This window comes from Mycobacterium sp. MUNTM1, from assembly GCF_054660795.1.
The window spans coordinates 1-40684 of record NZ_BAAGDE010000059.1 but is presented as its reverse complement, the minus strand read 5'-3'; the positions used below and the strand labels follow the sequence as shown (position 1 = coordinate 40684).

28 protein-coding genes and 1 pseudogene are annotated in these 40684 nt (G+C 68.7%); 10 read left to right on the top strand and 19 right to left on the bottom strand.

Features of this window, described 5'->3' with window-relative positions:
* Positions 1-429 (top strand): PPW family C-terminal domain-containing PPE protein (locus ACYQ8K_RS25290; protein ID WP_459973362.1); only part of this gene is annotated, 429 nt, incomplete at its 5' end.
* A 105-nt stretch (positions 430-534) separates the two neighbouring features.
* On the top strand, positions 535-2262 hold the full coding sequence (gene fadD21 / locus ACYQ8K_RS25285; RefSeq protein WP_459973360.1) for a fatty-acid--AMP ligase FAAL21/FadD21: 1728 nt from the start codon (positions 535-537) through the stop codon (positions 2260-2262).
* Positions 2263-2264: 2 nt separating this feature from the next.
* On the opposite strand, the gene ACYQ8K_RS25280 is transcribed toward fadD21, so the two are convergent.
* From ACYQ8K_RS25280 to cysC, 3 genes are all read right to left on the bottom strand, one after another.
* Entirely contained in the window at positions 2265-2594 is a 330-nt protein-coding gene (locus ACYQ8K_RS25280; protein ID WP_459973358.1) for a DUF6955 family protein, read from the bottom strand.
* Complete coding sequence (gene sat / locus ACYQ8K_RS25275) at positions 2591-3850, bottom strand: sulfate adenylyltransferase (protein ID WP_459973356.1); 1260 nt, start codon at positions 3848-3850, stop codon at positions 2591-2593. Before sat ends, ACYQ8K_RS25280 begins: the two co-directional genes overlap by 4 nt.
* Before the next feature lie 75 nt (positions 3851-3925).
* Positions 3926-4594 (bottom strand): adenylyl-sulfate kinase, encoded by a 669-nt coding sequence (cysC, locus tag ACYQ8K_RS25270; RefSeq protein WP_064881982.1) that lies wholly within the window; start codon positions 4592-4594, stop codon positions 3926-3928.
* 840 nt (positions 4595-5434) lie between these two features.
* Between cysC and ACYQ8K_RS25265 the strand changes: the two genes are divergently transcribed.
* A complete protein-coding gene (locus ACYQ8K_RS25265) occupies positions 5435-6628 on the top strand; it encodes a PPE family protein (RefSeq protein ID WP_459973354.1) in 1194 nt (397 codons plus the stop codon).
* Between the two features lie 72 nt (positions 6629-6700).
* The gene (locus ACYQ8K_RS25260; protein ID WP_459973352.1) at positions 6701-7828 is read left to right on the top strand and encodes a PPE family protein; all 1128 of its coding nucleotides are present in this window, start codon (positions 6701-6703) and stop codon (positions 7826-7828) included.
* Positions 7829-7835: 7 nt separating this feature from the next.
* On the opposite strand, the gene pks2 is transcribed toward ACYQ8K_RS25260, so the two are convergent.
* From pks2 to fdxA, 4 genes are all read right to left on the bottom strand, one after another.
* The gene (gene pks2, locus ACYQ8K_RS25255; RefSeq protein ID WP_459973350.1) at positions 7836-14195 is read right to left on the bottom strand and encodes a sulfolipid-1 biosynthesis phthioceranic/hydroxyphthioceranic acid synthase; all 6360 of its coding nucleotides are present in this window, start codon (positions 14193-14195) and stop codon (positions 7836-7838) included.
* Between the two features lie 369 nt (positions 14196-14564).
* Positions 14565-16928 carry an APC family permease gene (locus ACYQ8K_RS25250; RefSeq protein WP_459973348.1) on the bottom strand — a complete coding sequence of 788 codons (2364 nt, stop codon included), beginning with the start codon at positions 16926-16928 and terminating at the stop codon, positions 14565-14567.
* A gap of 88 nt (positions 16929-17016) precedes the next feature.
* Positions 17017-18102, bottom strand: a complete 1086-nt coding sequence (gene dapC / locus ACYQ8K_RS25245) for a succinyldiaminopimelate transaminase (RefSeq protein WP_459973346.1) — start codon at positions 18100-18102, stop codon at positions 17017-17019.
* Between the two features lie 41 nt (positions 18103-18143).
* A complete protein-coding gene (gene fdxA, locus ACYQ8K_RS25240) occupies positions 18144-18470 on the bottom strand; it encodes a ferredoxin (protein WP_459973344.1) in 327 nt (108 codons plus the stop codon).
* 374 nt (positions 18471-18844) lie between these two features.
* Here fdxA and ACYQ8K_RS25235 point away from each other — a divergent pair, with 374 nt between their 5' ends.
* On the top strand, positions 18845-19177 hold the full coding sequence (locus ACYQ8K_RS25235; protein WP_007773659.1) for a hemophore-related protein: 333 nt from the start codon (positions 18845-18847) through the stop codon (positions 19175-19177).
* Between the two features lie 24 nt (positions 19178-19201).
* Here ACYQ8K_RS25235 and ACYQ8K_RS25230 read toward each other — a convergent pair whose 3' ends face one another.
* The 4 genes from ACYQ8K_RS25230 to mshB form a co-directional block, all read right to left on the bottom strand.
* Positions 19202-19966 (bottom strand): maleylpyruvate isomerase N-terminal domain-containing protein, encoded by a 765-nt coding sequence (locus ACYQ8K_RS25230; protein WP_459973342.1) that lies wholly within the window; start codon positions 19964-19966, stop codon positions 19202-19204.
* A gap of 39 nt (positions 19967-20005) precedes the next feature.
* Positions 20006-22645 (bottom strand): bifunctional FO biosynthesis protein CofGH, encoded by a 2640-nt coding sequence (locus ACYQ8K_RS25225; RefSeq protein ID WP_459973340.1) that lies wholly within the window; start codon positions 22643-22645, stop codon positions 20006-20008.
* A gap of 96 nt (positions 22646-22741) precedes the next feature.
* Positions 22742-23203 carry a hypothetical protein gene (locus ACYQ8K_RS25220; RefSeq protein WP_459973339.1) on the bottom strand — a complete coding sequence of 154 codons (462 nt, stop codon included), beginning with the start codon at positions 23201-23203 and terminating at the stop codon, positions 22742-22744.
* A 92-nt stretch (positions 23204-23295) separates the two neighbouring features.
* The gene (gene mshB, locus ACYQ8K_RS25215; RefSeq protein ID WP_459973337.1) at positions 23296-24207 is read right to left on the bottom strand and encodes an N-acetyl-1-D-myo-inositol-2-amino-2-deoxy-alpha-D-glucopyranoside deacetylase; all 912 of its coding nucleotides are present in this window, start codon (positions 24205-24207) and stop codon (positions 23296-23298) included.
* Between the two features lie 95 nt (positions 24208-24302).
* Between mshB and ACYQ8K_RS25210 the strand changes: the two genes are divergently transcribed.
* Positions 24303-24905, top strand: a complete 603-nt coding sequence (locus ACYQ8K_RS25210) for a TetR/AcrR family transcriptional regulator (RefSeq protein WP_459973335.1) — start codon at positions 24303-24305, stop codon at positions 24903-24905.
* A 9-nt stretch (positions 24906-24914) separates the two neighbouring features.
* Here ACYQ8K_RS25210 and ACYQ8K_RS25205 read toward each other — a convergent pair whose 3' ends face one another.
* The 7 genes from ACYQ8K_RS25205 to ACYQ8K_RS25175 form a co-directional block, all read right to left on the bottom strand.
* Positions 24915-26819, bottom strand: coding sequence for an ABC transporter family substrate-binding protein (locus ACYQ8K_RS25205; RefSeq protein WP_459973364.1), 1905 nt, complete (start codon positions 26817-26819; stop codon positions 24915-24917).
* Between the two features lie 45 nt (positions 26820-26864).
* Positions 26865-28754, bottom strand: a complete 1890-nt coding sequence (gene typA, locus ACYQ8K_RS25200) for a translational GTPase TypA (protein WP_459973333.1) — start codon at positions 28752-28754, stop codon at positions 26865-26867.
* Positions 28755-28825: 71 nt separating this feature from the next.
* Positions 28826-29557: a respiratory nitrate reductase subunit gamma gene (gene narI, locus ACYQ8K_RS25195; protein WP_459973331.1), complete on the bottom strand. Its 732-nt coding sequence runs from the start codon at positions 29555-29557 to the stop codon at positions 28826-28828.
* Complete coding sequence (gene narJ / locus ACYQ8K_RS25190) at positions 29550-30218, bottom strand: nitrate reductase molybdenum cofactor assembly chaperone (RefSeq protein ID WP_459973330.1); 669 nt, start codon at positions 30216-30218, stop codon at positions 29550-29552. The genes narI and narJ overlap by 8 nt, the downstream gene beginning before the upstream one ends.
* A complete protein-coding gene (gene narH / locus ACYQ8K_RS25185) occupies positions 30215-31831 on the bottom strand; it encodes a nitrate reductase subunit beta (RefSeq protein WP_459973328.1) in 1617 nt (538 codons plus the stop codon). Before narH ends, narJ begins: the two co-directional genes overlap by 4 nt.
* 34 nt (positions 31832-31865) lie before the next feature.
* Complete coding sequence (locus tag ACYQ8K_RS25180; RefSeq protein ID WP_459973326.1) at positions 31866-35564, bottom strand: nitrate reductase subunit alpha; 3699 nt, start codon at positions 35562-35564, stop codon at positions 31866-31868.
* Between the two features lie 465 nt (positions 35565-36029).
* Positions 36030-36422: a (deoxy)nucleoside triphosphate pyrophosphohydrolase gene (locus ACYQ8K_RS25175; RefSeq protein WP_459973324.1), complete on the bottom strand. Its 393-nt coding sequence runs from the start codon at positions 36420-36422 to the stop codon at positions 36030-36032.
* Between the two features lie 214 nt (positions 36423-36636).
* Between ACYQ8K_RS25175 and ACYQ8K_RS25170 the strand changes: the two genes are divergently transcribed.
* Positions 36637-37410 carry a cell division protein DivIVA gene (locus tag ACYQ8K_RS25170; RefSeq protein WP_459973322.1) on the top strand — a complete coding sequence of 258 codons (774 nt, stop codon included), beginning with the start codon at positions 36637-36639 and terminating at the stop codon, positions 37408-37410.
* A gap of 73 nt (positions 37411-37483) precedes the next feature.
* Positions 37484-37768, top strand: a complete 285-nt coding sequence (locus ACYQ8K_RS25165; protein ID WP_459973320.1) for a 4a-hydroxytetrahydrobiopterin dehydratase — start codon at positions 37484-37486, stop codon at positions 37766-37768.
* On the opposite strand, the gene ACYQ8K_RS25160 is transcribed toward ACYQ8K_RS25165, so the two are convergent.
* Positions 37765-39051 (bottom strand): mannosyltransferase, encoded by a 1287-nt coding sequence (locus tag ACYQ8K_RS25160; RefSeq protein WP_459973319.1) that lies wholly within the window; start codon positions 39049-39051, stop codon positions 37765-37767. The two genes, ACYQ8K_RS25165 and ACYQ8K_RS25160, sit on opposite strands and share 4 nt — an antisense overlap.
* Before the next feature lie 151 nt (positions 39052-39202).
* On the opposite strand from ACYQ8K_RS25160, the gene ACYQ8K_RS25155 reads away from it, so the two are divergent.
* The gene (locus ACYQ8K_RS25155; RefSeq protein ID WP_459973317.1) at positions 39203-39961 is read left to right on the top strand and encodes a hypothetical protein; all 759 of its coding nucleotides are present in this window, start codon (positions 39203-39205) and stop codon (positions 39959-39961) included.
* Positions 39962-40011: 50 nt separating this feature from the next.
* Positions 40012-40684 (top strand): annotated as a pseudogene (locus ACYQ8K_RS25150) (hypothetical protein); the annotation flags it as partial.

Sequence of the window (40684 nt, the reverse complement as noted above, 5' to 3'; positions counted from 1 at the left end):
CCACCGCCGACACCGGCGGGACCGCCGGTGGCCGCGATGCAAGGCCTCGGCTACATGGTAGGAGGCCAGGCCGCGGACGCTCGGCGGGCCGCGAGCACCGTCGCCCGCGCAAGGAGGGCGGCAGTGGCGGGCGCCGCCGAGGCCGAGGCGGTAGCGCTGCCGGAGGAGGAGGATACGAAGAGGCGTCGGCAACGGGTCAAGGCCACACAACCAGGCCGTGGGTACGAATACATGGATCTGGAGTCCGGGCCGTCGACAGCCTCCGACCGGGCCGCGCCGGCGATGGGATTCGCCGGCACCATAGCTACGAAGGCCACAACCGGGCCGTCGGGGTTGAGCGCGCTGGCCGTCAACGGGCTCGACGACAGGCCGCGCATGCCTTTGCTGCCCAAAACCTGGGACTCCGATTCGCCGGCATCGAAACCATAAGGAGTACCAGCTTTTTGGCTTGCAGCGGTTTCGCCGGTCCCGGCCCGCAGAACCGCGTCACGCGATCGGCAGGCGCGAAAACCCAGAAGCGGTAACCTAACCCGCATGCAGAGTTCCTCGGTCGTCTCCCTGTTGCGGGAACGCGCCGCTCTGCAACCCGACGACGTGGCTTTCCGGTATACCGATTACGAGCAGAACTGGGCCGGCATCGCCGAGACCCTGACGTGGGCACAGCTCTACCAGCGGACCCTCAACGTGGCGCATGAGGTCAAGCGGCATGGCGCCACCGGGGACCGCGCCGTCATCCTCGCCCCCCAGGGCCTGCCCTACATCGTGGCGTTCCTGGGCGCGATCCAGGCCGGGCTGATCGCGGTCCCGCTCTCGGTCCCCCAGCCGGGCTCGCATGACGAGCGCGTCGCCGCGGTCCTGGCCGACACCACACCCTCCGTCGTCCTCACCACGTCCGCGGCCGCCGCAACGGTCGGCGACTACCTGTACCCCGCCGCCCCCGCCGTCGTCGCCGTCGACGCGCTGGATCTGGACCGGCCGAACTCGTCGAGCATCCGGATCAGCGGCGCCCCGAGCATCGCCTACCTGCAGTACACGTCGGGCTCCACGCGCCTTCCGGCCGGAGTCATGGTTTCGCACCGCAACCTGCACGTGAACTTCCAGCAACTGATGGCCGCGTACTTTCCCGACTTCAACGGCGTGGCCCCGCGCGACACCGTCTGCGTGTCGTGGCTGCCCTTCTACCACGACATGGGTCTGATGCAGGGCGTCATCGCACCGATCCTGGGCGGCTACCGGGGTGATGTGACCAGCCCGGTCGCGTTCCTGCAGCGCCCGGCCCGCTGGATCCACGCGATGTCCCAGACCGATCCGGTGTTCTCCGCCGCGCCGAACTTCGCCTTCGAGCTCGCGGTCCGCAAGGCCACCGAGGACGACCTGGCCGGAGTCGACCTGGGCAACATCATCAGCATCGTCAGCGGCGCTGAACGGATCCATCCCGCCACACTCGACCGGTTCTGTAAACGGTTCGCGCCGTATGGCTTTCGCGAGGACATGATGCAGCCCTCCTACGGGTTGGCCGAAGCCACCGTCTACGTGGCCAGCCGCGCCGCGGGTGGCGCCCCGCGCGTCGTCCACTTCGAACCCGAGCGGCTGTCGGACGGGAGCGCGCAGCGGTGCTCGGCAGAGACCGGCTCGCCGCTGCTGAGCTACGGGACGCCGACGTCGCCGACGGTGCGGATCGTCGACCCGGACACCAGCTCACAGTGCCCGGCCGGGACGGTCGGTGAAATCTGGGTCAGCGGCGACAACGTCGCCGACGGCTACTGGCGGAAGCCGCAGGACACGCGACGCACCTTCGGCGGCGTCCTGGCCGACGCGCCGCCCGGCACCCCCGAGGGCCCGTGGCTGCGCACCGGCGACCTCGGCTTCATCTGCGAGGACGAGATGTTCATCGTGGGCCGGATGAAAGACCTGCTGATCGTCTACGGGCGCAACCACTATCCCGAGGACATCGAGTCGACGGTGCAACGGATCACCGGCGGACGGGTCGCGGCGATCTCGGTCCCCGTCGACGATACCGAAAAGCTGGTCACCATCATCGAATTCAAGCAGCGCGGCGATTCCGAGGAGGACGCGAAGCGCAACCTCGACACCGCCAGGAACGACGTCACCGCGGCGATATCGAACTCGCACGGGCTCACCGTGGCCGATCTGGTGCTGGTGGCGCCGGGATCGATTCCCACCACCACCAGCGGCAAGATCCGGCGGGCCGCATGCGTCGAGCAGTACCGGCGTGGGCAGTTCACCCGGCTGGACGCCTAGCCCTATTGACTGTTCGCCGTCTGGGCTTCCTGAAGGAAGTGACCCACCACGTCGGGGCCGGTGGAGTGCATCTTGATGGACAGTTCGAGGAGCCTGTCCTTGGCCTGTTTGGGCAGCAGCTCGATCGAGCGAGTGGTGGCCGAGTCGTACTTAGCCCCCGGAAAGCGTTGCAGCAGAACGTCTTTCTGCTCTTCGGTGGTGTAGATCTCGAGCAGCTTCATGCCTGCGAACGCCTCGATCGCCAGGTCCGCCATTCCGGCATTCGCCAGCGCTTCCAGCCGCTCCTCGTTGATCCAGACGTTGACCTTGATCTTCTTCTCGCCGTTGCTCATGAGTCCTCCAACTGGTTCAGCGTAAAGACCGGCAACCTGTCTTTCAGATATTCCTCGGTGACGAACGGCGACCCCTGGCCGTACTTGGCGGCGCTGTCCATCACGACTTCGAAGACCTCGTGCCGCATCACCTTTTGGGTCGGCTTGACCTCGTCGGTCAGGATGCTTCGAATCAGGCTGCCGCTGAAGCTTTGTGACTGGTCGTCGTGACCGCACAGGGCCGAGTTGGTGACCTCCTGGCACACCGGGCAGTACCAGTTCTCGCGCAGGAACACCGGTTTGATGCCCAGCTCGCTGCGGTGTTGCTTGAGGATGTTCTGGGAATCGTAGGGGTGGTAGAAGTCGCCCACGCCGGCGTGGTCTCGCCCGAACATGTGATGCGTACAGCCGAGGTTCGTCCGCAGGATCGCGTGGAAGATGGCCTCGCGCGGGCCGGCGTAGCGCATGTCCCACAGCGTGAACGACACCAGGTGGACGTCTTCGCGAAAATACCCGCTGGTCCGTAACTCATTCTGCGCCAACAAGATTGCCTCGTCGATGTAGTCACCGACCCGCTTCTGGCCGATGATGGCATTGACCAGCACGCCGGTGTTCAGGTTGTCGACGGGTTGGTCCTCGTTCGCGGCCAGCCACGCCTGCTTCATCAGGGCTTCGTGGCCGGTGTGCGGAACGTTGCGGGTTTGATGGGCGACGGCGCGCGTCCAGTTCTTCTTCGCCAGCGCGTCCTTGTGCTGCCGCGGCGTGAGCCAGAACCGCTTGAAGGGTTCGTTGAACACCGGCTCGTTGATGAGCGTGATGTCGCCGCCGATGAACCGATCCGCATAGGCCAGCGTCTTCTTGACGCCCGGGTGCCGGGGATCGGTGGTGCCGTAGGTCTTTTCGGCCATCCGCTCCAGGTCGTATTCGTAGATCTCGGAGACCTCGAAGATCGCCATCGGGGCATCGAGATATTCGAGGACGACGCGTTCGCCCTCCTTCACCCCGTACCTTTCGACGTCCTCCGCGGAGAGATCGAAGACGATCGGGATGCTCCACAGCGTGCCGTCCGGCAGCTGGAAGTCGTCCAGCGTGCCATCAACTTCGCGCCGGCCCATGAACCCGGTCAGCGGTGTGAAGAACCCGTAGGACAGGCTGATCACCTCGTGCGCGGTGGCTTTCGGGATGGGGATGCGCGGCAACCCCTCGATCTGGGCGGCCGCATTTGCCGTGGACACCCGCTCCACGATCGGCTTCCCGTTATGGCCCTGGTAGCTCATGAAAGTGACCTCGTTTCGGTAATCAGCGGTTGCCCGTGGACGGCTCCCGACGCCGTCACTGCCCGGACGCGTCCGCTAGGCGTCTGGCCGCACCGGGGCCGAGATGACGCCCGCGCGTTCGAGATGGGCGATCACTTCCTCGGCCAGCGTGTCCGCGTCCTTGTTGCCGCCTTCGAGCCGCAGCTCCGGCTGCGCCGGGGCCTCGTACGGATCGTCGATTCCGGTGAACCCTTTGATCTCGCCGGCGCGGGCTTTCTTGTAGAGCCCCTTGGGGTCGCGCTGCTCGCAGATCTCGATCGGGGTGTCGATGAAGATCTCCTGGAAATCGCCGTCGTTCAGGGTGGCCCGGATGGCGTCGCGATCACGCACGTACGGGCTGATGAACGCCGTCAGCGCGATGGTGCCGGACTCACAGAACAGCTTCGCGACCGCCCCGATACGGCGGATGTTCTCCTCGCGATCCTGGGCGGAAAATCCCAGGCCGAACCGCTTCGCGAACTCGGGGCCGTGGCGCTCCTCGAGAAGGTCCGGTCCGGCATTGAGTCCGTAGCGCACGTTGTCCCCGTCCAGCAGGTAGCTGCGGATCCCCCGCTCGTAGAGCTTCTGCTCGACGACGTTGGCGACCGTGCTCTTGCCGCTGCCGCTCAGGCCGGTGAACCAGATGACGCAGCCCTTGTGACCATTGAGTCTTTCGCGTTCGGCGCGGCTTATCTGGTGTTCGTGCCAGGTGATGTTGTTCGACATTGCCAGCTCCTGTTCACCACGTTTCAGCCGACACCGACGAAACCCTAACGGCCACTTGCCATCCTCCGCATCACCGGTCGCCGCACTGCCGGCCGGCAAGACGTTGCGCCCGCTCCGCAGGCCTTGTTTGCCTGCCGGCGCAAGCGCCCGGCCTCGGCGCGGCGGCCTCGCCGCATCGATCCCGGCCACACACCTTCACCGTATTGTTTATCAATCAATCCGGATCAGGACCAGTCCACAAGTAAAGATGGTCAACTTACGTGGGTTTGTTGCGCTTCGCGCGACCCCGGCGCCCGGGCCCGGTTTTGGGTCCGCCAGCAAACGACATCACGCCCGGCGGGACCGGACCGACCGGCGCGTTGACGCCGGAAAACCCCGGCGCACCCGGGCGGCGGGGCGATGCACGTGGCGACGAGCCGATACCTCCGGCGCGCCCCGCCGTGTCGACGCCGCGCCCCGGGGAGCCGGTTCGAGTGTGGCGCTTGCGCCCGGCGCCACGCGTTCGGGCCTTTGCCGATAGCAAAGGGCGTTCGCCGTCCGGTATCACAAAGCTCGGCCGCGAACGCCGTTCACCAGGGCACACCACTTCGGCGCGCCAGCCGCGTTAGCTGTTAATCTTCTGTACATCCACTGTTCGGGGTTGTCCGGCGGGCATCGGTGGGTTTGACTCAGACCGAAGTAATTTTGCCGTCGCGCCCGCTCGGGCGCCCGGACGGCGAGACACGATGACGGTGGGATTCGTCATGACTGCGCGTAGCTACCGTGGCCGGCGGCCGCGTCGACCAGGTCCAACCGCGGCCGGCAAACGCGCGGCGGGCGGTGCAACGCAGGGGAAGGCGAATGCTTGATTACGGGGCGCTGCCCCCAGAAATCAACTCGACCAGAATGTATGCCGGTCCGGGCTCGGGGCCGCTGATCGCCGCCGCGGCCGCCTGGGATGTCTTGGCCAATGGGCTCGAGACGGCCTCGCGCGGCTACGCGTCGGTGCTCGCCCGGCTGGAAGGCGAAAGTTGGTCTGGCGGTGCGTCGGTGGCGATGGCCGCCGCGGCCGCTCCGTATGTGGCATGGATGGCCAACGCGGCGGCTCAGGCCGAGCAAGCCGCCGGGCAGGCCCGCGCCGCCGCGGCGGCCTACGAGACGGCGTTCGACGCCACCGTGCCACCCGCCGTGGTGACCGCCAACCGCACCCTGTTGGCGCAGCTGGTCGCCGGCAACCTCCTGGGGCAGAACACCGCGATGATCGGGGCGACCGAGGGCGCCTACTCCGAGATGTGGGCCCAGGATGCCGGCGCGATGTACGGCTACGCCGCAGCATCGTCGGGCGCGACCACGCTCAGGCAATTCGGCCAACCACCCCAGACCACCGCCGACGAGCAATCGGCCCAGACCGCCGCGGTCGCCCACGCCGCCGGGAGCTCGGCGGCCGGACAGTCGCACGTCGCCCTGTCCCGGGCCATGTCGTCGGTGCCGCAGCAGCTGCAAACCCTTTCCAGCACAGGCTCTTCGGGCTCGTCCTCATCATCGTCGGGGTCATCCTCCGCACTGGGCGCGGTGAGCGACTTCAACACGCTGACCGCCCCGGTGAACCTCGGCGACGCCATGAGCCGGACCGTCACTTCGGCGGGAACGTTCGGCACCGGGCTCTTCCGCTCCAACCTGCAGGCCGCGGGCGAAGCCGCCAAGGCCGCCGCGGCCCCCGCCGCGGCGGCCAGCGCCTCAACCGGCGCGGCGGGCGTGACCGGTCCGACCCTGGCCAGCACGGGCGGCGCGGCCACGGTAGGCCGGTTGACCGTCCCGCAAAGCTGGGCGGCGACGAATCCGGCGGTCACCAGTGTCGCCGAGGCGCATTGGCTGCCGGACGCCGAACTCGACGGCGGTCCGTCGTGGCACGAGGTCCCGGCCACCAACATGCTTAACGGGGCGCCGGCGGCCGCCGGGTCGACGTCGGGACTCTTGTCGCGCCCCTCGGTCAACAACGTGTTGCGCGTGACGCCGCGTCAATTCAAGATGCCGCGCCCGTCCGCCGGCGGATAGCCGGCCTGGTTCCACCCGTCAGTGCAGGCACGCCTGCAGCGCCCGCGCGTGCTCGTTCAGAAAGGATCGCCGATGCTTGATTTCGGGGCGATGCCGCCCGAAATCAATTCGGCCAGAATGTATTCCGGCCCGGGCTCGGGTCCGATGACGGCAGCCGCGTCGGCGTGGGACGAGCTGGCTACGCAACTGGAGTCGTTTGCCGCCGGTTACCGGGCCGCGCTTGCGGAACTGCGCGATCACGCGTGGTCGGGTGCTGCCTCGACGGCGATGACGCTGGCCGTCGAACCTTATGTGTCGTGGGCGATGGCAACGGCGGCCCAAGCCGCCCGGGCCGGCGCCCAAGCACGGGCCGCCGCGGCGGCGTATGAGGCGGCGTTCGCGACGACAGTGCCGCCACACGTGGTGGCCGCCAACCGGCTTGCGCTGTCCACCCTGATTGCGACCAACTTCTTCGGGCAGAACGCTGCGGCGATCGCTGCCACCGAGGCCGCCTACTGCGAGATGTGGGCCCAGGATGCCACCGCGATGTACGGCTATGCCGCATCGTCTTCGGCCGCAACCACCCTTACGCCATTCACCCAGCCGCCCCGGACCACAACCTCGCACGGCCAATCGGACCAGGCCGCCGCGGTGAGCCGAGCCGCAAGCACGTCCGCGGGGCAGGCGAGGGCCGGGGACGCCGCGGGGCTGCCCACGAACACGTCAGCGACGAACACGTCCGGGACGTCCGCGGGTTCGTCGTCACTCATCGGTTCGGTCGGCGACTTCAATACGGTCGTCTCCACACCGGGACAGACGTTCTTGGCGGGGGCCCGCACGCTGTTGGGGTGGGGACAATTGGGATACGGGCTCGATCTGTCCGATGTCCAGGCGGCCAAGGCCGCAGGCGGGGCTGTGCCCATCGTGCCGGACATCCCGGCCCTCCGAGGCCCGGCGCTCGCCGGTGCGGGCCGGGCGTCCCTGGTGGGGAAACTGTCCGTCCCGCAGACCTGGACGCTCGAGAATCCGGGCGACGTCGCCGCCGAGGGCCATCCCGCGTTGTCGGCCAACACAATTCGAGCGGTGCCGGCTTCCGCGCCGAACCCACCTGGCGGCCTGGGGGCGCTGCCGGCGATGCGCACCGCTGATCGGGCCGGTGTCCCGGTATTGCGCAACGGGCGTCGCGCCTTCAGCATGCCGCGCCCCGCGTCCGGTGGATAGCAGCGGATTATGCGCGGGTCACCGATGTTGACGGCGCGGTTTCCAGGTCGGCCAGCTCGTCGCACAGGTGGTCGGCCAAACCGCGAACGGTGGTGATCTTGGTGGGGCTGACGCGTATACCGGTTTCGGTTTCGATGCGGGTCCGCAGCTCGAGGTTGCCCAGCGAATCGAGGCCGTAGTCCGACAGCGGCCGATCCGGATCGATTGTGCGCCGGAGCAATAGGCTGATCTGACCGGACACCAGCCGGCGGATCGCCGACGGCCATTCCTCGCGCGGCAGCGTCTGCAGCTCGGCGAGGAACTTGCCGGCGTCCGGTTTGCCTTGTCCCATCGAGCCGAACGCCTCGGCGAAGCGGCTGCGTTGCGCGAAGGACGTCAGCCACGGCGTCCCCATGATCGGCGCGTAGCCCGAGTACGGGCGGTCGTAGCGCAGCAGCGTTTCGAAGGCACGAAAACCCTCGGCCGGTGTGATCGCGACGCCGGCGTCCGCGGCCAGGGCCGTGGCGCGGCCGACCTCGGACCACGCGCCCCACGCGATCGAGGTGGCCGGAAAACCTTGGGCGCGACGCCAATACGCGAACGCGTCCAGCCAGCTGTTGGCCGCGGCGTAGGCGCCCTGCCCCGGCGACCCGACCAGCGCGGCGGCCGACGAGAAGGAGCAGAACCAGTCCAGCGGCTGGCCGGTGTCCTGCAGGACGTGATGAAGGTTCCACGCGCCGTAAACCTTTGGCGCCCAGCACCGGTCGATGAGCTCGTCGGTGATATTCGCCAGCGTGGCGTCCTCCACGACCGCGGCGGCGTGCAGCACGCCCCGCAGCGGCAGCCCGGTGGCGGTGGCGCACGCCACCAGCCGCTCGGCCGTCTGCGGCTCGGCGATGTCACCGCACTCCACCGCGATGTCGGCCCCGGCGGCCCGAAGCTTTTCGATGGCGTCGCGCGCCTGCTCGTTGGGTTGCGAGCGGGAGTTCAGCACGATACGCCCGCAAGCCGCCGCACCGTCGCGAGAGGCCATCTGGCCGGCCAAAAACAGGCCCAGGCCGCCGATTCCGCCGGTGATGATATAGGCGCCGTCGGTGCGGAACGGCCGCGCCTGTTCCGGCGGCACCGCGGCCACACTGCTTCCCGCCCGCGGCACCTGCAGCACCACCTTGCCGGTGTGTCCCGCGGCGGCGACCAGACGCACCGCGGCGGCGGCGTCGTGAATCGGATAGTGCGTGGTGCGCGGCAGGGGCAGTTCACCGGCGGCGGTGCGCTGGTACACGGTGGTCAGCAGGCGCCGAACCGTCTGCGGGTGGCTGAAAGTCAGCAGCGCGAGGTCGACGGCGAACAGCGAGAGGTTGCGTCGGAACGGGAACAGACCCAGATGGGTATCGCCGTAGATGTCGCGCTTGCCCAACTCGATGAAGCGTCCACCCAAGGCCAGCACTTCGATTCCGGCGCGTTGCGCGGCGCCGGGCAGCGAGTTGAGCACCACGTCGACGCCGTATCCGTCGGTGTCACGGCGGATCCGGTCGGCGAATTCGGTGCTGCGCGAGTCGTAGACGTGCTCGATCCCCATCTCGTGCAGCAGTTGCCGGCGCCGCGGGCTGCCCGCGGTCGCGAAGATCTCACAACCCACCGCCCGGGCGATCGCGATGGCGGCCTGGCCGACGCCACCGGTACCGGAGTGGATGAGCACCTTGTCGGTCGGTGCGATACGCGCGAGATCATGCAGGCCGTACCACGCGGTCGCGGCCGCGGTCGGCACCGCGGCCGCCACTTCCAGCGGCACCTCGGGCGGCAGCGTGACCGCGTGCTGGGCGTCGGCGATGACGAAGGTGCCCCAGCATCCATTGCGGGACATCCCCCCGACGTGGTCGCCGACCTTGTGCTCGGTGACGCCCGGGCCGACGGCGGTCACCACGCCGGCGAAGTCGCCACCCAACCGCTGCTGGTAACCCTCGAATGTGGGATAACGGCCAAAGGCGACAAGGACATCCGCGAAGTTGATGGTCGACGAGGTCACCGCCACCTCGATCTCGCCGGGCCCCGGCGGTACCCGGTCGAACGCGGCGAACTCCAGCGATTCGAGGTCACCGGGAGTGCGGATCTGCAGGAGCATGCCGTCACGCTCGTGATCGACGACAGTGGTGCGCCGCTCGGACGGCCGCAGCGGGCCGGGCCGCAGGCGCGCGGCGTACCATTGGCCGCCACGCCAGGCGGTCTCGTCCTCGTCCGATCCGCTTTTCAGTTGCAGCGCAACCTGTTCGGGGTCGGTCGCGTCGTCCAGGTCAATCTGGGTGGCGCTCAGATGCGGATGCTCGGAGTCGATCACCCGCATCAGTCCGCGCAGCCCAGCCTGCGCCAGGTTCGCCACATCCCCGCCGGTCACGCTCGCGGCGTTGCGGGTCACCACGTACAGCCGCGGCGACTCCCCCGGCAGCTCCGAGAGCTCGCGGGCGACAGCCGCAAGGTGCGACACGTGATCGCGGCCGAGCCGACGCGCGTGCGGCGCGGCGGCGCCGGCGGGCGCCGCGGTCACCACCACGACGCCGGTCAGCCCCTTCAGCGGGCCGTGCCCGTTGGAGGCGCTCGTGCCGCCGCCGGACAGCAGCGTCCGCAGCTGTGCGGTGTCCACGTCCCCGAGGGGAACCGATGCCGTCGTGCATTGCGCGCCATCGGAATTCAGCGCGTCGGCAAGCCGCGCCGGCAAGGGGTCGTGCTCGTCGGACGCGTCGAGCAGCACCCACGAGCCGGGCTCGCCGTGCGCGGCCTCGTTCAGCTCCCGGGGCTCCCAGTCGATGGTCAGCAACCGCTCGTTGAGCAGCCGGTGGGCGCGTTCGTGTTCGGACGTGCCGCCGGACAGCCGGAGCCCCTCGACCGTCAACAGCACCGTTCCGGATCGGTCCAGCACATCGAGGTCGGCCTCGCATTCGCCGGTTTGCGAGAACGTGACCCGGGTAAGGCAGTATTGCGCGTCACGCGTCGAGTGATAGTTGCGCAGCCTGCGCACGCCGACCGGCAACAGCAGGCCGCCGGCCTTCTGCACCTCGGGTGAGGCGACGACCGACTGGAAGCACGCGTCGAGCAGCGCCGGGTGCGTACCGTAGGCCGACTGCTGCGAGCGAATAGCGCCGGGCAGCGCCACCTCGGCAAGCACCGAGCCGATCTCCCCGTCGGCGACCCGCACCGCGGCCAGACCCGAAAACGCCGGCCCGTAGTGGATTCCCACGGTCTCGAACGCCTTTCGCAATTCCGCGCCGTCCATGCGGACGGGGTGGTCGGCGATCAGCGTGGCCAGATCGTGCGCGGGCGGCCGCTGCGGCTCGGCCGAGCCGTCTTCTCCCACAACGACATGCAGGACCGCCCCGGCCCGGCGGATGCGTTCGCCGTCCTCGTGGGTGTCCACGGTGAAATCGAGAACGCCGGGCGCGGCGACCGTTGCAACCGACGAAGCCAGGGTCTGGTCGCCCAGCAACAGCGTCTGCTCGAACGCGACGTCGCGGACCTCGGCGCGTTCACCGAGGGCCGCCGCCGCGGCCGCGAGCGCCATCTCGCAATAGGCGGCGCCGGGAAACGCTGCCACACCGTGGATTTTGTGTTCCGCGAGCCACGGGTGGGCAGAGGTGCCGATCTCGCCCTGCCAGACGTGGCGCTCGGGTTCCTCCTGTAGGTGCACGTGCGCACCGAGCAGGGGGTGCACGGCCTGGACCGAGGCGCCGTGCGCCGTCTTGTCCGCCTCGCGGCTGAGCATCAACCGGCGGTGGGTCCACGTCGGTAGCGGGGCGTCCACCAATCGGCCGGTCGGGTACTGGACGGCGAAGTCGACCCGGGCACCGGCGCTGTGCACGTCGGCGACAAAGCCGCGCAGCCCGAACGGTAGCTCTTGCCCGCGGCGCATGGCCGCCAGCGCCGCGATGGGCATGTCCAGGCTGTCGGCGTTCTGCTCGACGGCGTGCGTCAGCAGCGGATGCGGCGACAGCTCACCGAAGACGCGGAACCCGTCCTTGAGGGCCGCCTGCACCGCGGCCGCGAATCGCACGGTGTAGCGCAGGTTTTCGGCCCAGTAGTCGCCGGTGAACGACGGCCGTTCGCGCGGATTCCACAGCGTCGACGAATAGTACGGAACCTCGGCGGCCGTCGGCTGCAGCTCGGCGAGGGCGTCCACCAGCTCGTCGAGGATCGGTTCCACCTGCGGTGAATGCGAGGCGACGTCCACCGCCACTTCGCGCGCCAGCACGTCCTGCTCCTGCCACGCTGCGACCAGATCGCGGATGGCGTGGGTGTCACCGCCGACGACGGTCGATGTCGGCGACGCGACCACCGAGAGCACCACGTCGGAGATGCCGCGAATCGAAAGTTCGGACAGCACTTGCTGTCCCGGCAACTCCACCGATGCCATTGCGCCGCTGCCCGCGATCCGCGCCATCAGCTTCGAGCGGCGGCAGATGACGCGCACACCGTCGCCCACCGACAATCCGCCGGCGACGACGGCCGCCGCCGATTCACCGAGCGAATGCCCGATGACGGCGCCGGGGCGCACCCCGTAGGACTTCATCGTCTCGGCGAGCGCGACCTGCATCGCGAAGATCGTCGGCTGCACCTTGTCGATGCCGGTCACCGTCTCCGGCGCCGACAAGGCTTCGGTCACCGGAAAGCCCGATTCCGCGGCGATCAACGGCTCGATGGCCGCGACGGTCGCGGCGAACACCGGCTCCTTGGCCAGTAGTTCGGCGCCCATCTGCGGCCATTGCGAACCCTGGCCGGAGAACACCCACACCGGTCCGCGGTCGCCTTGTTCCACCGCGGGCTGGTACGGGATGTCGCTGTCGGCGACCGCGCGCAGCGCGGCGCGCAACTCGCCGAAACTGTTCGCCGAGACCACGGTGCGCACCGGCCGGTGCGCGCGCCGGCGCGACAGCGTGTAGCCCAGATCCCGTAGACCCGAGCTGCTTTCACCGTCACGGGCGCCGCGCTCGTCCAGCCAGTCGGCCAGCCGGGTGGCCGTGACACGCAGCTGCTCGGCGGAGGTGGCCGACAGCGGGAACAGCAGCGGCGGCCCCGCCGGTTCGTCGGTCGTCTGCGCCGGTGCCTGTTCGGGGGCCTGTTCCACGATGGCGTGCACGTTGGTGCCCGACATCCCGTATGACGACACCGCGGCACGTCGTGGGTGGTGGCCGTTGCCGGGCCACGGCGTATTGCCCCGCGGCACAAAGAGTTCCGTCTTGATCCGGGCCATCTCGTCGGGGAGTCGCGTGAAGTGTAGGTTCTGCGGCACCACGGCGTGCTGCAGCGCGAGGATCGCCTTCATCAGCCCCAGCGGCCCGGACGTCGACTGCATGTGGCCGAAGTTGGTCTTCACCGATCCCAAAGCGCAGGGGCCGACGGTGCCGTATACGGCGGCCAGGCTGGCGAATTCGATCGGATCGCCGACCGGGGTGCCGGTGCCGTGCGCTTCGACCAGCCCGATCGTGGCCGCGTCGACCGCCGCGATGTCGAGGGCCTTTCGGTAGACGGCGACCTGAGCGGTTTCCGAGGGCGCCGCGATGTTCACGGTGCGGCCGTCCTGATTGGCCGCGGTCCCGCGCAGCACCGCCAGGATGCGGTCGCCGTCGCGCTGCGCGTCGTCGAGCCGCTTGAGCAGCAGCATGACGCAGCCCTCACCGGACACGAAGCCGTCGGCGCGGACGTCGAACGCGTGGCAGCGCCCGGTCGGGGACAGCATGCCCTGCAGCGAGCCCGACACCGACTTGCGCGGTTCCAGGGTCACCACGACGCCGCCGGCCAGGGTGAGGTCGGATTCGCCGCTGCCGAGACTGCCGCACGCCTGGTGGACGGCCATCAGCCCCGACGAGCACGCGGTGTCCACGGTGACGGCCGGGCCATGCAGGCCGAGGGTGTAGGCCACGCGCCCGGACGCGAAGCTGTTGCTGGTGCCGGTGAATCCGTACGGCCCTTCGGCCGCGCCGCAGTCGGCGGACAGCAGTTCGTAGTCGCCGTGCGTCAGGCCGACGAATACCCCGGTCTGCGAGTGGATCAGGGAGGCGGGGTCCAGGCCGGCGTGCTCGATGGCGTCCCAGGACGTCTCCAGCAACAGGCGATGTTGCGGGTCGATCGCGGTGGCCTCGCGCTCGGTCATCCCGAAGAAGTCGCAGTCGAAGCCGCCGACGTCGTCGAGGAACGCGCCCCAGCGGGTCACCGATCGGCCGGGTACGCCGGGCTCGGGGTCGTAGTACAGATCCGCGTCCCACCGGTCGGCGGGAATTTCGCCGACGAGGTCGTCACCGCGCAGCAGCGCGTCCCAGAGGCGTTGCGGGGAGTCGATCCCGCCGGGGAGTCGGCAGGCCATCCCGATGACGGCAACGGGTGTGGCGTGTGCGGCACGCACAGTGCAAGTCCCCTATCCTCGCCCACTGACCTCGGGCATTCGACAACCGCGCGTGCGCGCGAGAGCCCCTGAGCCTCGGGGCACACGCGTAATTATGCACGTGTCAGTTTACTTTCGAACGCCGTTCAGATTAGCGGGAGCAAGGAATTTTGTTCCGGCGTGCCGAAAACTTGCCGGCAGGTCCCCAGCGCCACGAAACCCGCGCCGTGACTACGCAATTCCGCAAATTCCGCGTCGCCCCCAACCCGGTGGCGATCGGTATCCGGTTTCGTCGCGATGCGGCGCCATCGACGGACGGGCCGACCGGGTGCGGCGCCGAAATCGTTGTGTCGCCAGGCGAATTCGTTCGAGGCGCCCGGGAGCGAGGGGCTACGTATCGCCGCCCCGGTTGGAGTCCTCGGACTCGGCGTCCTTCGCGGGATCCTCGACGACCTGATATGCCGGATCGAGCATGGAGATGGCCCGGGTGCCGGTCTGGCGGGCCTTCCCGGTGATCCGCAGTACCTGACCGGGCTGGATGTCGGCGCCGCCGTTGCCCGGGCGGAAGGTGATGGTCATTTCGCCGGTGCTGTCTCCGATGACGACCTGCCGGTGGGTCCGGCCGCGGCTCGTGACGTCTTCGACCTCGCTGACGCGCCCCTCGACGCTGGCGCGCTGCCCGGAGATCAGCCCCGCCACCATGATCACCGACCGGGGCCGGTCCGGGTGTTCGTACGCTTCGACCTTCCGGTCCTCGTCTTGGGACACCCACGCCTCGATCTTGTCGATGCCCTCCCCGATCCTTTGCTCGAAGGTGTCGGGGTAGGCCTCCCGGATCCGCGATTCGACGTCGTAGGGCACGATCGTCGCGGCGGCGTCCGGGATGAGGCTGACCGCCCGCGAGATCTTGTCGGCGGTGCGGTCGTGCAGCACCCGGCCCAACAGCCGCGCGAAGGTCCGGCGCGGCAGCAGCACCGTCACATTGGTGCGCGCGTGCTCCTCGAGCGCTTTGGCGACCAGCAGCTGCGCGGCCCGGCTGATCCGACGGTCCGGGCAATCCACGATCCGCAGCGGGGTGTCGAGTTCGAAATGGTCCCAACGCTTGCGCAGCAGCGCCGCGTGGGCCGGGTCGACCATGAAGTGCACCGCGATCAACTCGTCGGCCCGCAACCCCCTGCCGTAGCGCAACGCCTCGATCACCGCCAGGTCGACGGAGTCGACGAACACGAACACCCGGTGCCGCGAGTACTTCACCAGCTCCGGGCGGTCGGTGCGGAACATCTCGAGAATGGCCGCCTCGGCGCGGTATTCGCGGTTGAGGCGGGTGAGCATGAACACCAGCAGGGGGAACACCACAACCACCAGCCAGGCACCCTCGGTGAACTTCGCCACCGCGAAGATGCCCACCACGATCGTCGACAGGACCGCCGCGGACAGGTTGATCGCCAGCCGGCGTCGCCAGCCCGGTTCCCGGTGCGTCAGATGGTGTTTGGTCATCCCGTAGCCGGCCATCGAGAAGCCGGTGAACACGCCGATCGCATAGAAGGGCACCAGCGCGTTCACCGACCCGCCGGTGGCCACCAGCAACGCGACCGAGAGCGCCGTCAGGGTGATGATCCCGTTCGAAAACACCAGGCGGTGGCCACGTTTGGTGAGCTGGCGGGGCAGGAAGCGGTCCTCGGCGACGAAACTGGCCAGGGCCGGAAAGCCGTTGAAGCTGGTGTTCGCGCCGGTGAACAAGATCGCGGCCGTCGCCGCCTGGACCAGGACGTAGAAAACGTCGCCGACGGTGCCGCCGCCGAAGACGGCGCGGCCGATCTGCGACAGCACCGAGGGGTACTCCGTCAGGTACGGCGTCGCGTGGGTGACGTGGGCCAGGTAGGCGACGCCGGCCAGCAACAGGCCGAGGACGGTGGCCATCGCGGTCAGCACTCGACGCGCGTTGCGGCCCTGGGGCTTTCGGAAATAGTCGACCGTGTTGGAGATGGCCTCGACGCCGGTCAGCGACGAACCGCCGTTGGCGAACGCACGCAGCAGCACCAAGATCGTGGCACCCAGCACCAGCCCGTTGCCCTGGTGCACCGGCACCGTGCCGGCCATGTGGGCGGGATCGTAGATCGGCAGGTTTCCGATCGCCGCTCGGACGATGCCCACCACGATGGTCAGCCCGACCATGACGATGAAGGAGTAGGTCGCCACCGCGAACGGCAATCCCGCTTCCTTCAGGCCCCGCAGGTTGGCGTAGCAGATGATCAGCACCACGGCGACGGTGAGCTCGAGGCTGTACGGGCCCAGCACGGGAATCGCCGAGACCACCGCGACGGTCCCGGCCGCCGACTGCACCGCGACCGTGACCACATAGTCGATCAACAGGGCCGCGGCGGCGATCTGCGCAACCCTCGGCCCGAAATTGTCGCGCGCGACGATGTACGAGCCGCCGGCCCGGGTGTAGGCCATGACCACCTGCCGGTACGAGGCGGCCACCAACACCAGGATGAGCAGGATGACACCGGTGATGGGCAGCAGGAGCAGGAACGCGGCCAGCCCGGCGTGGGGCAACAGTTCGATCAGGATCTGCTCGGGACCGTACGCGACGGAGGAGACAGCGTCGGGTGAAAGTGCGCCTAGGGCAACGGAGTTCGATAGTTTCTCGGATGCGATGTCCTCGGTGATCAGCGGCTTTCCGAGGAACACCCGCTTGGCGATGTCCCCTAGCGAGAGCGGGATGCGCAGCTTGCCGGTCGCACTGGTCACGAGCACCGTCCTTACCCAGAGAACGTGGAATGCCTCCGATGCATTGTGCACGCACACCCGTCACGGGCGCCCGGGCGGTGGGGCCGGGCTAGGCGAGCCGCTGTACGGCGGCGGCGATCCGCTCGTCGCTGGCGGTCAGCGCTACCCGCACGTGCTGCGCACCGCGCGGCCCGTAGAAATCACCCGGCGCCACCAGGATGCCGCGCTGCGCCAGCCAGGCGACGCTGTCGTGGCACGGCTCGCCGCGGGTGGCCCACAGATAGAGGCCGGCTTCGGAGTAGTCGATGGTGAAGCCCGCCGAACGCAGCGCGGGCAGCAGGGCCGCGCGGCGCCGCTGGTAGCGCTCCCGCTGCGCCAGCTCATGGGCGTCGTCGTCCAGGGCCGCCACCATGGCCGCCTGCACCGGCGTCGGCACCATCATCCCGGCGTGCTTGCGCACCGCGAGCAGCTCGGCGACCAGGTCGGGGTCTCCGGCGACGAAACCGGCCCGGTACCCGGCCAGCGACGAGCTCTTCGACAGGGAGTGGATCGCGAGCAGGCCGGCGTGGTCGCCGTCGCACACCGAGGGATGCAGGATCGACAGCGGCTGGTCGTCCCAGCCCAGCCCCAGATAGCACTCGTCAGAGGCCACCACGCAGCCCCTGTCGCGCGCCCAGCCGACCACTTTGCGCAGGTGATCGACGCCCAGGACGCGTCCGGTCGGGTTGCTCGGCGAGTTCAGGTAGTACAGCGACGGCGATTGCGGACCCAGCTGGGTCAGCGAATCCGCGCGCAGCACCCGCGCGCCGGCCAGCCGGGCCCCGACGTCGTAGGTCGGATAAGCCAGCTCGGGCACCACGATCAGGTCCGCGGCGCCCAGGCCCAGCAGCGTGGGCAGCCAGGCGATGAGCTCCTTGCTGCCGATGACCGGGAGCACGGCCGCCGCGGTCAGTCCGGTGATGCCGAACCGGCGGTCCAGCGCCGCGACCGCCGATTCGCGCAGCCGGGCGGTGCCCACGGTGGCCGGGTAGCCCGAGGCCGAAGCGGCCGCGGCCAGCGCCTCCTGGATCACCGGGGCGACCGGGTCCACCGGGGTGCCGACGGAGAGGTCGACGATCCCGTCCCGATGGGCGCCTGCCTGCGCTTTCGCGTCGGCCAGAGTGTCCCAGGGGAACTCCGGCAGGGACGCAGACACCGCAGGCCGGCGCTTTTTGAGCTGGTGCGGCACCGGGTCGCTCAGTCGCCTTCGCCCTGCGGCGGCAGATCCTTGACCACCTGCGGGTCGTTGTCGGTCATGCCGACCTTGGCCGCGCCGCCGGGCGATCCCAGCTCGGCGAAGAAGTCGGCGTTGATCTGCGTGTACTGGCTCCACTGGTCCGGCACGTCGTCTTCGTAGTAGATCGCTTCGACGGGGCAGACCGGCTCGCACGCCCCGCAGTCGACGCATTCGTCGGGGTGGATGTAGAGCATCCGAGCGCCTTCATAGATGCAGTCGACCGGGCATTCCTCGATACAGGCTTTGTCCTTGATGTCGACACAGGGTTCGGCGATCGTGTACGTCACAGACGTCTCCTCCATGCACTAGCTGAAATGTGGGCTGCTGTTCAGCTCGCACCGGCGCGTCCGACCGCTTCCGATGAAGCTTCGGTTACTGATACTAGACGTTGCAGATACAGGTCAACCATTCGGCGCGCCTGTCCGCACATAGATTTAAGACCGACAGTCTCGGGGGCCGCGACCGGGTCCCGTTTCGCCGAGGGCGAACACCGCCGATGGGCCGCTGACCTGCGAAGAGTAACGCCCCCACGGTGGCGGTCGATAGCTCTTGCGTTGCAGGCACTCTCGCGGGGCCTGGTAATCTCAACCGAAAGACGGCAACCGCTGGGCAGATGTTCTCGCCGAAAAAGCGGTGCATTAACTGGGGAAGGTGTCCACACATGAGGCTGTCGTTGAGCAAATTGGGCGTTGCGGTAGGCAGCGCGGCGGTGGCGTTGACGGCCGCGGCCGGGGTCGCCTCGGCTGACCCGTCGGACGCGATCATCAACACCACCTGCAACTACGGGCAGGTCATCGCGGCGCTGAACGCGACCGACCCGGCTGCCGCCCAGCAGCTGAACTCGTCCCCGGTCGCGCAGTCCTACATCCGCAACTTCCTGGCGGCGCCGCCGCCGAAGCGCCAGCAGATGGCCCAGCAGATCCAGGCCATGCCGTCGGCGCAGAAGTACTACGACGACATCAACCAGGTCGCGGTCACCTGTAACAACTACTGACCCGATCGCTTCGCACGAAGCGGTTCAGTAACCGCCGAGCAGGCGGCGTACCCGGCCCAGGGTTTCCGGCCCGACGCGGCTGCGAATGCGTGATGGATCGGCGGGCCTGCGGCCCCACAGCAGCAGCACGCGCGCGGCCGCGTCGGTTTCCAGGGTGGCCGGGCCGTCCGGTTCGGCCAACGCGATGGTGATCTGATCCGGATCGGCGGCCAGCACGACGTCGTCGGTGCCGTCGGCTCGCAGCCGCGCCTCGACGCGCTCGCCCGGCTCCAGCTGCTTGGCCCCCTTCACCAGCAGCGGCCTGCCGACCGCGAGGACACTGTGCGTGGTCATCCACGGCTCGGCCAGCCGGGCCCGGGCGGCCGGCTCGTCGCCGGTGATGTCCCAGCCGTGCAGGACGAGCTCCTCGCGCATGTGTTCGGCGAACCAGGGGACCTTCATGGTGCGGCCCGTCCAGGCGACATCGGTGTCGGCGGGCACCGCTTCGGCCGCCACCGCGACCTCGTTGAGGGTGACCATCCGGTCGGTCAGCGCGTCCCACAGATCCGCATCGTTCAAGGCGCGCAACGGGCCCTCGCGTTCCTCGAAGCCGCGGGTCGCGACGGGCTCACCCGCCAGATGGCCGCCCAGCACCCGGGCGAGCTCTTCGGCGTTGCCCGCCTGATGGACGACGATGTCGCGCACCGTCCACGCTTCACACCAAGTGCCGGCGTCGGGTCCGTGCCTGCGCACCGCATCCGCAAACGGCGCCCACTCGGGAAATCGGTCGTCGTCAATTCGTCGCTTCACGGCTTCGGGTATACCCGCCGCCTGTGACAAAAAAGCGAACTACGCGGCCAGGGTCGTGTAGTCGGTGGTGCGTTGCCGCCCCGGGCGGCCGATGCCCTCGGCGATCGCGATCAGCTCGGCCACTGTCTTGGCCGAGCCGAATTCCGAGCCGGCCATCCGCGAGATGGTCTCCTCCATCAACGTGCCGCCCAGGTCGTTGGCGCCGCCGTTCAGCATCACCTGCGTGCGCTCGACACCGAGCTTGACCCAGCTGGTCTGAATCTGAGATATGCGGCCGTGCAACATGATTCGCGCCAGCGCGTGCACCGCCCGGTTGTCGCGATGGGTGGGCCCGGGGCGCGACGCCCCCGCCAGATACAGCGGCGAGCTCTGGTGCACGAACGGCAACGGCACGAATTCGGTGAAACCGCCGGTGCGGTCCTGGATGTCGCGCAACACGTTGAGATGGCCGACCCAGTGCCGCGGGCTGTCGACGTGGCCGTACATCATGGTCGACGACGACCGCAGACCCACCTCGTGTGCGGTGCTGACGATTTCGATCCACAACGACGTCGGCAACTTGCCCTTGGTCAGCACCCAGCGCACTTCGTCGTCCAGAATCTCGGCGGCGGTGCCGGGGATAGTGTCCAGGCCCGCCTCGCGCAGGCTGATCAGCCATTCACGAATGCTCAACCCGCTCTTGGTCACACCGTTGGCGATCTCCATCGGCGAAAACGCGTGCACGTGCATCGACGGCACCCGCGCTTTGACCGCCCGGACCAGGTCGGCGTAGCCGGTGACCGGCAGCTCGGGATCGATGCCGCCCTGCATGCACACCTCGGTGGCGCCTTCGACGTGCGCCTCCCAGGCGCGGTCGGCGACCTCTTCGGTGGACAGCGAGTACGCGTCGGCGTCACCCTTGCGCTGCGCGAACGCGCAGAACCGGCACCCGGTGTAGCAGATGTTGGTGAAGTTGATGTTGCGGTTCACCACGAAGGTCACATCGTCGCCGACGGTCTCGCGGCGCAGCGTATCAGCAAGGGCAGCAACGGCTTCCAGCGCAGGGCCGTCGGCGGTCGCCAGCGACAGGTATTCGCTGTCGGAGCAGCCGGCGGGGTCGCGTTCGGCGGAGCGCAGCGCGGCGAGCACGTCGGTGTCTAGGCGTTCTGGCGCTTTGGCGCCTTGGGCGGCCAGCTCGTGCACGTGGGCACGGATCGATTCCCAGTCGCCGAAGGCGCTGTCGATATCGCTGCGGGTTTCGGTGTTGCGGCCCTCGCTGTCGATCGCCGCGTTGAGGTCGACCCGGCCCGAGGAGCCGACGTCGTCGGGCTCCTGCCAGGGCATCCCCACCGGGTTGACGTCGCGAGCCAGACCGGTCGCCGGATCGGCCAGCGCCGTCACGTGCCCCTGCACGCGCGGGTCGATCCAGGCCGAGCCCGCCTGCACGTATTTGGGCTGCGCGGTCAGCCGCTGAACCAGCTCGTAGCCGGCCTCGGCGGTGACGGCGGCCAGGTCGTCCAGGGCCGGCCACGGCCGCTCCGGATTCACGTGGTCGGGCGTCAGCGGGGAAACGCCGCCCCAGTCGTCGACTCCGGCGCCGATCAGCGCCAGGCACTCCGCGCGCGACACCAGGTTGGGCGGCGCCTGAATGCGCATCGCGGGGCCGAGCACCAGCCGCGCCACCGCCACGGTGGCCAGGTAGTCCTCGATGCCGGCGTCGGGGACGGCGGCCATCGCGGTGTGCTCCTTGGCCCGGAAGTTCTGCACGATCACTTCCTGCACGTGACCGAACTCCTTGTGCGACTTGCGAATCGCGTGCAAGGTGTCGGCCCGCTCGGCGAGCGTCTCGCCGATGCCGACCAGCAGGCCGGTGGTGAACGGAATCGACAACCGGCCCGCGTCGGTCAGGGCACGCAGCCGGACGGCCGGGTCCTTGTCCGGGCTGCCATAGTGCGCAAGCCCTTTCGTCTCGAACAGCCGCCGCGACGTCGTCTCGAGCATCATGCCCATCGACGGCGCCACCGGCTTGAGCCGCGCCATCTCCGACCAGCTCATCACGCCGGGATTCAGGTGCGGCAGCAGGCCGGTTTCCTCCAGCACCCGGATCGCCATCGCGCGCACGTAGGACAGCGTGGAGTCGTAGCCGCGCGCCTCCAGCCACTCGCGCGCCTCCGGCCAGCGATCCTCGGGCCGATCACCGAGCGTGAAAAGCGCTTCCTTGCAACCCAGTTCGGCGCCGCGGCGGGCGATGTCGAGAATCTCGTCGGGCTCCAGGTACATGCCGGCGCCCTCGGCGCGCAGCTTGCCGGGGACGGTGACGAAGGTGCAGTAATGGCAGGTGTCCCGGCACAGGTGGGTGACCGGGATAAAAACCTTGCGCGAGTAGGTGATCGGCAGCCCACCGCCCGGGCCGCGGCGTCCCGCCGACTCCAGACCCGCGTCGCGCACCCGCGCCGCGCTGGCACACAGATCCGCGAGATCGGCACCCCGCGCGGTCATCGCGACCGCCGCCTCGTCGATGTTCAGCGCCACACCATCTCGAGCCCGTCGCAATACCCGTCGCAGCGCGGAGGCACTGACCTCGGTGGCGGCCTTGGCCGGAACCACAGGGGTAGGCAGAGCGGTAGGCTCCTCGCCCGGAGTCAACAGCACCTTTGTGTAACTTCCCGACGATCGAATTTCATCCGTGCGTCCCAACATGTGAAAGCGTGGCACCCGTTGGCGGGTCCCGTCCGGGCAACAGTCAACAGTAGCGGCACACCCGCGCGGGTAAGCGGGCGACATCCCGGCCGGACGTCAGGCGCCCTGGCCGCGCCGCCACAGCACCCACACGGGCGGTACGACCCCCAGGACCAGCAGCAATAAGGCCGCGTAGGCCATCAGGCCGCGGCCGCCCAGGATGACGTCGTCGGCCGGGCCGCCCATGCTGATCACCGCCACCGTCAGCAGCCAGGTCCACAGCGGCAAGGCCGCGAGCCGCGGCGAGCGGGTCCAGCGACCGGCGGCCCACACCAGCGCCGCGTTGACCAGTCCGGAAATCAGGCCACTGATGGGAAACGGGACCGTCCCGATGTAGAGAGGCAGCAGCAGAGCTCCGGCAAGTGCGGAGAGCACCCCGTCGACCGCCAAGAGGGCCAACACGACGAAACGGATCGCGGGGTCGGTTGCGCCGCCGTCGTCAACGGACGCGACGCGTGGCTTGGTTTCGGTCAGGTCGGGACGCTGTCGATGTTGGACATGATGGAGCCGATAACCCACTGCAGGCTGTCCAGCCGGTCCTGCCAGTGTTGCTGATTAGGGTCCAGGTCGGGGTCCATGCGAATTCCTTCCGTGGCTGCCTGATTGGCAGCCTACCGCGTCGCGGCCGCGGGAAAACCAAGCCCTGCGAGCAGGTCCGTTTCCCAGCCGCGCCCGTCGCGCTCCCCCGCCGCGCCGGCCGCCAGGACGTAGTGCTCGTCGCCCAGTATCGGTATCGCCGCGTTGTTGGACAGCGCGCAGGCCCGACCGGTCGGCCCGACCACCACCTGGGTGGCGTGCGCGGCGAGCGCCGCCCGCTTGGCGTCCCGGGCCGCCGGGGCGGTCTCGACGACGGCGTCGATGTCGGCGTCGGCGTAGCCGAAAGTGAACTCTTCCTTGGGCGGGATCGACCACTCGGGCCGCAGATCCTCGGGCCTCAAGGCGTCCATGGCCGCCTCGAAGGTGCTCGCCGCGAAGACCGACCAGTACAACTTCGGTACGGGCCACGGCTCGCCGGGGAAGTCGGCGCCGGCTCCCGGTCCGGCCGCCGCGACGGCGGCCATCGTCACCCGGTGCGTGTGCACGTGATCGGGATGGCCGTAGCCGCCGCCCGGGTCGTAGGTCACGACGACGTGCGGGCGCTGCTCGCGAATGACGGCCACCAGCGCGCCGACGGCCTCGCGCTCGTCGGCGTCGATGAAGCGTTGCCGGTGCCGGCGGGGGGTGCCGCCCATGCCCGAATCGCGCCACCGGCCGGCGCCCCCGAGGTAGTGGGGCCCGCCGACGCCCAGCGCCCGCAGCGCGGCGGTCAGTTCGCCGATCCGGTAGCCGCCGAGTTGGTCCGCGCGATCGACGGCGAGTTCGGCCCAGCGGTCGCCGATCACCTCGCCCTCCTCGCCCAGCGTGCAGGTGACCACGCGGACGTCGGCCCCGCGGGCGGCGTAGTGGGCGATGGTGGCGCCGGTGCTGAGGCTTTCGTCGTCGGGATGCGCGTGGACGAACAAAAGCCGCGGCGTCTCAGGCATGGACGCACCCTACCGGCAGCTGCGCCGATTTCGGCAGCCCGGCGGCTACCCACCGGTAAGCGGCAGATAGGAACGCGCACGGCTACTATCAAGGGGTGCCTCAGCTAACGGACGCAGACCACACCGGCAGCCGGAGCCGTCGGCGAGGTGAAGTCCTCGAACGCGCCCTCTACGAGGCGACCCTGGCCGAGCTGACCGAGGTCGGTTACGGCGGCCTGACCATGGAGGGAATCGCCGCGCGGGCCCACACCGGCAAAGCCGCGCTCTACCGTCGCTGGGACACCAAGTGCGAGCTGGTGCACGCCGCTTTGGTTTTCGCGCTGCCGCCGCTGCCCGAGCTGCGTTCCGGCCGTTCCGCCCGAGAGAACCTGCTCGCGATGTTCACCGCCCAGCGCGACCTGCTGGCCGGAAAGACCGGCTTTCCCGGCCTGGACGTCATCCATCAGCTGTTACACGAGCCCGAGATGCGGGCCATCTTCGCCGACGCGGTGGTGCGGCCGCGGCTGACGATCGTGGAATCGATCCTGCAGGCCGCCATCGAGGACGGCGACCTCGACCCGAAGGTCGTCACGCCGCTCACCGCCCGCATCGGGTCGGCCCTGATCAACCAGCACTTCGTGCTGAACGGCTCGCCGCCGAACCGGCGCGAGCTGGCGCTGATCGTCGACACGGTAATCCCGCCGCGGGCCGCCGACTGAGGGCGCGGGCTACGGCCCGGTCTTGATCCACTGGCCGGCGTCGCCGACGATGCCGACCGGAACCGCACCGGACAAGCTGACGTTCTGCACGCTCGGGCCGGCCGCGACGATCGTGGTGTCCTGCAGGATCGGCAGCACGGTGGACATGTTCCACAACCGCGGTTCCACTGCGGTGATCACGTCGTTGATGTTCTTGGTGCCGTTGAGGGCCGCGTCGATGTTCGACTGGATGCTGCGATCGCAGATCCCGGTCAGGTTCGACGGAGCCTGCACCAGGGCGTTGGGGTCGGCGGGACGGCTGGGTGGCGGCGTCGTCGTCGGGGTCGTCGATGTGGCGGCCGGGCCGGTGGACGGCCTCGGACCGGCGGGCGTGGCGGGCGCGGGCACCGGCCCGTTGGAGATCGGTACCTGGGTCGATTCCAGTGCGCGACAGCCGTATCGGGAGGCGAGCCGGGTCGCCAGGTTTCCGCCCGCCTGATGCCAGCCGACGATCGCGTCCACCCGGTTGTCGTTCAGCGCGTCGTGGTACAGGGTGACCGGGTCCAGCGCCAGCACGGTCGCGGCGATGCCGACGTTGCGCAACCGGTCGGCGGCCGTATTGGCCACCGCGACCGCGGTCGGGTCGTTCGCCGCCACCCCGATGACCAGTGAAAGCTGTTGGCCGTCCTTGCTGATCCGGCCGCGGATGACCTCGGGCGGCCCGGTGTTCGGCGGGGCTGATGGCGGCGGCGCCGCCGAAGCCGAAGTGTTGGGTTCGACCTTGTATCCGGCGCCCTCCAGCAACGCCAGCGCGGCCGGCGTCGTCATCGCCGGGGGCGCGGTCGGCTCGTATCCCGGGTCGCTCGGCGCGCGGATCTGGGCCTGGTCGAGGGTCACGGTGTTGTCGCTGCCGGCGCCCACGGCGGCGAGCAGGTCGACGTCGAGCAGCCCCAGGATCGCCTTACGCACTTGCGTGTCGGCGAGTTTGGCCTCGGTGGCCCGCAGCGTGAGCTGCATGACCCGCGGCGTCACGATCCGGGCGGTCCGCACGTCGGGGATGGCGGACAGCTGCGCGAAGGCCGCCGAGCCGCCATGCACCTGCGCCACCTGAGTGTCGCCGTTGCGCACGGAATCGGCCAGCGCGGCCGGTGCACCGGCGCGCCGGAAGAGGATGAGCCCGGGTTTGGCCGGCGGCCCCCAGTAGCGGTCGTTGCGCGCCACCAGGATCTCGTCGCGCTGCGGGTCGATGCTTTCCACGCGGAACTGCCCGCCGGTGACCGGAAGCGCCCGGGCCAGGCCGGCCGCGAAGCCCCCGGGCACGTCCTTGACGATGTGCGCCGGAAGGATGTTGCTGAACAGCTCTTTCCACGACGGATAGGGTTCGGCGAAGGTGACCACCGCCTGCTTGCCCCCCTCCAGGGACTGCACGCCGGTGATGAGGTCATACCCGGCCGGGTCGACGACCCCGGGCTGGCTGACCATCTGGTGCCACAGGTACCAGAAGTCGTCGGCGGCGATCGGCGCGTTGTCGGTCCACTGCGCCTCCGGCCGGATCTTGTAGGTCACCGTGAATGGATTCTGGCTGGTCACGTCGGCCGACACCAGCAGCGTCGGGTCCATCTCCCAGCGCGAGCCGGTCGGCGTGTTGGGGTCGGGGACCGGCCGGAAGGCGCTGGGCAACACCAGGGCGCTGATCGCCGCGTTCACCGGCGACAGGTCGGACAGCAGGTGCGGGTTGAAACCCGCGCCGATCGAGTCGATGCCCATGATGATCTCGCTGACCCGAGGCGGCGGCGGCACCGAATTGTGCGGCGTATCGGTGCTCTGCGGGGCCGGCGGCGGGTTGACCGTGCAGGCCGACAGGACGAGTCCGACCAACGAGACCAGGCCGCCGAGCACCATGAACAAGCGGCGGACGCGTCTCGGCACGCCGATCAGGGTATCGAGCAGCTGCCCAGCAGGCCGTCCGACCACCCGGTGTTAACCCCGCGCCTTGGCGCGCGACCGGCTGCGGGCCCGGGAGGTGGCGTCCAGCTCGACCTTGCGCACCCGCACGATCTCCGGGGTCACCTCGACGCATTCGTCTTGCGCGCAGAACTCCATGGCCTGCTCGAGATCGAGCTCGAGCGGGCGGGCCAACGTCTCGATGACATCGGCGGTCGACGAGCGCATGTTGGTCAGCTTCTTCTCACGCGTGACGTTGATGTCGAGATCCTCTGCGCGCGGGTTGATTCCGACGACCATGCCCTCGTAGGTGTCCTGGCCGGGCTCGACGAAGAACTGGCCCCGGTCGGCGAGCTGAATCATCGCGAACGGTGTGATGGTGCCGGCCCGGTCGGACACCAGCGAGCCGGTGTGGCGGGCCCGGATCTCCCCCGCCCACGGCCGGTAGCCGTCGAATACGGCGTTGGCGATGCCGGTGCCGCGGGTCAGGGTGAGGAAGTCGGTGCGGAAGCCGATCAGGCCGCGGCTGGGCACGATGAAGTCCATCCGGACCCAGCCCGCCGCGTGGTTGGTCATCTCTTCCATCCGGCCCTTGCGGGCGGCCATCAGCTGGGTGATCGCGCCGACGAACTCGTCGGGGCAGTCGATGGTCATCGCCTCGAACGGCTCGTGCAACTTGCCGTCGATCGTCTGGGTGACCACCTGCGGCTTGCCGACCGTGAGCTCGAAGCCCTCGCGGCGCATCTGCTCGACCAGCACCGCCAGCGCGAGCTCGCCGCGGCCCTGCACCTCCCAGGCGTCCGGCCGGTCGATGTCGACGACCTTGATGGAGACGTTGCCGACGAGTTCGGCGTCCAGCCGCGACTTCACCATGCGGGCGGTCAGCTTGTGGCCCTTCACCTTGCCCGCCAGCGGCGAGGTGTTCGTCCCGATGGTCACGGAGATGGCGGGCTCGTCGACGGTGATGCGCGGCAGCGCGTGCGCGTGGTCCGGATCGGCCAGTGTGTCGCCGATCATGATCTCCGGAATGCCCGCGACGGCGACGATGTCCCCGGCGATCGCCTCGTCGGTGGGCGTGCGTTCCACGCCTTCGGTCACCAGAAGTTCGGTGATCTTCGCCCCCGTGATGACGGGATGCCCGTCCACCTCGCGCATCCAGGCCACCTGCTGGCCCTTGCGGATCCGGCCCTTGTAGATGCGGATCAGCGCGAGCCGGCCCAGGAAGGCCGACGCGTCGAGGTTGGTGACCAGCGCCTGCAGCGGCGCCTCGGGGTCGCCCTGCGGCGGCGGGATGTGCTCGAGCAGGACGTCGAACAGCGGGTCGAGGTTGTCGCCCTGCGGGTTCTCGCCGTTGGCCGGTTCGGTCGTGCTGGCGATGCCGGCCCGGCCCGAGGCGTACAGCGTCGGCAGGTCGAGCGCGGCCTCGGCGGCCTTCTGCGCTTCCTCGTCGAGGTCCGATGCGACATCGAGCAGCAGGTCGTGGCTCTCCGAGACGACCTCGGAGATCCGGGCGTCCGGCCGGTCGGTCTTGTTGACGACCAGAATCACCGGAAGATGGGCGGCCAGGGCCTTGCGCAGCACGAAACGGGTCTGCGGCAGCGGGCCCTCGGAGGCGTCGACCAGCAGCAGCACCCCGTCGACCATGGACAGTCCGCGCTCCACCTCACCACCGAAGTCGGCGTGGCCCGGGGTGTCGATGACATTGATGACGGTCGTCGTTCCGTCCGCATTCTTGCGATGCACGGCCGTGTTCTTGGCCAGGATCGTGATGCCCTTTTCCTTCTCCAGGTCCCCGGAGTCCATCAGGCGCTCGACCGCGTCGTCACCGCGGTGGTGCAGCGCGCCGGACTGCCGCAGCATCGCGTCAACCAGGGTGGTCTTTCCGTGGTCGACGTGGGCGACGATGGCGACGTTGCGAAATAGCACGTCGGTGATTGTGGCAGCGGGGGCCCCGGATAGCGAACCGGCTGGTAGCCGGTTCGCCCCTTGCCGCCCCGCTACCAGCCCCGCCGGCGTGGTGCGGTGCCGACGAGTTCGCCCTTGGCCGCGGCCTCGCGGCTGCGGTAGACGATGTAGGGCCGGAACAGGTAGACGACCGGGGCGCTGAACACGTGCACCAGCCGGGTGAACGGCCACAGCGTGAACAGCACCATGCCGATCAGGGCGTGCAGCTGGTAATCCAGCGGCGCGTTGATCATCACCTCACCGTGCGGCTGGAATATCCAGATCCGGCGGAACCACATGCCGACGGTGTAGCGGTAATGGAACTCGCCGCCGTGCGGGCCGGTGCCGATCAGATCGCAGTACAGGCCCACCACGATCGCCAGCAGCAGCACCACATACATCACCTTGTCGCTGCGGCTGGTGGCCATGGTCACCGCCGGGCGGGTGAACCGCCGGTAAATCAGCAACCCGATGCCGATCAGCGTGGCGATGCCGGCGGTCGACCCGGCGATGACCGCCTGCAGGTGATAGAAGTGATCGCTCATCTTCATCATCTGGGTGACCTTCGGCGGAACGAACAGGCCCATCACGTGTCCGGCGAACACCGCCAGGATGCCGAAATGAAAGATGGGGCTGGCGATGCTCAGCAGCCGCGACTCGTAGATCTGCGACGAGCGTGAGGTCCAGCCGAATTTGTCGTAGCGGTAGCGCCACCAGGTGCCCACGATCAGCACCGACAACGTGACGTAGGGCGCGATGTCCCAGAACAGGACGTTGCTAAACACTTGGCGTTCCTTTGCGGGGTGGCACGGTCAGGGTAAACGGTTGCAGCCCAACGGCTTCCGCCGGTGGTCCGGCTTTCGCCAGCCGCTCGGCGCGGCGAACCTCCTGATCGGTTGCGGCGGGCAGGGTCTCGCAGACCGCCGCGACCGTCGGCTCGTATGGCGACTCGGCGTCGGCCAGGGCGCCGCGCAGCACGTCGATCGGAACCCGGTGCTGGTCCAGCAGTCGCCGCCCGGCCTCGGGATCGACGGTGGCGGCGAATTCGAGCACCACCGTCAGATGGTCGGGCGCCTCGCCTCCGGGCGGCGTCACACCCGCCTCCCGGTAGGCGGTGGCGAACGCCAGCATCTCGCGGCCGCGGTTGCGGGTGTCCCCCGCGGTCCAGTAGGTCAGGTACATCGTGCAGCGCCGGCGCATGTCGAAGGTGGCGACGTAGTCCATCGCGGCGGCCATCGGCTCGCGGGCGCGCAGCGCCGCGACCGTCTGCCCGAGCAGCGCCGCCGGCGGACCGCTGATGTGGGCGAGCAGCTCGTCGACGGCATCCAGGCGCCCGGCCAACCCGTCGTCGGGGTAGACCAGCAGCAGCGACGCCGCCTGCCACACCAGGCGGTCCTGCATCGCCCGGTTAGCGGAGCGCTCGCGAAGCGCCGCAAGCAGTTTCACCGCTGCCGCCCCTCGGGAAACATCCCGGCGGGCGCCTGGCCGCCGCCCCAGTTGAGCAGGTTCACCCGACCGGACGGCCGCAGGTTACCGGGATCGTCGCCGCGCTGCTTGAGGGTGTGGAAGGTCTCGACGGACACCGGCGTCAGATCCGACTCGTACATGCCGGGCCCGCCGTCACCCGTCAGCGAGCAACCCATCTCCTCGAGGTCGCGCGCCTGCGGCGCGAAGGCGGTCGGAATGACGTAGCGCTCTTCGTATTTCGCGATGGCGAGCAGCCGGTACATCTCGTAGATCTCTTCTTCGGTCAGGCCGACCGAATGCGGGATGTGTGGCTGGGTCTCGCGGCCGAGGTTGATGTCACGCATGTAGGAACGCATCGCGGCCAGCCGCCGCAGCACGCCCTCGACCACCGCGGTGTCGCCGGCGGTGAATAATTCGGCCAGATACTGCATCGGGATGCGCAGCGCGTCCAGCGCGCCGAACAGGTTGCCGAGGTCCTCCCCGTCGTGCCCGTCGCGGCTGACCGCGTCGACCACCGGCGAGAGCGGCGGGATGTACCAAACCATCGGCATGGTGCGGTATTCCGGGTGCAACGGCAGCGCCACCTTGTAGGTGTGGATCAGCGCATAGATCGGGGAACGTTGTGCGGCCTCGATCCATTCGTCCGGAATGCCCTCCGCCCGGGCGGCTGCGATGACCTCCGGATCGCCTGCGTCCAGCAGGATCTCGCACTGCGCCGGATAGAGATCGGTCTCCTTCTCTACCGACGCCGCCTGAAGCACCCGGTCGACGTCGTAGAGCACCACGCCCAGGTAGCGAAGCCGCCCCACGCAGGTCTCCGAACAGATGGTGGGCAGGCCGACCTCCATCCGGGGGTAGCACAGCGTGCACTTTTCGGCCTTGCCCGTCTTGTGGTTGAAATAGACCTTCTTGTAAGGACATCCGGACACGCACATCCGCCAGCCGCGGCAGCGGTCCTGGTCGACCAGCACGATGCCGTCCTCGCTGCGCTTGTACATCGCGCCCGACGGGCACGACGCCACGCAGGACGGGTTGAGGCAGTGCTCGCAGATGCGGGGCAGGTAGAACATGAAGGTTTCTTCGAGCGAGAGTTTGACCTCTTCGCTGACCTTCTTCAGGATCGGGTCCTCGGACAGGATCTCCGGCGACCCGGCCAGGTTGTCGTCCCAGTTCGGCCCCCACGAAATCTTCATCGGCTCACCGGTTATCAGGCTCTTGGGTGCGGCCGTCGGGAAGGTGTCACCCGCGGGTGCCGTGGTCAGGTTTTCGTAGTCGTAGGTCCAGGGCTCGTAGTAGTCGCCGATGAGGGGCAACTTCGGGTTGGCGAAGATCCGCAGCAGCTTGTGCAGGCGGCCGCCGTCGCGCAGCCGCAGCCGGCCCTTCTTGTCGCGGATCCAGCCTCCGCGCCACCGCTCCTGGTCCTCATAGGTGCGTGGATAGCCTTGTCCGGGACGGGTTTCGACGTTGTTGAACCACACGTATTCGGTACCGGACCGGTTGGTCCAGGCCTGCTTGCAGGTCACCGAACAGGTGTGACAACCGATACACTTGTCGAGGTTCATCACCATCGCCAACTGCGCCATGACCTTCATCGCGGTCCCCCCTTTCGCGCCGTTTCGGTGCGCATCAGTACCGCACCTCCTGGCTGCGACGACGCACCACGGTCACCTCGTCACGCTGGTTACCGGTCGGCCCAAGGTAGTTGAACGCGAACGCGTGTTGGCCGTAGCCGCCGGCCAGGTGGCTCGGCTTGATGCGCACCCGGGTCAGCGCGTTGTGGTTACCGCCGCGCTTGTTGTTGGTTTCGGAGCGCGGCGTGTCCACGGTGCGCTCTTGGACGTGATAGACGAATACCACGCCGTCGGGCATCCGGTGGCTGACGATCGCCCGGCACACGTAAATGCCGTTGACATTCACCGCCTCGACCCAATCATTGTCGCGCACTTGAATTTTCGCCGCGTCTCCCGGGCTCATCCACATCGTCGGGCCACCGCGGGACAACGAGAGCATGTACAGGTTGTCCTGGTAGGTGGAGTGGAACGACCACTTCGAGTGCGGCGTCAGGTAGCGGACGGTGAGCCCGATGCCGTCCTCGCATGCGCCGAGTGTGGGCTGGCCGAACAGGCGTGCCATGTCCAGCGGCGGCCGAAAGACCGGCAGGTGCTCGCCGAGCTCCTCGATCCAGTCGTGCGCGAGATAGAAATGCATTCGCCCGGTGAGGGTGTGGAACGGTTTGAGGTTTTCGATGTTGATGGTGAATGGCGCGTAGCGACGGCCACCCGTCTCGCTGCCCGACCACTCCGGGCTGGTGACCACGGGAACGGGCCGCGCCTGGGTGTCGGCGTAGCTGATCCGCTTGTCCTCGCTGCCCTCGGCCAGATGCACCAGCCGCTGACCGGTGCGCTTCTCCAGTTCGTGGAAGCCCTCGACCGCCAGCCGCCCGTTGGTCGTTCCGGACAGCAGCAGCAGCACGTCTGCCATCCGCGACGCCGTGGTGATGGCCGGACGGCCCGCCGCCACACCGGATTTCAGCACCCCGAACTTGGCGGCGAGCTCCTCGACCTCGCGGAAGGGGTGCACCGTGATGCCCTTGGTGGTCAGTCCGAATTTGTCGACCAGCGGGCCCAGGGTGAGCCACTTGTCGTAGATGGCGGTGTAGTCGCGCTCCACCACGGTGAGCTTGCCCATCGTCCGCCCCGGCACCGGCGTCGCGCCGGAGTGCAACCAATCCTGCTCGGTGCCATCGGGATAGGCCATCGCGTCCGGGGTGTCGTGCTGCAGCGCGGTGAGCACCACGTCGGTGCGGGTGCCCAGGTGGTCCTTGGCCATGGCGCTGAAGGCGCGGGCGATCGCGCCGAAAGCGTCGAAGTCCGAACGGGTTTCCCACGGCGGATCGGTCGCGGCGCTGAACGCATGCACGTAGGGGTGCATGTCGGTGCTGGCGATGTCAGCCTTCTCGTACCAGGTCGCCGCGGGCAGCACGACGTCGGACACCAGCGTCGTCGAGGTCATCCGGAAGTCGATCGACATCATCAGGTCGAGCTTGCCCTCGGGGATGTCCCCCTCGCAGACCACGTCGGCGGGCCGGACCCCGTCCTCCGGCGGCAGCGCCGAAGCGTTGGAGTCGGTACCCAGCAGATGGCGCAGGAAGTACTCGCCGCCCTTGCCCGACGATCCGATCAGGTTGGCGCGCCAAACGGTAAGCACGCGCGGCCAATTCACGGGATTGTCGGGATCGGTCACGGCGAGCCTCAGCTTGCGTTGGCCGAGCTGTTCGGCGACGTAGTCGGCGACGTCGCGATCGGCGGCGCGTGCCTCGTCCGCGACGTCCAGACTGGACCGGTCGAATTGGGGGTAATACGGGCTCCACCCCATGGCCACCGAGGACGCCAGCAGATCCATGGTGTGCTTGCCCGCGAACCTGCCCCGGCCCACCGGGCTGGTCAGTTTGTCCGCGCCGTAGCCGTCGTAGCGCCACTGGTCGGTGTGTGCGTACCAGTACGACGCGCCGGGCACCTGCCGCGGTGGGCGCACCCAGTCGGTGGCCATCGCCATCGTCTGGAAACCGGTGAGGGGGCGCACCTTTTCCTGGCCGACGTAGTGGGCCCAGCCACCGCCGTTGCGGCCCATCGATCCGGTCAGCATCAGCAGCGCGAGCACCGCACGGTAGATCGCGTCGCTGTGGAACCAGTGGCAGATGCCGCCACCCATGATGATCATGGAGCGGCCCCCGGATTCCTCGGCGCTGTGCGCGAATTCCCGTGCCACCCGGATGGCCTGGGCGGCCGACACGCCGGTGATCGCTTCCTGCCATGCCGGGGTGTTCTGCTGGGTGGCGTCGTCATAGCCGGTGGGCCATTCGCCGGGCAAACCGGGCCGCGCCACGCCGTATTGGGCGAGCATCAGGTCGAAGACGGTGCACACCAGGTGTTTACCGATGCGGCGCACCGGGACACCCCGCGCCACGGTGGTGCCCTCGCCGTCGACGGTGTTGAAGCTGGGCAGGTGGACCAGCGCGCTGTCCTCATCCCCGCCGCGGTGGTGGGCGTCGCGCACGCTGAGCGCCGGCGTCAGGTCGCCGAGGTCGAGATTCCATTTCCCGACGCCCGATTCGCCGTACCGGAACCCCAGCGAACCATGCGGCACCACAACCGAATCGGTGCTTTCGTCGAGCACGGCGGGCTTGAGCGCCGCGTTCTCCACGGCCTCCCCCAGATCCGCGGCCGTGAGGTTCTTTCCCGGCACCAGCATGTCGCCGCGTTCCTCGAGCTTGATCAGAAACGGCAGGTCGGTGTAGCGGCGCGAATAGTCGGTGAAGAACGGAACCTGCTTTTGCACATAGCATTCCGAGAGGATGACGTGGCCCATCGCCATGGCCAGCGCCCCGTCGGTGCCGGCCGCACAGGGCATCCACTCGTCGGCGAACTTGGTGTTGTCGGCGTAATCCGGGCTGACGGTCACCACCTTGGTGCCGCGGTAGCGCGCCTCGGCCATCCAGTGTGCGTCGGGCGTGCGGGTGATCGGGACGTTGGAGCCCCACATCATCAAATACGCCGCGTCCCACCAGTCCCCGGATTCGGGCACGTCGGTCTGGTCGCCGAAGACCTGCGGCGAGGCGACCGGCAGGTCGGCGTACCAGTCGTAGAACGACGTCATGGGGGCGCCGATCAGCTCGAAGAACCGCGAGCCCGCGGTGTAGGACACCATCGACATCGCGGGGATCGGCGAGAACCCGGCGACGCGATCCGGCCCGTAGGTCTTGATGGTGTGCACGTGGGCGGCGGCGATCAGCTCGGTGGCCTCGGCCCAGGTGACCCGGACCAATCCACCCTTCCCGCGCGCCTGCTGATAGCGGCGGCGGCGCTCCGGATCGGACTGGATGTCGGCCCAGGCCAGCACCGGGTCGCCGAGCCGCGCCTTGGCCTCCCGAAACATTTCGACCAGCACGCCCCGGGCGTACGGGTAGCGCACGCGGGTCGGCGAGTAGCTGTACCAGGAAAACGACGCACCACGCGGACAGCCGCGCGGCTCATACTCGGGCCGGTCCGGCCCCACCGACGGGTAGTCGGTCTGCTGGGTCTCCCAGGTGATGATCCCGTCCTTGACGTAGATCTTCCACGAGCACGATCCCGTGCAGTTCACCCCGTGCGTGGAGCGAACCACCTTGTCGTGGCTCCAGCGGTCGCGGTAGAACACGTCGGCTTCGCGGCCGCCCTCCCGCGTCACGGTGCGCAGGTCGGCCGAGATCTCGCCCGGCGTGAAAAACCGCCCGCTGCGCTCCAAGAGCTCCTCGAGCACTCCGCCAATGTGAGGTGTGACAGTCAAGAAGTACTCCTCCAATTCGGTAGCGTCGCGCCTCGTAGGCGGGCCGTTCGTTCGACCCGGCGTGCGTTGTGTTCGGCAATCAGCCCATTGATCCACCCGCCCGCACCAGCTCGGATCGGCTCAACGCTCGGCATTTCAGGCCCGCGGGCTGGGGGGCGATACAGCACCAGCATAGGTCTGCGCCGAGGGCGAAATCAGGTCCGCCGCGCGTGGACAAAATACGTAAAAAGGCGTCATGAGCATCGGTTTTTGCGCACCCTTCAGCGTCCCGGCCCGGCGCCGAGGCCGTGACGGGACGGGACGGTCTGAACAAGCATTCGGCTCGATATCGGCACGCACATCCAGGGCAGCTTCGTGTGGCGTCGTTATTACAAGTCATATTGTTCTATTCAGTTCACTGCGAAGACCTGCAACGCGGCTGTACATAAGCTGCCGGAAGTCTGTGGACTTGTTATGAGGCACCGGTCAAAGGGCCCGGGCCAGGTCCCCCAACCAGCCACGATCGGCCGGAACCCAGTCGAGATCGCGCAGCTCAGCCGCCGTGATCCAGCGCAACGCGCGATGATCGCGGGCGTCGGGCTCGCCGCGAAGCAGGCGCACCCGGTAGGCCCGCAGCGTGAACCGCCCGTCCACCGCGACGTCGGCGCCCAGCCGGTCGCCCACCACGACGTCGCCGACCGCCAGGCCCAGCTCCTCGGCCAGTTCGCGGGCCAGCGCGTCACGCTCGGTTTCTCCCGGCGCCACCTTGCCCCCGGGCAGCTCCCAGCGGCCGGCCAGCTCCGGCGGACGGACACGTTGTGCCACCAAGACCTTGGAGTCGCAGATCACGGCGCCCGCGACGACGATCTGGGTCGGCATGGCCAGTGACGGTATACCGTCAGGGCCCGCAGCCCGGCACGGCGCCCTCGACCGGCGAAGACCAAATTCATCTCGAATGGCATCGAACCCATCCGAAATGGATCGAATTCCCTTGCGGCACAACGGTTCCGTTCCGGTTTCGGCGTCGGCGTGGGATACTCGGTCGTAGCCGGTCACTATCTCTATCAGGCACTTCCAGGAATGGGGGTTGGACATGACCACCGAACCCGCACCGACGTTCTCCCGCACATTCAGGGGCTATGACACGGACGCGGTCGATACCTACATTCAAGTGTTGCTCGCCAAGCAGAAGTTCCTGACCGACGAAGTCCAGAACCTCAGGGCCCAGCGAAACGAATTCGGCGATGAAGCGGTCGCACTGCGGATCGAAGTCGCCTGCCTCAAGGACGAGGTCGCCCTCCTCTCAGACACCTCGCCGTCGCCCTACGCGATGCAACATCGGATGGCGAAGTTGCTGCGGCGTGCGCTCGATGAGATCTCGCAGATGCAAGACGAGTCGCGCGCCGAAGTGGAAGGGCTGATCGCCCAGGCCGAGGCCGAGGCGGAGGCCGCCCAACAAGAGCACCGGGAGTTGCTGGTGGACATCGCCGCGCAACGCAAGGCGCTGGAGACGGAGTGCGAGGCAACCAGGCAGGAGCTCGACGCCGAACTCGCCAGGATGCGCGCCGAAGCCCGGTCGGCGATCGATGAGGCGTGGCAGGAAGCCCAGCGCGAGCGCGACCAACTGCTCGCCGAGGCAAAGCAGCGGGCTCGCCATTCCGATGAGCAGGCCCGCAAAGCGCTGGGTGAGGCTAACCAGCGGCGAATCATGATCCTGGAAGAACTCATGGGCGTGGCCCACGACCTGCAAAGGGTTCCGGCGATCCTCGAGACGGCATACCAGGAACGAAACAACCCGCCCGAGGAAAGCGTGGTGGTGCAGCTGGATCAGAAAAGCCCGGCACCGGGTCCGGCCGTCGCCTCGTAAATAGCCATTCCGTCGGGAAGGGCCGCGAATTCGTCTCCCGCGGCAAGGCTGACGACGGTATAACGTCGGGTGTATGGCTGTGTTAACGGATGAGCAAGTAGACGCCGCACTGCCCGATCTCAACGGATGGGAGCGCGCCGACGGCGCCCTGCGCCGCTCCATCAAATTTCCGAGTTTTCTCGCCGGCATCGATGCCGTACGCCGGGTGGGCGAGCACGCGGAGAGCAAGGACCATCACCCGGACATCGATATTCGTTGGCGGACAGTGACTTTCGCCCTCGTCACACACTCCGAGGGCGGCATCACCAACAACGACATCGACATGGCCCGCGACATCAACGGCATCGTCGACAACTAGACGGCGGCGGCGCCCGCCTGCGCGGTCTGCCGGCTGCCGCTAACGGCGATCCAGATCAACGTCGCCACCGCCGCCACGATGTAGATCAGCCCCGCCCACGCCAGGTACCAAGGCCGGCTCATCTGCCAGATGGTCGGTTGGGCGAAGCTCAGCAACCACGGCACGCCGATCACGGCGAGTGCCAGCCAGCCCCAGCCCACGATGCGCGCTCCGCGCAGCTCGCGCAGCGGGCCGTGGATCGCCCAGATCATCAACGGCACCAGCCACACCCAGTGGTGGGTCCACGAGATCGGCGAGAGCAGCAGCCCGAACAGCTCCACCACCAGGAGCCGGCCCAGCCGATCGGCGGAGTCCAGGGCGCGCCAGGCCAGCGCGGCCAGCACCGCCGTGACGGCGACGGCGGCCAGCAGCAGCGGGCCGAATCCCACGTCGTGGCCCAGGATCCGGGAAATGCCGCCGCGCCAGGACTGATTGAACGAGGTGGCGATGGGACCCACCCGATGGGCATCGCCCAACAGGTCGGTGAAGTAGTAACGAGTCTGATCGCCGACCACCAGGACCGAAATCCCAATGGTGGCAACGAAAATGACCGCGGAGAACACCGCGGCACCCCACCGGCGGGCGCCGACCAGATAGACGCCGGAGATCGCGGGGGTCAACTTGATCCCGGCCGCCACGCCCACCAGTAGCCCCGACAGCCACCACCGAGTCGTGAGGACAGCCCACAGCACCGCGGTCATCAGCAACACGTTGACCTGTCCGTAATCGAATGTGCTGCGCAGCGGTTCGATCCAGATGGCGACCGCCGTCCACAACATCGCGACACGCCGGCCGGCGCCGGCGGCCACGCCCATCAGGCGCTGGCTGAGCCGGACCGCGCCGTACAGCGCGGCCATGGTGGCGACCTGCCAGAGGAAGGCGACGAGGCCGAACGGCAAGAGGTGCAGCGGGTAGAAGACGACCGCCGCGAACGGGGGGTAGGTGAACGGCAGCGGGAAGTCCGGCGTCTGGTCGGCGTAGACGTAGCTGTACAGGGTGCCGGGGTGGTCGATCGCGGCCGACCCGCCGAGGTACACGTGCAGGTCGACGAAGTTCGCGCCGTTGGGAGCCAGATACGTCCATGCCAGCCGCGCTGCGATGCTCGCGATGAGCAGCATCGGCGCGGCCGCCTGAAGGAGACTCGCCAACCGCTGGGGCGTGGGTGCCGCCGGAGCGGCCGAGGTGGTGTCTATCCGCCCGACTTTAGCGAGCGGGGTACGCGCCGCGGCGCCGTCGGTCCCCACTCAGCTTCGTGCAGGGCTGTTTTCGGCCGTTCGGTCACCCTTCTCACTCGTATCAATAACGACTCTATAAATGCCACACGTGTCACTTGAGTCCCATCTGCATCAAAGTAACTTCAGCGCCGGACCTGTAATCGATCAATCAGGGAGAGTCATGCCAACCATCTGGACTTACATGCGTGCAGCCGCCGTCGTGGTCGGTTCGTCCGCAGCGCTATTGACGGGCGGTATCGCCCACGCCGACCCCGTGCCGGCCCCGGCCGTGCCGAACATTCCGCAGCAGCTGATCAGTTCGGCGGCCAACGCACCGCAAATCCTGCAGAACCTCGCGACCGCACTCGGCGCCACGCCGCCGGCGGCTCCGGCCACTCCGGGTATCAGCTTCCCGGGTGTTCCGGCGGCCACCGCTCCGGCAACCGCGGCGGCTCCGGCGGCGGGTCTTCCGTCGATTCCCGGACTGACCGCGCCGACCAGCCCCGCCGGCCAGGTGCCTTCTCCGGCGGCCAACCCGTTCGTTCCGGGGCTGGCGCAGTCGGCGACCCCCGCCGCGCCGTCGACGGCGACCGGCGGTATTCCGGGGATGATCCAGGGCCTTACGGGTGCGCAGCCGGCGGCTGCGGGTCCCGCCGCCCCGTCCGCTCCGTCGATCCCGGGCCTGCCCGCGATCCCTGGGCTGTCCTCTCCGGCGGCACCGGCCACTCCGCCGGCTCCGCAGCTTCCGCAGGCGCAGGTCAACATGCCGGCGATGCCGGCCGGCCTGCCGGTCAGTGTGCCTCCGAAAGTGACGCTCCCGCAGGATCTGCCGGCGCTCGCTTCGGGTCAGGCTCCGGCCGCACCCGCGGCACCGGCGGCACCCGCGCCGGCGGCCAGCCCCGCCGGACCGGTATCGCCGCTGTTGGCCGCCCTGCCCTGATCTGCTTCGTAACCGGCTAAACCACTACCGAGAACCGGAGGACACACACCGTGGCAACCACTTGGAATCTGTCCAAAGGTTTGGCCGCTGTCGTCACGGCATCGGCTGTCGCGTTCGGGCTCTGCCCGAGCGCGGCAGCCGACCCGGCGGCACCGCAGCCGACACCGCAACCGAACGCGACCCCAGGACTGCCGGGCCTGCCTGCCCTGTCGCAGCTGAGCCCGCTCATCCAGCAGGCGGCCACCGACCCGCAGCAAGCGACACAACTGCTGATGGCCGCGGCGCAAGCCTTCGCGCACAATCCGAGCACGCCCAACGAGTCGAAAAACGTTGCGGCCGCGGTTAATCAGTTCGTCGCCGAGCCCAGCGCGCCAACACAACACGTGCCCGCGGAAGGGGTGGAGCCCGGTTTGCAGGCCCACCTGCCGGCCGGCATCAACCCGGCCCACGCGGCCGGCCCGGCACCCGCGGCGGCACCCGAGGCGGCCCCCGCTCCCGCCGCCGCTCCGGCACCCGCCGCCGCGCCCGCTACGGCTCCGGCACCCGCTGCGGCTCCGGCGCCCGAGGCGCACCTGCCGGCCGGCATCGACCCGGCCCACGCGGCCGGTCCCGCGCCCGCCGCGGCACCCGCCGCACCGGGTCCCGTCCAACCGGCCAACGTGCCTGCCGCGGCTCCGGTCCCGGCGCCACCGGCCCCGGCCGCAGCACCACCCCCGCCCGCAC

What these genes read in the sequence shown, in the direction of transcription:
- fadD21 (WP_459973360.1), top strand. Translation starts at nt 535, where the DNA reads ATGCAGAGTTCCTCGGTCGTCTCCCTGTTGCGGGAACGCGCCGCTCTG.
- ACYQ8K_RS25280 (WP_459973358.1), bottom strand. Translation starts at nt 2,594, where the DNA reads ATGAGCAACGGCGAGAAGAAGATCAAGGTCAACGTCTGGATCAACGAG.
- sat (WP_459973356.1), bottom strand. Translation starts at nt 3,850, where the DNA reads ATGAGCTACCAGGGCCATAACGGGAAGCCGATCGTGGAGCGGGTGTCC.
- cysC (WP_064881982.1), bottom strand. Translation starts at nt 4,594, where the DNA reads ATGTCGAACAACATCACCTGGCACGAACACCAGATAAGCCGCGCCGAA.
- ACYQ8K_RS25265 (WP_459973354.1), top strand. Translation starts at nt 5,435, where the DNA reads ATGCTTGATTACGGGGCGCTGCCCCCAGAAATCAACTCGACCAGAATG.
- ACYQ8K_RS25260 (WP_459973352.1), top strand. Translation starts at nt 6,701, where the DNA reads ATGCTTGATTTCGGGGCGATGCCGCCCGAAATCAATTCGGCCAGAATG.
- ACYQ8K_RS25235 (WP_007773659.1), top strand. Translation starts at nt 18,845, where the DNA reads ATGAGGCTGTCGTTGAGCAAATTGGGCGTTGCGGTAGGCAGCGCGGCG.
- ACYQ8K_RS25225 (WP_459973340.1), bottom strand. Translation starts at nt 22,645, where the DNA reads ATGTTGGGACGCACGGATGAAATTCGATCGTCGGGAAGTTACACAAAG.
- mshB (WP_459973337.1), bottom strand. Translation starts at nt 24,207, where the DNA reads ATGCCTGAGACGCCGCGGCTTTTGTTCGTCCACGCGCATCCCGACGAC.
- narH (WP_459973328.1), bottom strand. Translation starts at nt 31,831, where the DNA reads ATGAAGGTCATGGCGCAGTTGGCGATGGTGATGAACCTCGACAAGTGT.
- ACYQ8K_RS25175 (WP_459973324.1), bottom strand. Translation starts at nt 36,422, where the DNA reads ATGCCGACCCAGATCGTCGTCGCGGGCGCCGTGATCTGCGACTCCAAG.
- ACYQ8K_RS25170 (WP_459973322.1), top strand. Translation starts at nt 36,637, where the DNA reads ATGACCACCGAACCCGCACCGACGTTCTCCCGCACATTCAGGGGCTAT.
- ACYQ8K_RS25165 (WP_459973320.1), top strand. Translation starts at nt 37,484, where the DNA reads ATGGCTGTGTTAACGGATGAGCAAGTAGACGCCGCACTGCCCGATCTC.
- ACYQ8K_RS25155 (WP_459973317.1), top strand. Translation starts at nt 39,203, where the DNA reads ATGCCAACCATCTGGACTTACATGCGTGCAGCCGCCGTCGTGGTCGGT.